Annotated in this window: 38 protein-coding genes, 2 tRNA genes and 1 rRNA gene (1 of these 41 cut by a window edge); 34 read left to right on the forward strand and 7 right to left on the reverse strand. The window is 42.3% G+C overall.

Annotation, left to right across the window (positions count from 1 at the left end; all coding sequences use genetic code 11):
* Nucleotides 1-593, reverse strand: partial view of an MFS transporter gene (locus tag E4K68_RS16790; protein ID WP_135380071.1) — the 5' end (the start) only. Its footprint begins 613 nt before the window's first position; the window shows 593 of its 1,206 coding nt (coding positions 1-593); it begins with the start codon at nt 591-593; the stop codon falls past the left edge of the window.
* Nucleotides 594-806: 213 nt separating this feature from the next.
* Between E4K68_RS16790 and rbr the strand changes: the two genes are divergently transcribed.
* From rbr to hgcB, 11 genes are all read left to right on the forward strand, one after another.
* Complete coding sequence (gene rbr / locus E4K68_RS16795) at nt 807-1,391, forward strand: rubrerythrin (protein WP_135380072.1); 585 nt, start codon at nt 807-809, stop codon at nt 1,389-1,391.
* Between the two features lie 141 nt (nt 1,392-1,532).
* Complete coding sequence (locus E4K68_RS16800) at nt 1,533-2,726, forward strand: Xaa-Pro peptidase family protein (protein ID WP_135380073.1); 1,194 nt, start codon at nt 1,533-1,535, stop codon at nt 2,724-2,726.
* Nucleotides 2,727-2,855: 129 nt separating this feature from the next.
* Nucleotides 2,856-3,284 carry a universal stress protein gene (locus tag E4K68_RS16805; protein ID WP_135380074.1) on the forward strand — a complete coding sequence of 143 codons (429 nt, stop codon included), beginning with the start codon at nt 2,856-2,858 and terminating at the stop codon, nt 3,282-3,284.
* Nucleotides 3,285-3,495: 211 nt separating this feature from the next.
* Nucleotides 3,496-3,804 carry a hypothetical protein gene (locus tag E4K68_RS16810; RefSeq protein WP_199241810.1) on the forward strand — a complete coding sequence of 103 codons (309 nt, stop codon included), beginning with the start codon at nt 3,496-3,498 and terminating at the stop codon, nt 3,802-3,804.
* A gap of 205 nt (nt 3,805-4,009) precedes the next feature.
* Nucleotides 4,010-4,480: a CtsR family transcriptional regulator gene (locus E4K68_RS16815; protein ID WP_135380076.1), complete on the forward strand. Its 471-nt coding sequence runs from the start codon at nt 4,010-4,012 to the stop codon at nt 4,478-4,480.
* A gap of 14 nt (nt 4,481-4,494) precedes the next feature.
* Nucleotides 4,495-5,022 carry a UvrB/UvrC motif-containing protein gene (locus tag E4K68_RS16820; RefSeq protein ID WP_135380077.1) on the forward strand — a complete coding sequence of 176 codons (528 nt, stop codon included), beginning with the start codon at nt 4,495-4,497 and terminating at the stop codon, nt 5,020-5,022.
* Nucleotides 5,015-6,052: a protein arginine kinase gene (locus tag E4K68_RS16825; protein ID WP_135380078.1), complete on the forward strand. Its 1,038-nt coding sequence runs from the start codon at nt 5,015-5,017 to the stop codon at nt 6,050-6,052. The genes E4K68_RS16820 and E4K68_RS16825 overlap by 8 nt, the downstream gene beginning before the upstream one ends.
* Before the next feature lie 207 nt (nt 6,053-6,259).
* Nucleotides 6,260-8,701: an ATP-dependent Clp protease ATP-binding subunit gene (locus tag E4K68_RS16830; RefSeq protein ID WP_135380079.1), complete on the forward strand. Its 2,442-nt coding sequence runs from the start codon at nt 6,260-6,262 to the stop codon at nt 8,699-8,701.
* A gap of 63 nt (nt 8,702-8,764) precedes the next feature.
* A complete protein-coding gene (radA, locus tag E4K68_RS16835; protein ID WP_135380080.1) occupies nt 8,765-10,153 on the forward strand; it encodes a DNA repair protein RadA in 1,389 nt (462 codons plus the stop codon).
* Between the two features lie 194 nt (nt 10,154-10,347).
* The gene (gene hgcA, locus E4K68_RS16840) at nt 10,348-11,355 is read left to right on the forward strand and encodes a mercury methylation corrinoid protein HgcA (protein WP_135380081.1); all 1,008 of its coding nucleotides are present in this window, start codon (nt 10,348-10,350) and stop codon (nt 11,353-11,355) included.
* 22 nt (nt 11,356-11,377) lie between these two features.
* The gene (hgcB, locus tag E4K68_RS16845; protein WP_135380082.1) at nt 11,378-11,677 is read left to right on the forward strand and encodes a mercury methylation ferredoxin HgcB; all 300 of its coding nucleotides are present in this window, start codon (nt 11,378-11,380) and stop codon (nt 11,675-11,677) included.
* Between the two features lie 100 nt (nt 11,678-11,777).
* On the opposite strand, the gene E4K68_RS16850 is transcribed toward hgcB, so the two are convergent.
* A complete protein-coding gene (locus E4K68_RS16850; RefSeq protein ID WP_135380083.1) occupies nt 11,778-12,296 on the reverse strand; it encodes a nitroreductase family protein in 519 nt (172 codons plus the stop codon).
* Between the two features lie 217 nt (nt 12,297-12,513).
* On the opposite strand from E4K68_RS16850, the gene E4K68_RS16855 reads away from it, so the two are divergent.
* From E4K68_RS16855 to E4K68_RS16895, 9 genes are all read left to right on the forward strand, one after another.
* Nucleotides 12,514-12,855, forward strand: a complete 342-nt coding sequence (locus E4K68_RS16855) for a DsrE family protein (RefSeq protein WP_243450414.1) — start codon at nt 12,514-12,516, stop codon at nt 12,853-12,855.
* A 26-nt stretch (nt 12,856-12,881) separates the two neighbouring features.
* On the forward strand, nt 12,882-14,150 hold the full coding sequence (locus E4K68_RS16860) for a double-cubane-cluster-containing anaerobic reductase (RefSeq protein ID WP_135380084.1): 1,269 nt from the start codon (nt 12,882-12,884) through the stop codon (nt 14,148-14,150).
* Nucleotides 14,147-14,887, forward strand: a complete 741-nt coding sequence (locus tag E4K68_RS16865) for an acyl-CoA dehydratase activase (protein ID WP_135380085.1) — start codon at nt 14,147-14,149, stop codon at nt 14,885-14,887. Before E4K68_RS16860 ends, E4K68_RS16865 begins: the two co-directional genes overlap by 4 nt.
* 62 nt (nt 14,888-14,949) lie before the next feature.
* Nucleotides 14,950-15,021: transfer RNA gene (locus E4K68_RS16870), tRNA-Gln, on the forward strand.
* 8 nt (nt 15,022-15,029) lie between these two features.
* Nucleotides 15,030-15,104, forward strand: a tRNA-Glu gene (locus E4K68_RS16875).
* Nucleotides 15,105-15,188: 84 nt separating this feature from the next.
* Nucleotides 15,189-15,527, forward strand: a complete 339-nt coding sequence (locus E4K68_RS16880; RefSeq protein ID WP_135380086.1) for an iron-sulfur cluster assembly accessory protein — start codon at nt 15,189-15,191, stop codon at nt 15,525-15,527.
* A gap of 100 nt (nt 15,528-15,627) precedes the next feature.
* Complete coding sequence (locus tag E4K68_RS16885) at nt 15,628-15,807, forward strand: rubredoxin (RefSeq protein ID WP_135380087.1); 180 nt, start codon at nt 15,628-15,630, stop codon at nt 15,805-15,807.
* 253 nt (nt 15,808-16,060) lie between these two features.
* Entirely contained in the window at nt 16,061-16,267 is a 207-nt protein-coding gene (locus tag E4K68_RS16890) for a hypothetical protein (RefSeq protein WP_135380088.1), read from the forward strand.
* Nucleotides 16,268-16,762: 495 nt separating this feature from the next.
* The gene (locus E4K68_RS16895) at nt 16,763-16,984 is read left to right on the forward strand and encodes a YdbC family protein (RefSeq protein ID WP_135380089.1); all 222 of its coding nucleotides are present in this window, start codon (nt 16,763-16,765) and stop codon (nt 16,982-16,984) included.
* A gap of 194 nt (nt 16,985-17,178) precedes the next feature.
* On the opposite strand, the gene E4K68_RS16900 is transcribed toward E4K68_RS16895, so the two are convergent.
* Entirely contained in the window at nt 17,179-18,519 is a 1,341-nt protein-coding gene (locus E4K68_RS16900; RefSeq protein WP_135380090.1) for a sigma-54 dependent transcriptional regulator, read from the reverse strand.
* On the reverse strand, nt 18,494-20,065 hold the full coding sequence (locus tag E4K68_RS16905) for an ATP-binding protein (RefSeq protein WP_135380114.1): 1,572 nt from the start codon (nt 20,063-20,065) through the stop codon (nt 18,494-18,496). The genes E4K68_RS16900 and E4K68_RS16905 overlap by 26 nt, the downstream gene beginning before the upstream one ends.
* Before the next feature lie 733 nt (nt 20,066-20,798).
* Here E4K68_RS16905 and E4K68_RS16910 point away from each other — a divergent pair.
* Both E4K68_RS16910 and E4K68_RS16915 read left to right on the forward strand, forming a co-directional pair.
* Nucleotides 20,799-21,725: a sulfite exporter TauE/SafE family protein gene (locus tag E4K68_RS16910; RefSeq protein WP_135380091.1), complete on the forward strand. Its 927-nt coding sequence runs from the start codon at nt 20,799-20,801 to the stop codon at nt 21,723-21,725.
* Nucleotides 21,726-21,731: 6 nt separating this feature from the next.
* Nucleotides 21,732-22,220, forward strand: coding sequence for a DUF1634 domain-containing protein (locus E4K68_RS16915; RefSeq protein ID WP_135380092.1), 489 nt, complete (start codon nt 21,732-21,734; stop codon nt 22,218-22,220).
* Between the two features lie 732 nt (nt 22,221-22,952).
* Here the strand turns inward: E4K68_RS16915 and E4K68_RS16920 are convergent.
* A complete protein-coding gene (locus E4K68_RS16920; RefSeq protein ID WP_135380093.1) occupies nt 22,953-23,306 on the reverse strand; it encodes a CGGC domain-containing protein in 354 nt (117 codons plus the stop codon).
* 506 nt (nt 23,307-23,812) lie between these two features.
* On the opposite strand from E4K68_RS16920, the gene E4K68_RS16925 reads away from it, so the two are divergent.
* From E4K68_RS16925 to E4K68_RS16950, 6 genes are all read left to right on the forward strand, one after another.
* Entirely contained in the window at nt 23,813-24,715 is a 903-nt protein-coding gene (locus E4K68_RS16925; RefSeq protein WP_135380094.1) for a DUF2156 domain-containing protein, read from the forward strand.
* 40 nt (nt 24,716-24,755) lie between these two features.
* Nucleotides 24,756-25,646 (forward strand): GNAT family N-acetyltransferase, encoded by an 891-nt coding sequence (locus E4K68_RS16930; protein WP_348982870.1) that lies wholly within the window; start codon nt 24,756-24,758, stop codon nt 25,644-25,646.
* Between the two features lie 444 nt (nt 25,647-26,090).
* A complete protein-coding gene (locus E4K68_RS16935) occupies nt 26,091-27,812 on the forward strand; it encodes a TerB N-terminal domain-containing protein (protein ID WP_135380095.1) in 1,722 nt (573 codons plus the stop codon).
* A gap of 4 nt (nt 27,813-27,816) precedes the next feature.
* Complete coding sequence (locus tag E4K68_RS16940; RefSeq protein WP_243450415.1) at nt 27,817-29,142, forward strand: ATP-binding protein; 1,326 nt, start codon at nt 27,817-27,819, stop codon at nt 29,140-29,142.
* A 23-nt stretch (nt 29,143-29,165) separates the two neighbouring features.
* Nucleotides 29,166-29,603, forward strand: coding sequence for an ABC-2 transporter permease (locus E4K68_RS16945; protein WP_243450416.1), 438 nt, complete (start codon nt 29,166-29,168; stop codon nt 29,601-29,603).
* A gap of 27 nt (nt 29,604-29,630) precedes the next feature.
* Nucleotides 29,631-31,790 (forward strand): DEAD/DEAH box helicase, encoded by a 2,160-nt coding sequence (locus E4K68_RS16950; protein WP_135380098.1) that lies wholly within the window; start codon nt 29,631-29,633, stop codon nt 31,788-31,790.
* A 201-nt stretch (nt 31,791-31,991) separates the two neighbouring features.
* Here the strand turns inward: E4K68_RS16950 and E4K68_RS16955 are convergent, their stop codons facing one another.
* A complete protein-coding gene (locus E4K68_RS16955; protein ID WP_158291445.1) occupies nt 31,992-32,411 on the reverse strand; it encodes an ABC transporter permease in 420 nt (139 codons plus the stop codon).
* A 162-nt stretch (nt 32,412-32,573) separates the two neighbouring features.
* Here E4K68_RS16955 and E4K68_RS16960 point away from each other — a divergent pair, with 162 nt between their 5' ends.
* Together E4K68_RS16960 and E4K68_RS16965 are read left to right on the forward strand one after the other, a co-directional pair.
* Nucleotides 32,574-33,749, forward strand: coding sequence for a PLP-dependent aminotransferase family protein (locus tag E4K68_RS16960; RefSeq protein ID WP_135380100.1), 1,176 nt, complete (start codon nt 32,574-32,576; stop codon nt 33,747-33,749).
* A 70-nt stretch (nt 33,750-33,819) separates the two neighbouring features.
* Nucleotides 33,820-35,352 carry a PLP-dependent aminotransferase family protein gene (locus tag E4K68_RS16965; protein ID WP_135380101.1) on the forward strand — a complete coding sequence of 511 codons (1,533 nt, stop codon included), beginning with the start codon at nt 33,820-33,822 and terminating at the stop codon, nt 35,350-35,352.
* A gap of 311 nt (nt 35,353-35,663) precedes the next feature.
* Here E4K68_RS16965 and E4K68_RS16970 read toward each other — a convergent pair whose 3' ends face one another.
* A complete protein-coding gene (locus tag E4K68_RS16970; protein ID WP_135380102.1) occupies nt 35,664-36,281 on the reverse strand; it encodes a hypothetical protein in 618 nt (205 codons plus the stop codon).
* 385 nt (nt 36,282-36,666) lie between these two features.
* Here E4K68_RS16970 and E4K68_RS16975 point away from each other — a divergent pair, with 385 nt between their 5' ends.
* The 4 genes from E4K68_RS16975 to E4K68_RS16990 all read left to right on the forward strand — a co-directional run.
* Complete coding sequence (locus E4K68_RS16975; protein WP_243450417.1) at nt 36,667-37,056, forward strand: MarR family winged helix-turn-helix transcriptional regulator; 390 nt, start codon at nt 36,667-36,669, stop codon at nt 37,054-37,056.
* A gap of 134 nt (nt 37,057-37,190) precedes the next feature.
* Nucleotides 37,191-38,321 carry a 4Fe-4S double cluster binding domain-containing protein gene (locus tag E4K68_RS16980; protein ID WP_135380104.1) on the forward strand — a complete coding sequence of 377 codons (1,131 nt, stop codon included), beginning with the start codon at nt 37,191-37,193 and terminating at the stop codon, nt 38,319-38,321.
* A gap of 572 nt (nt 38,322-38,893) precedes the next feature.
* Nucleotides 38,894-40,867 (forward strand): PBP1A family penicillin-binding protein, encoded by a 1,974-nt coding sequence (locus tag E4K68_RS16985; RefSeq protein ID WP_243450420.1) that lies wholly within the window; start codon nt 38,894-38,896, stop codon nt 40,865-40,867.
* A 507-nt stretch (nt 40,868-41,374) separates the two neighbouring features.
* Nucleotides 41,375-41,469 (forward strand): 16S ribosomal RNA (locus E4K68_RS16990); the annotation flags it as partial.

Here is a 41,469-nt window from a genome sequence, read left to right on the forward strand (position 1 = left end):
TTTGCCTGAATCGGAGGATGGGGCTTATTACTTTTTTCGGAAATCCCTATAGAGACTAAAATCAAATAGATTAAGAACGCTGCTGCATTCAGTGAGAAGACCAGACGAAAAGAAACTTGAGCGATCATTCCTCCGATGGCAGTACCTACAGCGACCCCGGCGTTATTGGAAACATAAAGCAGATTAAAACCCCGCCGTCCTCCTTCCGGCCAAACGATCTGTAGGAGAGCATAAAGAGGAACGAAGATAAAGGCTTGAGCTAAGCCGAACAGGATCAAGGCAGGTGCATACACTTCCCAGATAGGAAAAATACCGATAAACCCAACAGTAAGAATGGCACCCACTAAGCCAATCATCATGATTTTCCTCGGTCCAAAACGGTCTGCTAAAAAACCACTAGCAAATTGACCCAAAAGAGAAGCAGCAGATTGAAATGCTAGAAGGGTACCTGCATCTGTTAAAGTACGTCCCAAGACTTTATGCATAAAGAGACTATTCAAAGGCCACATTAAAGAATTTCCCGTTGACTGGATGAAACCACCAATGATTAGGACGATGACAGCACGAGGAATATCTAAACGTTTTAAGTTCAAACGGAAAACCACCTTTTAGGTCTTGAAAACAAACTTATATTGTCTGAAAGACTATATATTACTTCGACATACATATAAAGAAACCTCCAATTTGTAAAACCTCTAAGGATAAAATACAGTTATTAAAACGTAATAAGCAGGATTCTTAAAAATACCCTCGAAAGAATAAGATATTAAACTTAGGGTAAAACTACCAAAAAAGGAGAGTGAGTTATGAATTTCCATGAAACAGAAACATTTAAAAACCTGAGCAATGCTTTCGCTGGGGAGTCTCAAGCACGCAATCGGTATTCGTTTTTTGGGGGTGTTGCTAAGAAAGAAGGGTATCAACACATTCAGGCCATTTTTGAGGAGACAGCCGCCAACGAAAGGGAGCATGCACAAGTTTTCTATAAACTTTTAGTGGCTCATACGCAAGATGCAACCCAAATCATTCATGTCGATGCAGATTACCCTCTGGTATACAAAGATACCGTGACTAATCTAAGGGCAGCGGCAGCTGGAGAACGAGAAGAGTGGGCTGAAATTTATTCAAAGTTTGGGACAATTGCCGAAAAGGAAGGTTTCCCTGACATTGCTAAGGCCTTTAAAACAATAGCCGAAGTTGAAAAGCACCATATGGAACGTTTTGAACATTATGCGGATGGGATTGCCAACGGGACGATCTTCAAGAAGGACAAGCCTACCGCCTGGAAATGCACCAACTGTGGATACATCCATGAAGGACCGGAAGCTCCAGACGTCTGTCCAGCCTGTGCGCATCCTCAGGGATATTTCGAAGAGATCCAAAAGTCGTAAAAAACAGAGCCGAGTAGGAAGACTTCCTACTCGGCTCTGTTTTTTACGAGTGGGAGAAAAGACTTGCAATGTGCATGAAATATGAACATAATAATAATATAAAAATTCTGAAAACTACCTAAAATTGAAGGAGGAGTGACCATGAAACTACCCCTAATGGAATTGCAAGACCGAGTTTCCGAGTTTCAAGTTAGTTTGCAGAAGAAAGGACTTGAGGGGGCTTTATTGGTTCAACGGGCAGACACCTTGTATTATACAGGAACCGCTCAAAATGTGCATGCTTATATTCCAAAGGAAGGAAAGCCCCTTGTCATGGCCTATCGTGATTTCAACAGAGCTCAGCAAGAAAGTGCTTGGGGGGTTATTCCCCTGACGGGCATGTCTAAGATACCTCAATATATTCAGGGAGCAGGGCTCTCTCTGCCGAAACGATTGGGACTGGAACTAGATGTTCTCCCAGTCAACAACTTTGAACGTTATCGTAAACTATTTCCGGACGCCTTATTGGTCGATATATCTACTGAGATTCGTTTGCAGAGAGCGGTGAAGTCGGCTTGGGAAATTGCGCGACTTGAAGAGAGTGCTCAAATCTACCCCCTAGTTCTAGAGTTTGCCAAGGAAGTCCTTCACGTGGGGATGACGGAGGTTGAGTTAGAGGGATTATTAGAAGGCAAGGCACGGGCGCTTGGACATGGTGCCCATGTTCGGATGCGTGGTTTTAACTCCGAATTTCATCTTGGTGCCATCACTTCAGGAGCAAGGGCCACAGAGGCCAGCTGTTTTGATGGGCCAGTCGTAGGACAAGGCATCTCGATCGCTCATCCCTGTGGCGGATCAATGGCTCAGATTCAAGCAGGTGAACCGATTGTCATAGACATGGTGACAGTCGTTCATGGTTATCAGATTGACCAAACCCGAATCTTAAGTCTCGGGCCAGTGTCAGAAGAACTAGAAAAGGCCTATGAAGTGGCCCTAGAGATCGAAGAGAAAGTCCGCTGTGCCTTAATCCCAGGGAGGGAGGCAGGCGAAGTTTATGAGGAAATTCTAGCATGGGTTCGTGAAAATACGCCTTATGAGCAAAATTTCATGGGTTATGGGAAAAGCAGGGTGCGTTTTGTCGGACATGGGGTGGGGCTGGACCTTGATGAACTCCCGACCATTAGCAAGGGAGCAAAAGAGGTGTTAAAAGCCGGAATGGTGGTCGCCATCGAACCGAAATTGGTATTCCCAGGTGTTGGCGTAGTTGGGATAGAAGATACTGTTGTCATCGAGACGGAAAAGGGCGCAAGATATTTATCCCAAATTCCCCGGGAATTAATGGTAGTTAAATTTTAGGAATTAATAGATATAACGTTGAGAATATCGTCTGAATAGTATATTATTATGGTCAATAGATCTATAGTCAACCTGAAGCTTGGTGACTCACGGACGGTCAAGTATAAAACTAAAAGGGAAGTGATAGCATTGTTCAAGAAGATTCTCGTTCCTACAGACGCCTCAGAACATTCGCGTCGTGCCTTGAGGACGGCAATCCAGCTAGCCGAGTCCTTTCAAGCCGAGGTGGAACTTCTCCATGTTAGCTATACGCCGCAGGCCTATTGGGGGTATACGATCTCTTATGGAATTACCGTGACGCAAGAACAGCTTGATGAAAACGGAGAACTAGCTCTAGAGGCAACCCTGATGGGAATGGATCGTGCACAGGTTGTTATTAATAAAAGAATTGAGTCCGGACATCCGGTAAGCGTTATTTTAGAACGAATTAAAACGGAATCCATCGATTTGGTTGTGATGGGGAGCCATGGTTACGGACCAATTTCTGGTTCGGTTTTAGGAAGTGTGAGCCAACGGGTGTTACAACGAGCGAGTTGCCCAGTGCTTATCATTAAGTAGAGCGTACTTGTTAGATAAATATTAAGTGTCATTAGGTCGCGATGGCGAAGAAACTATTAGTCGGAGAGAGATATATGGCAGATTTAGAACGATTTTGTTGACATTTCAGGACAAACGTCCCTGCACTAGTTGCAGGGTTTTTTTCTGTCTATCGCGAATAAACTAATAAAACGAACTTGAACCAAGTATAGATAGACACGTGGAGGCAACCATGAAAGAAAAAACTATTATGCTGAGTTCTGATGAGCTTCACCTTATGTTGAGAGGCTCCTTACAGTGGATTGATGTGGAGCCCCGTCTTACGGCATCTAAAACAGGGATCCGAAAATTGAGTGAAGATATTATTGAAAAGAAACCCGCTCGAAAATTAACCGAGCAGGTAGGAATAGGAATCAGCCGGCCGCAACAACTTGAGGAACTTGTAACCCGCCTAGAAGGACAACCTGTTGTTTGGCTTTTAGGAAGTGTCGGTCTCTTAACATTATCCACTTGGTTTTATTTTGTTTTATTTTCGAAATAGCTTTTAACAGGGGCTTTTTTATAGCCAGTATATTCTTAAAGGGTAAGTCTATAAGGCTTACCTTTTTTAAATGAAATTTTCCTCAAAAATCCTTTGCAAAATCTCAAAAAGTGGGTATCATATAGATAGAAGGTCAGGAAAGGTCAATGATGAATTATGGAAGAATAGTTTATAAAAAACTAAAAGAACAAGGAGTACAGAAACAATGGGAAACCTCGCGGATCGCATTGAAGAATATTTGAAACGGATTTTGGAACAAGCGTCGGAAGGGTATATTATGTTACAACGCAGTGAACTTGCTGGAGAGTTCTGCTGTGTTCCGTCTCAAATCAACTATGTTCTCGACACTCGTTTCACGATTGAACGGGGTTACTTGGTCGAGAGTCGACGGGGGGGCGGAGGGTACCTTCGGATTATCCGCTTAGGAATGGGTCTCGAAGGAGAGTACCAACAAGTGATGCGGCAATTGATTGGGGAGCAGCTTACACGTGAACGTTCGAAAGGTCTTGTAGAGCGTTTAGTGAACGAAGAATTGGTGACGGCACGGGAAGCGGCGCTGATTAAGAACGTACTTACGGGTGACGCATTAATAGGAGAGTTTAGAGATTGGGATGTTCTACGTGCACGTCTAATGAAAACCATTTTGACAACGCTAAGTCGTGACGATTTGTTATAAAGGGGGAATTGAGTATGCTTTGTCAACATTGCAAACAGCGGGAGGCAAAGGTGCAGTTATCTAAAATAGAGAATGGATTGCCCCATGATGTGTATCTTTGCGAAGTTTGTGCACAACAAACGCACGAAGTAAGTTTTATATTTAACCCCGCGATTGTTCCGGAATTTTTACAAGCCTTATTTGGGTTTAATCTAACGTCCGTAGAACAGCCTAATGAAATGGCTTGCCCGAAATCTTGCCCGAAGTGTGGAATGACGTTTGCCCAAATTACTCAAGCCGGAAAGCTGGGATGCAGTACATGCTATGAAACCTTTGAAGCCTATCTTGAACCGTTACTTCGCCGAGTACATGGTGGTGGACAAAATGTAGGCAAAGTTCCAGCAAGACGTGGAGTTGTCATTAAACGTCGCATGGAACATAGAAAACTAAAAGAGAAACTTCAGGTTTTGATCCAGCAAGAAGCGTTTGAGGAGGCTGCTGTGGTAAGAGATCAGATTCGGCAAATTGAGCAAGCTCAGGAAGGGGGAAGCCAGGATGCGTAAGGAGCTTCTTTTACAACACAGCGCGTGGATGACTGAGACCGATTCTCCGGTTGTCATCAGTAGCAGGGTTCGTCTAGCGCGCAACCTTGAGGATTTTCCTTTCCCGCACGTTTTAAATCTAGAAGGCGCTGGTCAGATTGAACAGACTGTTTCAAAGGTTTTAACTGAGATAAAGGTGGACAATGGGCCCTTATCCTACCTATCCTTAACGGAGCTAAACAGCGTGGAACGTCAAGTGCTGATTGAAAAACATTTAATCAGTCCGAGTTTGGGCGGATTGTCCGGAGCGCGAGGTGTGGCGTTAGCTCATGATCACCGATATGCGGTGATGGTTAACGAAGAAGATCATTTAAGAGTTCAAGTGCTTTTGCCTGGAAATCAGCTTCTAGAGACCCATCGCTTAGCTACAGAGCTCGACGATGCGCTGGAGGCAAACCTTGATTTTGCTTATCGGGAAGGGCAAGGGTATCTCACGTCTTGCCCAACGAATGTGGGCACAGGGCTTAGAGCTTCGGTCATGGTTCATTTGCCTGGGTTGGTCATAACAAAGCAGGTGCAACAGGTTCTGGGAGCTTTGACACACTTAGGTCTAGCCGTGCGGGGTCTATATGGAGAGGGTTCTCAAGCCTTTGGACATATGTTCCAAGTCTCCAACCAAATTACCCTTGGGAAAAGTGAAGAAGATATTCTAACTCACTTGGAAGCGGTAACAGGACAAATTGTAGAACATGAACTACGGGCCAGAGACCTTCTCCAAAAACAAATGCCGATATTATTAGAAGATAAAGTCTGGCGGGCAAGAGGGACTTTGCAAAATGCTCGACTACTCTCGTCAGAAGATGCTATGCATTTATTATCCCACGATCGCTTGGGGTCGGACATGGGGTTATTGCCCAGGATTAAAGATAGCTTTGCCTCATTGATTGTTGAATCCCGTCCTGGGTGTTTACAATATATCCTCGATCGGGAACTTGATCCCGGTCAGCGCGACGAAGAACGAGCGCGACTGATAAGAGAACGGGTCGCATGATCTAAAGTTGAAGGCGTAATGTACAAAGCACAATTTCTGTTTTGTGACCTCAATATTTGGCAGAATAGGATGACTTTGTTTCCATTAAGTTGACCTTTGGGGTTTTGGGGCTTGAAATACGAATTTCGGGCTTGAACCTACTCGATGATAGATTTCGATACTAGATTAGTAAAGATACAAGCTCAACTATGAAAGGATGAAGAAATAATGAAGGGTCGTTACACTGAACGTGCAGAGAAAGTCTTAGCGATAGCCCATAACGAAGCCAAGCGGATGGGACATCCCGTGGTTGGGACGGAACACATTTTGCTGGGACTGATTCAAGAAGGCGAGGGAATTGCTGCTCAGGCATTAACAGGCATGGGCTTAGATCTGGATAAGATTCGCAGTCAGGTTGAACAAATCACTGGAGTTGGTCAGCCTAACAACGGAGAAGTGGCGTTTACACCGCGTGTCAAAAAGGTTCTAGAGTTGGCGAATGAAGAAGCACATCGCCAAGATGTCAATTATATCGGGACAGAACACCTTCTCTTAGGTTTAATCATGGAAGGGGAGGGAATTGCAGCCCGCATTTTAGCAAACCTCAATGTGAGTCCGGAAAGAGTATGGAAACAAGTGGTTAAACTTTTGGGTGGAGAATTGGATGAATCAGCGATCCCTGCGTCCAATGCCATACCGACGTCGAAAAATGCTGGTCCTGCGAATACACCCGCGCTCAATGAGTTTGGAAGGGATCTTACACTGCAAGCTCGCGAAGGTCGCCTTGACCCAGTGATTGGAAGAGAAAAAGAAATTGAAAGAGTTATCCAGGTCTTAAGTCGACGTTCGAAAAACAATCCAGCCCTGATTGGGGAACCTGGTGTCGGTAAAACAGCCATAGCTGAAGGATTAGCGCAGGGAATTGTTAGCAATCGGGTACCTGAAACCTTGATTAACAAACGAGTGATTACGTTAGACCTTTCGGCGATGGTCGCTGGAAGTAAATACCGCGGTGAGTTTGAAGAGCGCTTGAAGAAGGTTATGGAGGAGATTCGCGCGGATGGAAATATTATTCTATTCATTGATGAATTACACACCCTTATTGGAGCAGGGGCTGCAGAAGGTGCGATTGATGCGGCGAATATTCTAAAACCTGCCTTGGCCCGAGGTGAGCTTCAGTGCATCGGGGCCACAACCTTAGAAGAATACCGGAAATACATTGAGAAGGATACGGCTTTAGAGCGCCGTTTCCAACCAATCACTGTGGGTGAACCGACTGTCGAAGAGGCCATTCAGATTCTTTTCGGGTTACGAGATCGTTATGAGGCTCATCATCGGGTGAAGATTTCAGATGAAGCGATTGAGGCAGCGGCTCGACTATCCGATCGGTATGTCGCCGATCGATTCTTACCAGACAAAGCTATTGATTTAATGGATGAAGCCGCATCACGAGTTCGTCTCGCTAGTTATACCACACCGCCTGATTTAAAATTACTTGAAGAAGAAACTGGACGCCTAAAGAAAGAAAAAGAAGCGGCGGTTTCCAGCCAGGAATTTGAGAAGGCGGCGCAAATCCGTGATCAAGAACAAAAACTCCGTGTAGAGCTTGCTGAACAACGAGAGCAATGGCAGAATCAGCGTTACAAAGACAATGCGATGGTTACTGAAGATGATATAGCTCAGATTGTGGCGAGCTGGACGGGAATCCCTGTTAAGAAGTTAGCCCAGGAGGAAAGCGAACGCCTCCTGCATTTGGAGGAACTCTTGCATCAACGGTTAATCGGACAGGAGGATGCCGTTACAGCAGTGGCTAGGGCGGTCCGCCGCGCTCGGGCAGGATTAAAAGATCCCAAGCGCCCAATAGGCTCCTTTATCTTTCTTGGACCAACAGGGGTCGGGAAAACTGAACTAGGTCGTGCCTTAGCAGAAGCAATGTTCGGGGATGAAAAGGCATTGATTCGCATCGATATGTCGGAGTATATGGAAAAACATGCGGTCTCTCGGTTAGTAGGAGCGCCTCCGGGATATATCGGACATGACGAAGGGGGTCAACTTACTGAATCGGTAAGACGTAAACCCTACAGTGTGGTTTTGCTAGATGAGATAGAAAAGGCACATCCTGAAGTGTTTAATATTTTACTGCAAGTACTTGAAGATGGGCGGCTAACAGACACTAAGGGAAGGACCGTCGATTTTCGAAATACGGTGATCATCATGACTTCCAACGTGGGATCGTCCTTCTTGAAGAAGGAAGCAATGGGGTTCGCTCCGAAAAAAGATGAGAAAACTGATTATAAAAATATGCGTGGACATGTTATGGAAGAGCTTAAGCGCTCTTTCCGACCAGAGTTCCTAAATCGTATTGACGAGTTAGTAGTTTTCCATTCCCTCCAAGAGGAACATTTGGAGAAGATCACGGAAATCTTGATGAGCCAGGTAAACAAACGGTTGAGTGATCATGGCTTGGATTTACAGACTGAGAAAAGTGCCATTAAATTGATTGCTAAAGAGGGAAATGATCCGGTTTTCGGAGCTCGTCCAATCCGGCGTGCCATCCAACGTTTGATCGAAGATGCTCTTTCTGAGAAAATTATCGAGGGAGAATTTAAAGCCGGTGATAAGATCGGCGTTGAAGCAGTAGATGGGAAAATGAAGTTTTCTAAGAAGTAAACGGTGTAGTAGGGGCAATTCATTAATTGCCCCTACTACAATTTGAGATGGAGCGTTGTATGTATGAAGACCAAGATGATTTACAGATGTTCTAATTGCGGATCAGAAAGCCCTAAATGGATGGGTAAGTGTCAAAGCTGTGATTCTTGGAATACCTATGAAGAAGTAATAAGTCAACCTAAAACGACATCTTCAAAGAGTCAAAGAAAGACATCCGCCAAGAGATTATCTGAGGTTTTAGCGGGAAACAGTGATCGGATTGTGACGAGTATTCATGAATTTAACCGAGTTCTGGGTGGGGGAATCGTTCGAGATTCCATCATCATCTTGACTGCAAGGCCAGGCGCAGGAAAATCAACGTTGCTCCTGCAAGTGGCCGATGATGTTGCTTCTAAAGGATACAAGGTTCTATATGCTTCTGCCGAAGAAAGTGACAGTCAAATTAAAAATAGGTCAGACAGAATCCTAAATGGAAGTAGGAGCAACATCTGGTTATATTCGGATACAAGCATGAATAACGTTCTTGATTCGATTGAGGAAATAGACCCAGATTTGATTATCATCGATAGTATCCAAACCTTTACTCTCCAAGAGCACAATTCCCGCCCAGGCTCACCCATTCAGACGATGGAGTGTGCTAACGAACTCTTAAAAGTAGCAAAGAATAACAGCCGTCCCAGAGCCGTAATCATGGTCGGGCAAATGACGAAAGATGATGAAATAGCCGGACTACGGGCCTTAGAGCATCTTGTCGATGCTGTGTTAATCTTGAACGGTGAAAATGGGGAAGAATTGCGGGGAGCCTGGTGCTCCAAGAACAGATTCGGGAGCACGGGCGAAATAGGCTTTTTCTCCATGACCGAACAAGGGATGTTATCGATTGACAATCCATCTGAGTTTTTTATGACTCAAAGAGGAGAGGGACAAAAAGTTTCAGGTAGTGCTTTAGCCGTCATCAAAGAGGGGACACGCCCGATTATCGTGGAAATTGAAAGTCTGGTCTCGAAGTCTTTTACACCCTATCCGTCAAGAATTGCAGAGTGCTTGAGAAGAGATCAATTAAATACTCTGATTTCGATTTTGGAACAAAGAGGGAAGATTAATCTCTACGATAAAAATGTTGTGATTAAAACCACAGGTGGGCTTCAACTTAAAGAACAAGCGGTAAGTTTGGCCATCATTATGTGTATTGTTTCCTCGGTGAAGGATAAAGCAATTCCCAATGACACAGTGTTTGTAGCGGATGTGGGACTTACTGGGGAACTCAAAAAGGTACCTTCGATTGAGGCACGTATAAGAGAAATAGATCGGATGGGATTCAGACGTGTCTATGTCGCAAAAAATACAGTCAGAGATGTAGCGAGGTTTAAGAATCTGGAAATCATAGAGCTCAACACGTTGTATGATGTGATTATGCACTTGAATATGAAGACTGTAGCTAAGGATCAATAGGATGGCTTCTAATGTTGATAGAGCGAACCTCATAGTTAATCGTCTCAATAGCTGGACCCGGAAATGGTTATGTAGGCAGGCCTGAGTGTTTTTGATCTCATCAAAGAGTTAGGAATTATGAGGTTTGTTGAGATCCGTATATAGTTATCCCATAATACTATAGAGTTATCGTTATTTAGTAGGGGGTTAGAAACATGGAGATAACGTTGAGAGAAACTAAAATTACGCAAACATCCACTCACTTGATGGCGAGTGATATTATAGGTTCATGGAAGGCCCGTTGGGGAATTGGTCGAATGAATTATAGGGTTGAGCCTGGCCTTTATAGCGTGGGAAAACCTGACAGTAATTCGCCTGTCTTGGTTTCAGCTAATTACAAACTCAGCTTCGATATGTTAAGAAAAGAATTAACGGGATTGGATGTCTGGATTTTAATCCTCGATACTAAGGGGATTAATGTGTGGTGTGCTGCGGGAAAGGGTACATTTGGAACGAATGAGCTATTGAACCGTATTACACTTGTTCAACTAGGGAAGGTAGTTTCTCACAAAACGGTTATTTTGCCACAGTTGGGGGCACCGGGGGTGAGTGCTCACGAGGTTTCAAAGTATTCGGGTTTTAAGGTCCTTTATGGCCCGGTGAAGGCAAAGGATATAAAGGAATTTCTCAATTCGGGAATGAAAGCTACCACTGACATGCGGACGGTCAAGTTCGAAGTCTACGATAGACTGGTTTTGACGCCTATAGAATTGGTCGGTACTTTTAAAGTTTCTTTAATGATTTTTGGCATACTCTTTATCTTAAATCTCCTTGGCGTGGGACCGTTTGGTGGGGTTGATCTCTACGCCTATCTGGGCGCCGTCATCGCAGGATGTGTTTTAACCCCAATCTTGTTGCCCTGGGTCCCTGGCAGGGCTTTCTCCTGGAAGGGTTGGGTCGTAGGATTTATTTGGGCCGTCGCAGTGAATGTACTTAATGGTTGGAATGGATGGACGGCTGTACCACAATATGGTTTATTGAGAGCTTTGGGATATCTGCTGATTTTGCCGTCTGTATCAGCGTTTTATGCCATGAACTTTACCGGATCTTCGACGTACACTTCCTTTTCAGGAGTTTTGAAAGAGATGAGAATAGCAGTTCCAGCGATAGTCATTTCTATTAGCTTAGGGATCGTGTTGATCCTGATTAACAGCTTTATTTAACCTAGTAAGGAGTTGATTTTCCATGAGGCATCAATATTTAAAGAATGTTACGACGTTGAAACTGAAGTCGGATAGGTGTAAGGGCTGTGGAAAGTGTCTTGAGGTTTGTCCGCATAAGGTATTTTCTTTAAATAATGGCAAATCAGATATCGTCGATATAGATCGATGCATGGAATGTGGTGCGTGTGTTAAAAACTGTCCGTTTAATGCATTAGAAGTAAAGCCAGGTGTTGGTTGTGCTTTCGCGATCATTATGGGCTGGCTGACTGGAACTGAACCGAGCTGCGATTGTTCGGGTGACAACGGCGGAAGTTGCTGCTAGCTGGTCAGATGGCATACAAAATAATTAAGTCCCATGCTAACAATTTGTAGCATGGGACTTTTTGAATACTCCTAGTAACCTTATTCTACTAACTTTTTTATTAGAACGTCTCATACCAAACCGTGTTATCAATACTCTTGCGTAAGGTACTATGTCTCTCCGAGGATACTGGTTCGCTGGCTGAATATCCTATTGCTAAAATATTTAATGGCTCGAAATTATCGGGTAGTTTAAATTCGTCTCGTATAATTTTCTCATTAAAATAACAAATCCAACACGTTCCCAGTTCTAGCTCTGTCGCTTGCAACATCATATGATCAGTTACAATGCTAGCATCAATCTCAGCGATATCTTTACCATCGTGGGGCCTTTTCCATGAAACACTATGGTCAGCACAGATGATCAACGCTAGAGGTGCCCCATATACATTGGCGCCTTTGGCCAGTTTCTCTAATCCCTCTTTCTCTCGAATAACAAGGATCCTTTGGGGTTGAGTATTTGCGCCAGTAGGAGCAATTCTACCTGCCTCAAGGATCTTTTGTAATTTTCCCTCGTCGACCTTTTTGGGTCCATACTTACGTATTGAAGATCTTTTTTTAGCCAATTCCAAAAAACTCATTTGCAATCACCCTTTCAGATATTAGCAATTATTATAGCAGAAATAAAATCAGATATGAAATGTGAGTACCATGAGTACTGAAATGGGGCAATGAACTTGGCAAAGAGAAGAAATTAAGGATATCTCAGTTATCTCAGAAATTCTAAGATAACTCTTTTGCGCATAGGTATTTAGTGATAAACTGGTATAAATAAAAAATTATAGTTGGAGGCAAGATATGATGTCATTTGCTTACTTAATCACCTCAGATACCATTGGCCATCAAGATTCGGAACTGGGTAAACGCCTGATGCACAGTTTCTTCATTAAGCTCTTGGAGGCTGCTGAGAAACCATCCCATATTCTCTTTCTCGAAACTGGTGTTAAGCTTCTATTACCCGAATTTACGGCTGTTGATGCCCTGAAGATTTTAGCGGAGGAATTCGGTGTAACACTGTTGGCCTGTGTAACCTGTCTAGATTATTACGGTATCAGGGATAAGATCGAGGTCGGTGAGGTTTCCACCATGCACGAGATTATCAATGTTATGCACCAAAGCAATAAAGTGATACATATTTAGAGAGTCGAAACGAGGAGGAAAAAAGAATGGATAACAGAGAATTATGGACAGCCCTGGGGATGGATTTAGAGAAACATGATGATTTCCTGGCCCCTATTCCAGAGGTTTATACGAACTTATTTTTAAATCGGCCTAATCGTCCGAAAGCGATGGGGTATTTTGACATGGTAGTTGGAGATGTGCATGGGATTCGCGTGCACGAACTTTATGCCATGAAGGAAGCGGGAGCTAAGGTATTCTCGACCTTTTGCGTCTATGTTCCAGAGGAAATTGTCGTGGCAACAGGGAGTGCCAGCATTGGATTATGTGCTGGGGCCCAGTATACGGTCTCTTCAGGAGAAAAAGTCTTGCCTCGCAACCTTTGTCCGCTGATTAAGTCCACTATGGGCTTTAAACTTGATCGAATTTGTCCGTATTTTCAAATCTCCGATTGGGTCATCGGGGAGACGACGTGTGACGGAAAGAAGAAAGCGTGGGAAATTCTCAATGAACACATCCCGACCTATGTGATGGAGCTCCCGCAAAAGAAAGAAGCTAAAGACGCCCGCCTATGGGAAGAGGAAGTGCGTGAATTTGCCTCCTTTATTGAGCGCGAGACTAAGGTTGACTTAACTGCTGAGAATCTTGCCCAGGGTATCCAGACGATTAACAATAAACGTCAAGCACTTCAAAGGTTAGCCAATCTGAGAAAACATAACCCAGCCCCTATTCAAGGCTTAGATGTTCTGCTGATCAATCAACTCTCCTTCTTTGACGATCCAGTGCGCTTTACTGCTCAAGTCAATGCTCTGTGTGACGAACTAGATGAGCGAGTTAAGGCGGAGATTGGAGTGGCACCTGCTGATGCACCTAGGATTTTAGTGACGGGAACTCCGCAACCGCTTCCAGCTTGGAAACTTCATGCTTTAATCGAACAAGCCGGGGCAGTCGTCGTTGGAGAGGAAACTTGCACGGGAGAGCGCTATTATAAGGACGTCACTGAGTCTGCGGAGAACGTATCGGATATGCTCGCTAATATTGCTAAGCGCCCCTTAAAGGTGAATTGTGCTTGTTTTACGCCAAATCAAGGACGTATGGAAGACATTACTCGCATGGCCGAAACTTTAAAAGCCGATGCCGTGATTGATTTTACCCTTCAGTTCTGTCAGCCCTATGGCGTGGAAAGCTATTTTGTGGGTAAGGAAATGGAAAAGAAAAAAATTCCTTTCTTGCGCTTAGAAAGCGATTTTTCTGAAGAGGATCAGGGGCAACTCTTGACCCGAATTGAAGCCTTAATCGAGATGATTCGCGCATGAGGCAAGCAGGGTTAGACCTTGGCTCGGTTAATACGAAGTTGGTTGTCTTAAATAATGGGGAACGAATTTACAGCCGAGTCATACCCTCCCGTTTCGATTCTGTCCAAGCGGGTATAACCTTATTAAAGACCTATGTCGAAGAACACGGAGAGAAACCTGACAAGCTCGTGGTCACAGGGTATGGACGAGTAAACTTTCCAGAGGGTCGGGTCATTACAGAAATTACTTGTCAAAGTAGAGGGTGTCACGCCTATTTTCCAGATAATGCGCACATTCTCGACTTAGGGGGGCAAGACGCTAAGGTAATTAAGAAAAATGCCGAAGGAAGAGTCGTTCAGTTCATTATGAATGACAAGTGTGCCGCCGGAACGGGGCGTTTTTTGGATGTTATCCTTAAGGGATTGGATCTAACGACGGAGGAGCTGGATTTAGCTGCAGAGGCTAAGCCAATGCCTATCAATTCGATGTGTACGGTTTTCGCTGAATCGGAAGTCATTACCCTGCTTGCCAAAGGGATTCCAAAACCCGAGGTGATTGCAGGTCTCTTCAAAAGCACGGCCAAACGTCTCGCTAATTTTGTCGAGTCTGTCGGACATCCCGATGATTTAATTTTCACGGGTGGAGGCGCACATTATGGTCTCCTAGTCCACTTTCTTGAACAGGAGTTAAAGGCGAAGATTATAATACCATCGGAGCCTGAGTTAACCGCTGCTTTAGGCGCAGCATCCCTTGCATAAAAATAACGGTAGCACTTGCTTACCGATTTGATTATGATTACCGGTCGAAAGGCAGTCGGTATTCCGGGATGGTGGTGGTAGCACATGTGTTTCTGGAGCATATAGCCTGGGTTCGAATCCCAGTCCCGGAGCCAAAACACAAGGCCCCATGGTCAAGCGGCTAAGACGTCGCCTTCTCAAGGCGAAATCAGGGGTTCGATTCCCCTTGGGGATACCAAATGGTTTTAAAGAATCATCAATTCATTGTTTGGTAGAAAACAAAGGTTGGTGATTTTTAGCAATAGAAAAGGAGGACAACGGAATGGTTAATATTACAGAACTCGCAGCACAAAAGGTCAAAGAGGTGCTAAAAATGCAAAATAAAGAAGATGCATTTCTTCGTCTCTATCTTGCAGGGTCTGGTTGTAGTAGACCGAATTTTGGCATGACTCTGGATGAATCCAAAATGGATGAAGATATTCTTGACGAAGAATTTGGTGTTAGAATACTCACGGATCAAAAACTTTCTATTTATTTAGAGGGAGCCATCATTGACTTTGTCGAGGCAAATGGCAGTGGGGGTTTCGAAATACGTACGGCAAAGATCTCTGATGGCGGAAGCTGTGGTGGAGGTTGTGGTGGCTGCAGCGGAAGCTGTTAATATGGCAGGAAAAAGAGAGCCCGATTTAATTTGAGGCTCTCTTTGATTATTGGAATTTCTATTACTTAATGATAAAATCAGATAAGGAGGTGGCATAGAAATGAGTGAAGAAGAAAGTAAGCTGTGGCAATGCCAGATGCAAAGTTGTGGATATATTTATAATTCCGAAAAAGGCTGTAAAAAAAGTAAGATACCTAAGGATGTTCGCTTTGAGGAATTGCCTGATACTTGGAGATGTCCCTTATGTGGGGCTGGCAAAAAGATGTTTAAACCTGTGTAAGTTTCAAGGCATCCGTTTATTGGGTGCTGTCTTATGCTTATAACTACCTATAACTGGAGGATAAATGTTATAAGAGAAGAACTCTTGGTTCTAACATCCATAAATTCCTTTTTATTACACTTTGAAACGTAAAAATTATTGTATTTTGTAAAAAATGATTTATTATGATGAGGACTTTTTAAAGTGCAATGAAGCCTTCAGAAGAGCATTACTTTTCTAAAGGCTTTTTTCATATGTTTGAAAGGAAGATCTGATGCATAATAAGACAGAAGAAACCAACACATTTTACCAACCAATCATCTCCGTTGCCAAAAAAATCATAGGGATTGAAAGTTTAGCAAGAGGGCTAGATAAGCTAAAAGGAACAGTTATTTCTCCTCTTGAAAGTAATAAAACAGAGGATTTCGATGATTTGCTTGTGGAAGTTGTTAACAAACAAGAAAACCGAGTTAAGCATTGAATGTGCATATATACTTGATGAACAAGGCGTTCAGGTCAGTAACACAATATTTAGTAGTGCTGACAGAAAGTATCGTCAAATACTAATGTTTTATCCGGCCGTAAAAGGTGCAGATAACTCACTAAAGAAATATTATTATAAACTCATGAATTCTAGAGAGCGTAAGTATCTTTCTAACCCTTATGTGTCCCATGCGACCGGGAATGTTTGTATAACGGCGACTAGCGTTTTCATGCAAACTAATAATAAAAACTATATATTATGTGTAGATTTGATACATGAATTATAGCCAAAAGGTAACAATAAAGGGCGATTAGCAAAGTCTCAATATGGACGTGAGATTCCATAATGTTAAAGTAAGCCTTATTAAAATGATGAATCAACTTGACAGCGAGCTCAACAAATTGATTTATTCCAATGCGTGGATAATGTTATGGAGCAGATCAGATGTGTCAGAATGAGAGCCGCTAATAGTTTTAAAATGGGGGTAATAATATGGCAGAAATCAAATTCGAAATCAAAGAAACCATTGGTGTCCTTTCACAGTCAGCAAAAGGATGGTCTAAGGAGCTTAGCCTTGTAAGTTGGAATGACAAAGAACCGAAGTATGATATTCGGGAATGGTCGCCCGATCATTCGAAGATGGGGAAGGGTGTAACATTAACCGCGGAAGAGTTGCAAAAGTTAAGGGATCTACTGAATGGAATTAATCTTTGAATTGCAATTGTAAAAAATAGCACTTGCTTAAGCGACAAGTGCTATTTTAATAGGCTGGTGCCGCCAATCAGCGAGGTGTTATATACCAAATAATCTAAATGGATTCACCCCCGCAAAGTTTCCCGTTTTATACAGCCTTTGAAAAATGGTCAGCGATATAAATAAATAATGGCGGTTAAGATGAAGACGGTAAATTATACACCATATTTTTTCAGACGATAAAGTAGAGTCGGACGAGAAATGCCTAAATATTTAGCGACCTTTGTCTGGTTATTATTATGCTTTTCCATAGCCTTGATAATAAGGTGTTTCTCCAACTCTTCTAATGAGAAACCACCCTCTGTAAGGCTTATTACAGGCGTTATAGTTTCCTCTGAGTTATTAAGTAATTCCTTGGGAAAATGGACTGGCTTAATTTCAGCGCCCTGACAAACAATGAGCGCTCTTTCAATCGCGTTCTGAAGCTCTCTTATATTACCAGGCCAGTTATAGCGAGTTAGAACTTTCATCGATTCTGAGGAAATTTTCTTGCTGCGGGAAGGATCAAATTTTTCAAGAAAATGATTAACCAGAAGGGGAATATCTTCTTTCCTTGATCTAAGCGGCGGCATAATGATATGCAGGACATTTAGTCGATAATAAAGGTCCTCCCTGAAGGCACCATTGGCAATGGCCGTGGTAAGATCTACATTCGTGGTGGCAATGACTCGGACATCGACATGGATGGTTTCAGTGCCTCCAACTCGTTCAAAACACCGTTCCTGTAGTACCCTCAGTAACTTCGCCTGCATACTGAGTGGCATTTCTCCGCTCTCATCCAGGAAAATCGTTCCCTTATCAGCAAGTTCAAATCGGCCCTTCTTTTTACTGGTTGCCCCTGTAAAGGCACCTTTTTCATGGCCAAATAACTCGCTTTCTAACAGTTGTTCTGGAAGGGCCGCACAGTTTACCGCTACAAAGGGCTTATCAGCTCGGTTGCTAGCTTTATGTATTTCCACAGCAGCGACTTCTTTGCCAGTTCCACTTTCTCCTGTTATCAGAACAGTTGCACTCGTTTTCGCAACCTGTTGAACTAAGAGGGCAACCTCTTTCATAGCCTCACTCTGGCCAACAATTTTCCCGTACTTCTTACCTAATTCCTGACGTAGAAAATCAACCTGGTTTTCTAAATTAGAGAGATGTAAGGCTTGCTTAACATGTACCTTTAATTCCTCTAGCTTAAAAGGTTTCGTAATGTAATCCGTGGCCCCAATTTTCATGGCTTCGATTGCAGTGTCAATGGTGCCGTGGGCGGTAATCATAATGACAGGTATGCTGAAGTTTATTTTTTTAATCTCTTTTAAAACCTCAATACCATCAATGTCTGGCATCTTTAAATCCAATATTACCATCGAGGGTTCGTTTTTTTGGGCCAAGTCAATCCCTTGTAAACCTCTTGTGGCAGTGGCTACCTGATAGCCTTCATGACTTAGTGCCCTCTCGAGGGCCCAGCACATTCTTTCTTCATCGTCAATTACCAGAATTTTCGGTGTCAAGAAGATCACTCCTGTCGCAAAATTGTGGAATTACGGGAAGATTAATGATAAAGGTTGATCCCTTGCCCAGGCCACTATTCACATCGATCGTTCCACCATGCAGTTGAATACTTTGATAGGATATCGATAGTCCTAGACCGGTGCCTGTTTTCTTGGTCGTGTAGAAGGGATCAAATATTCTTAGCGTTTCCTCTGCCGGGATGCCCTCTCCGGTATCTGAGAAACTGATCATAATCATGTTGTCAGTTTCTTTTGTTATTATTTCTAATTTGCCACCTGAAGGCATAGCTTCGGCAGCATTTACAATGATATTGACAAAGACCTTTTTTAGCTTTTCGGTATCGGCTAAAATCTTAGAAAGGTTGCTGTCAAGCTGCAATTCAACACTTACCTTCTGCCCTCTTAACATCGCTGCTGAAAAAGAGAGGACTCCCGTGATCAAATCGTTGACGGAACACTCCTTAATAGAAACTTTGGTAGGACGTCCAAAGTCCAGGAGTTCTTGAATTTCCATGTCCTGACGGTCAACCTGTTCGTCTATGGCCTTTGTAAATTCCTCGATACCACTTACTTGCGAGTATTCTTGCTTCATAAGTTCGACTAAGGTTTTGATAATACCGATAGGGTTACGCAATTCATGAGCCACACCCGTTGCTAAACGACCAAGCGCAATAAGGTGTTCGGATTGCTTGAGTTGGTCTTCAAGCCGTTCCTTTTCGCCTAGGCCTACAGCCATCCTGTTGACGGCTTGGGCTACTTGCCCCAGTTCACCCGACATCTCAGGCAACAAGTGATGGATATCTTTCTCCATACTTTGTAATCCCAGCTTTAAGCGGTCGACCCCTGTGGTTAAATTTCTGATGATTAAAAGGGTACCAATCATAACTAAGGCTAGAACGCCAAGCATGAAATAACGTAGTAGTTTCCGAAAGTAATTACTCTGGTAAAAGAAGGGATTAAGTCGCTCCTCAACCCACATAACGGCGACTACTTTCCCTTTTAGTACAACTGGAGAAGTGTACTCAACGACCTGATCATCCCAAGAACCAGAAATCCGAAAGAGTGGTCCGTTATCCACCTCGGTCGCTATCAGGCCTGGTTTAGCATTGGCAAAGATTTCTCTCTCCCTCTGAGCTTCTTCTTCCTGCGAGAGGTTACGATAATTATGTAGGAAACCTAATACCGTAATCTTCTCTGTACGAGGAACATATAGACCGAAACGGATGCCTGGATTTGCAGGAATTTGGGGTTCTACGGCCTGGGTAAACTCATTAGTAAGGATGGCTAATGAGATATCTTGTGGCGGCCCTGACCAGCTTAACTCTAAATTTCTCGAAAACTCATTGTTTGTACTTTTGACCAAGGCCTCCAGTCGCTGCTCTTTGTCCAAGAATACAACTTCATCCGTCCGTGAGGCAAAAAAGATGTCGTACATAAAAGCGACTAAAGGTACAAGCATGATTGCTGCTATGATAATCACGATCTGATTCGTAAGGCTATAGCGTTTAAAAAAAGAAAATATTTTTTTATTTCTAATATTGATCATCTCCATATTATGTGAGATTAAAAAATTGAATCATATAATACATAATAGTAATGGCTTTGATGCAATGATAAAAATGCCCAAATTCAAACTAAAAACGGAGTATAGAGACGATAAACCGTTCAAATAGAATTATCTGATCTTTGGGCGAAGTGTATCATTTGATACACTTCTTTTTATTTTAATGAATAAAAGGTTGAATCTAATGGGTTTCTAGGGTTGGTACGCTATTTGCTATATAAAGAATTATATCACAAGGATGATAGGAGGGAAGATAGTAATTTAGTATGGAGAGGCATTCATCCTGGACGTTGCTAAGCACAACACAACCGTAGGTAGAGTCCCCTAGGGTAAGTCTAGATAATAGGGGCGTAAGAATTTTTGAAGGGGGTGATGATATACATTGAATTTCAACGTGAATTGCGAACGATGTAGAGTTCCCTTCAAAAAAGGAGACGTTTACAATTACAGAGGCAATAATCTATGCGAGGATTGCTATGTTCTTCTGTACCTGTTCGACAGGGAAGCTCCCGATGTCTATTTGCCAGATAAAGTACAGCTGCGTCCCAAAATTCCGGTGGCTGTAGGGCGTCGATTATCAACTAAAGGGTAAGTTGATAAGACAAGAGCTAACTAATGGTCTATTGTAAGTTCCGGATTAACGGTCGTGAAAGAAATCCCTTTCATTAGCTTAAGTAATTGATGCAACATGTTTAACCGTAGGAGGTCAAACACAATGATTGAAAATTTATTTACTCATGCCAGTTCATTATTTATAGCAACCAATGTTGCTGTAGCGCAAGCAGCTGGTACACCTGGAGTACCATGGTGGGTGTGGCCTCTTGCCTTACTAGTGACGACCTTTCTGATTGGGATAGTCGCTTCGCTAGCCGGAGTTGGCGGTAGTGTACTGTATGTGCCAATTGTCAGTAGCTTTTTCCCGTTTAACTTCGATTTCATTCGTGGCTCTGGCTTGTTTGTAGCACTTGCATGTTCGTTGTCTGCAGCGCCCAAACTATTAAAACTAAATTTAGCAAGCCTGCGCCTGGTTATTCCCTTAGCTTTAATTGCTTCATCCTCAAGTATTGTAGGCGCATATTTAGGACTTTCCTTACCGCAAAGTATTCTTAAGATTTTATTAGGCGTTTTAATCACAGGTATTGCAGTTCTTTTCATTTTCTCCAAAAACAGTGAGATCCCCGTAATCGGAACTCCTGACCCCTTAACCCGATATTTAAATATCGGAGGTGCATATTTCGAGCCTTCTAATGGTAAAAATGTTACTTGGTCTGTATGGAGACTCCCAATTGGACTGGTACTTTTCTGTTGTATTGGAATTATCGCTGGAATGTTCGGAATCGGTGCAGGCTGGGCTAACGTGCCAGTACTCAACATGCTTCTGGGTGCACCCCTTAAAATTGCTGTTGGCACTAGTATGTCATTGTTGGCCATCACAGACACTTCAGCGGCATGGATTTATTTGAACCAAGGTGCGGTGCTTCCTATCATAACGATTCCATCTGTTTTAGGAATTATGGTGGGCTCGCGGGTTGGTGTTATTCTATTAAAAACTGCTAAGCCGAAATCTATCCGGTATATTGTTATTCTCATGTTATTGTTCGCTGGATTGAAGTCTTTATTAGCAGGATTAGGATGGGGGTAAAAACATATGAGTAGTCAAACATTTGTTCAAAATAATCGTGTAAAAAGTGTCGTAATCAGTCAACCTAAGGCTATTGTTTCCACGAACGTGGAAGTAAGCCCGGAACAGAATAGATATGCTAGTATTTTGTTAGTTTGCTCATGGGCTGGAATCATTGTAATGCTGATAACGTTCCTTCTGTATATGGGTGGCCTTTTTAATCCTCTTGTTAAACCTTCGGACATGCCGCTTTATTGGGGATTGAATGTGCATCAGTACTTGCAGGTTACACATGCACCTAGTGGTTGGGACTGGATGAGATTGATTAATCATGCTGATTATTTAAATTTAGTTGGGTTAGCTTTTTTGGGAATTGTCTCAGTTCTTGGGTATATTTCACTCTTTATAGATTACTCGCGTAAGAAAGATTTTCCGTTCCTCTTAATGGTTGCTTTGGAGATTTTAGTAATTACTTTAGCTGCTTCCGGTATTTTTCGCATCTCTGGGGGAGCGTGATTTTGACAATCGCTAAAGTGTAGGCACAGATAATTTTAGACCAAGAAAGTTTGGTTATATACTTTATTAGTCAAAACAGAATAAGCCCCGAAGAGATGCATTTGCTCTTCGGGGCTTATTCTGTTTTGGCCATTTTAACGACGCTAAACTTAATAAAATTGTAGTGCGTTGTTAGCGAGAAACTATATAAATCACAGAGTTGTAAAATAATTGGTTATAATCTCTTGAGTTGACTATGGACCCAACAAGGGAAATATTGGTTAGATAACTATAGACATAATACTTTCCTCAGTGTTAATCTTTATTTGTATAGTTGTATTAAAAGGAGGTGCGGTTATGGCTGTGGGTTTTATTGCTATCGTTGTCATGGTCGCCGTTTTTGGAATTGTTTTTGTTGATTACAAACAGCAGCATGGAAGAGGCGGATGTAACTAACTCTTAGGGGATGTCTAAACATAATTTCAAATATAGTTTAACTCCGATAAGGAGCAGAAACATAACCAACCCGATTGTGAATTCGTTATTCTTTATTCTTATAACGCACGTACGAATTACTTGGAATATTTTCAGGTCACATACCCAATAAACAATGCCATTCTCGGGCAGGGAGCGGTTTGTGGGATCTCTACCTGCCTGGAGATGCTGAGAGGAATATTTAATGTGTTGGCGAGAAAATAAAAATTTTCTCGTCAACACATTTCGTTTTTTATATTGAAGGGTGGGTTGAGGGTATTAATAATTATGTGTACCTATAACTACTGGCTTGCCGAATTTCCCTTCCAGTTTCGTTTTAATACCGTTGAGGTCAATGGGACAGGCGGAAGTGTTTCTAGCCCTAACTACACAGGTACCGATATGAATAGCATCTATATCTTGTAACAAATAATCAGCCATTTCCATAACTAATCCAACTTTAGGCATAACTAAACCAGGGCAATCGCCACAACCACTGAGACCCGCAATCTGAACGGTGTCATACTTTGCAAATTCACCTTCTTTAAGCGCAGCAGCTTTAAAACACTTCAGGCAAGCAATACAACTGACATCACGAATTTTAGTGCAGGATACAATTAGAATATTAGCCATTAAACAAAGCCCCCTTTATTTAAGTAACTATATTCCACAAGGACATAAGTAATCCTGTATTTACTTAGGATATATTCAGGGGATTTAGTAACTTATTTAGGCAAGTCCTGGCAGTTGGTTTTGAATTTGTAACCGTGCAATATAAAAATTTTATGGAACAAGACCGCTGCAATAGCATTCTGTTAAAAATGAAGCAGAAAAGCTGATGAACGGCTTGTGACGTGAATATTTTGAAGACAATACTGGGCGATTTTTAGTAGAAATCAGCCATAATGGAGATACTGTTGAAGTAACAGTTGAACTGAATTAAACAACGACACATGTCAATCTTAAAGTGGTTGGCATGTGTCATTTAGTCTCTAAAACAAATAATTTTTAAATTAAATTAAAATAAGTATGCCTTGAAGTCTAAATAGTAGTAGAATTATCGGTGTTGATTACGGAGTTTAGTGGTAGCAGATTATACAATATGCACAAGTACTATGATGAATTGTTGGAGTGATAAAATGATTAACTTTAAAGAAATAGAACTAAACGACAAGAATTGGATGGAACCCCTAATTATCAAAGCTGATATGAGTGGTTGTCATCAAAACTTCACAAACATATTTGCATGGTCGGAAATCTATCAATATCGTGTTGCAAGGGTAAATGGTTACCTTGTGGTCAAAGGGGTTATCGATGATTCCCACTATTATTTTTATCCTGCGGGTTCGGGTGATATTAAGACTGTATTTGAGGTCATGCAACATGACGCTGCTTCTTGCGGTCATGAATTTGTATTAGCCGGAGTATCCCCAGAGAATATTGCCGTGCTGAATGGCGTGTTTCCTGATCACTTCGAGTATAAAGTGATGAGAGAAAGCTTTGATTATGTTTATCTTCTGGATAAGCTAGTCACGCTGGCAGGGAATAAACTTCACTCTAAACGCAATCATATCAACAGATTTAATAAGGAAAATAGTAACTGGAGCTTTGAAAAGATCTCATTAGAAAACTTAGCTGAATGCTGGGAGATGAACCTGCAATGGTGTAAAATCAATTCCGGTAATGAGGATGAAATTGCCAAAGAAAGCTGCGCAGTACGTCGTTGTTTTAACAACTTTACCGCTCTTGGCTTAGAGGGTGGACTTATACGTGTAGAGGGCAAGGTTATTGCCTACACGATGGGAGAAAAATTGAATTCAGATACCTATGTCGTTCATATTGAAAAAGCATTTGGAGAGATAGGGGGTGCCTATCAAATAATCAACCGTGAATTTGCTGCTTTTATCCAAGAGAGCTATCCCCAACTGATTTATGTGAACCGTGAGGAGGACATGGGCTTTGAGGGATTACGAAAGGCTAAGTTATCCTACCATCCGGATAAAATGGAGGAAAAATTCTTTGCTACCTATATAGAATTTTAATATAAGTCATTTTTTAAAAAAGCAGATGGAGATTGAATTTATGATGAACGTAGTCAGACTAGCCCAAGAAGGTGAGACAGTTTGTCAAAAAGAACTTTGGAAACGTTGCTTTGGGGATCCTGACAGTTATATCGATTTCTACTATGCCAATCGGTACAAAGAGGACGAAACTGCAGTATTGCTTCATGGTGGAGAGATTCTGGCCATGCTTACGAGAATACCTGTTGAAACGATGACACCGGATAAACGAAGCTTTAACACAGTCATGCTCTACGCTATCGCAACACACCCAGAATACCAGCGAAGAGGTTTTGCTACTCAATTAATAGATTTTAGCAACGAATATCTTAGGTCAGGGAAGAAGGAACTTTCTGTTCTAGTCCCAGCCAATAGGCAACTTGCTGATTTTTATCGAAAACAAGGATACCAGGATGGATTCTACCTTAGGGAGTCCTTACTTAGTCGCGAGGGGGTAGATAGATTACCAATCCATAAATCGTGCCATTGCACGATCACATCGGTAACTCCCGAAGAGTATAATCGCAGACGGAATAAACAACTGAGTGGTAGACTCTTTATTTCGTATGCTGATGGAGATATTGCCTATCAGAAAAAACTGTCACAAAAGTCTGGAGCGGACATCTATGCTGTAGACATTGAAGAAATAAAGGGCTGTTTAGCAGTTGAAAGACTGCCTTCTGACACGGCGCTCATCAAGGAAATCTTACTCCCAGAGGATTTAATGAATGTGGCTATCCAACAGATAGTAAAACAACTGCCTGCCAAGGAATATGTACTGCGCACACCTCCCCATTTAGCCGAGCATTTAGGGGGTTCCGTTCGCCCTTTTGGAATGATTAGGGCACATAGAGAAATCGATTGGGTGATAACACCAGAAGATTTAGGATATCTGGGATTTGCATTCGATTAGTAATACTCGCTCAAAGCCTAAGTCAGCTAGAGGGGAGATCGGTAAGATTTTGGAGAGACGCGTGCTCTCCTTTTTGATGTATAAATCTAAGATATCACCGATTTATTCAGAGAGGCCAACGGACGGATAGAGAAGGGTCGCTGTCCACAGTTATCTAGGAGTATGGCATTGTCCATGGAACGACATAATCTATGACAAAGAATGACGAGAGGGGCGGGACAAACTCCATATTGATGAGATGGAAAATCCACTTATGGGAAGGCCTTTGGGAAGACATACTTGCCTGAATAGATACACTAGGTATTTAGGAACTGCTTAACCGGTAGTTCCTTTCTTCTTAAAAAACGTGGCCGTCCACATACTGTCGGAATGAATTAATGCTATAATTATTAGACAGGGCTGAACACGGGCGGAACTCTACGAATAGAAGGGCGAAGGACTGGAATGATCGATAAACTATTGGACACGTTGGAAAGGTTTAATCTCAAACGGGCGTCTGAACTTATTAATAACAAAACATCTCACCCGCACCCCGCCGGAGATTTATTCTATGATACTGAAACCCTGATTCTGCCAGAATACCAACATGTCAAAACTCCGCTGCCAGTTAAAGAATTTCTGGAAGATATTAAAGGAATGACACTCGGATGTGCGGATTTTCCAAGAGATAATCTTAAGTTTTGCCAGGATTCCTTGGCCTATTCTAGGCAACAGAAGACGCAGGGAAAACCAGTAAAGCCTGTTTTTATTAGGATTCACGAGATCTTATTTGAAGCCCTCAATAACGCCCAAAAGGAATGGTATTTCTACTGGAGAAAAGAAGTTTTGAGGGGTAACTATTTAAGTACAGATTCAGGCTGCGTTTTCATTTTTGTTTACGAATTATTAAATTACACATTTAACGAAAATGCAGCGTTTAATTTAAGTATGTTGGATCGGGTTTGCCTAAATTATCAGGCTAGGCATTGTAATTTAGGTCGTTTTCTACCACGCTGGATTTCCGATTTTTGCTATGAGTTAGGGGAATATGACCTTGAAAAGAAGTGGACTTCCAGGATACGAAACTGTGAATTCTCTGATTATGAGATCCTCAAACAATTTGAGAACAAACTGGAGACAGTTTCTATTACCTTTTGGAAGCGATTTATCAGATCTAATAAAACGAATTTCTTCAAAACAAATAGAAATTTCGTTTATAAAGTCTTCAAGTCTTCAGTTGCGCTCCTGGAAAATGAGTATCAAGCTCAAGGTAAAAATCTCATAGATGCATGGATATTGCTTAATGAGAAGGATAGTTTTGAACGTCGATTATTCCCCAATGCGTTGATAGGCCGTAAGGTTAAAAATAAACCAGAGGCTTTACGAATTCCAACGCTAAAAATGAGAGAAGACCTTACGGCCTTATTTCGTTTGGCAGAAAACATTGCCAGAGTAAAAGCAGGGGAAAAACGCCAATTAAACGTCGATGAAACACTCTTCCCAGAGGGATTTAAAGATACGCTCTTAGAGTTGTTTCAGGATAAAGCGCAACCTTCATTAATGTTTGGAAGTCGCTTTGTAAAAGCCCAAAATAAAGGATCGATGGGCTTGGGTAGCTCGATTCCAGAGCCTCCGGAAACTTTGGAACAAGGTGTGGCGACAATTCCTCTTATTGAGTTTGATTTAGAGCGAATTGATACGTTGGATAAGGAAAGCAAGGAGTTATTAGAGATTTTTGCTCTCCGATATGATGAAGAAGAGGAAGTTGATCATCACGATAAATTAGATTTGGAACGAGGGAATAAATTCCTCGAATTGATGAGCATCTCGGAGAAGGTTAAGAAGGCGAAGGAATCGGAGTCAAGGCGGAAAGAAAAAGAAAAACCCATAAATAGTTTGGCTTCGGTGTTCAAGGATGGAAATTCCGAGGATGTTGAGCCCTTCGTGGCCGAATTAACTGAGTTGGAGCGCGATTTTCTCCTTGGGTTCAAAGATCTAATCAGGGTCAAGCAAGAGGGGATAAACTACCTCAAAACTCGTGGGACCATGATGGGGGTCTTTATCAATACCCTTAATGAGAAATCGTTAGATCATTTAGGGGACAACCTCCTAGAACAAGAGGGAGACGTTATAGTGTTCAATGAAGATTTCAAGCAAGTACTTCTTAAACTTGCTGAGGAGGTATAGGTACGTGGTAGGAAAACTTCGTAAAAAGGATTCCACAGCAATTCTAAACTCGCTTTATGGGGGAGTCGTGCCCAATCGGGGTCTGGAACATATTATGGTCGGTCGTAAAGAAGAGGCTACTCAGATTCTGAACGATTTAGAGACCGTGAAGGACGGAGCCTCAATTATTAAATTTATTATTGGACCCTTTGGCTCGGGTAAGACTTTTCTGCAAGCCCTAATCCAACAAGTTGCTTTCAGCGAAAAGTTCGTGGTCGGCAAGGTTGATTTTGATGCTAATCGCCGACTTTACGGCTCTGAGGGTAAGTCAGTGGCTACTTATTCGGAAATGATGAAAAATCTAGCGGTTGCGACGTCCCCCGATGGAAATGCTTTGCCGATGATTTTGGATCAATGGATCAGTGACGTACAGACCAAAACCATGCAAGAAAAAGGGTATGGTACGGTAACGTATGATAATCCGCAATTTATCCTTGACGTGGAACACGAAATTGCGGAGACCGCGACCAAGATGGATCGGCTCGTGGGTGGTTTCGATTTTGTACGAGTTCTGATGCAATATTTTAAGGGCTTCGTGGAAGACAACAATTCCCTTCAGCGCAGCGCACTTCGCTGGTTGCGAGGGGAATATTCGACTAAAACGGAGGCTAGAGGGGATCTGGGAGTCAGAGATATTATTGATGACTCTAATTATTATGACTACATTAAGGTCATAGCTCAATTTGTCCGGCAAATCGGGTATTCTGGCTTGGTCGTTAATTTCGATGAGGCTATTAACCTTTACAAGATAACTCATCCGCAAGCGAGGGACAAGAACTACGAAACCATTCTCAAGATTTTTAATGATACCTTGCAGGGCCATGTCTCAGGTTTGTATATTATTTTTAGTGGCACACCTGAGTTTCTCGAAGACGAGCGGAGAGGGCTTTATAGTTATGAAGCCATCAAGCGAAGACTGGTTTTAAATAAATTTGAAAGCAACGAGTTTAGGGACTTATCTCAACCAGTGATTAAACTTACTCCGCTTAAACACGAAGAGTTGTACCTTTTGCTCAAGAATCTGGTGGAAATTCACGCGTTTCATTATAATTACGAACCAGGGGTTAGTGGCGAAGAACTCCGTTCGTTTATCATTCGGGAATATTCAAGGCCAGGGGCTTTAGAAAATTTGACGACGAGTGATATCATCCGAACCTTTATTGGTGGATTAAATATTCTGCAGCAGAATTCAGGGTTTGACCGCTCGAAGATTTTTGGTGATCAGGAGGGTGCGAAATCCCTACCTCCTAAAAGCGCGGCAACGGGTCGGTTTAGTTCAGTCAAGATTTAGGTTTAATGGCGGAGTATTCCTGGATGCCATCAACCGTTCTCGCGATCCTGTCTTTCTTTCTCGCCCAAGTGGTAGTATCCGTCACTGGAATCCCTATCCCCATAAACCAGATCTCTTTAGAGGGAGTCGCTGGGGCTCTTGTTGCCATGTCTGTTTTAATGTCTATCTATTTTCCAATTTACTTCAAGTTTGGCTATCTCCGATCTAGAATGGTCGGCATGATCTTATTTTTTGCATGTTTCTTCTTTTTACCTATGGCAGTTGCTCTGACTGTGCACGGGCTTGGAGGCGTGGATAACCCGGTTGTGAGAACTATAGTTGCTACTATGCAAAGAGCCATAGGCTGGCTACAAACTCAAGCAGATTGGCAAATAGCTAGTTATTTGTTAGCCCTAGGTTGGATTTTGATGGCCGCTTCGGTTTCTCTTTCTTTGAGGTTCTATACCAAAAGGGAATTCTAGAGTTAGTTAATCGCGCAAATACAACAAATGGGAGGAGTATTTACGGATACCTTTAAACTTTTATCTAAGAAAATGCAACAACGAATCTGGGCTATGAAATGGGAGTATTTTACCCCGGTTCAGGATCAGACGATCCCGCTTATCATGCAGACGGACTCAGATATCATAGTTTCAGCGAACACAGCTTCGGGAAAAACCGAAGCTGCTTTTCTACCTATTATTACGAAAATTGAGGATCGTGCTCAGAAAGAGTTAAAGGCACTCTATATTTCTCCACTTAAAGCGTTAATCAATAACCAATTTGATCGGATTGAACGCTTATGCCAACATTGTGAGATTAATATCTATCGTTGGCATGGGGATGTAGGCCAAAGTCACAAAAACAAACTACTTAAAAGCCCTTCGGGAATTCTTCAGATTACGCCTGAATCCTTAGAAAGCCTTTTTATTAATAAGACGGGGTATTTGAAACCTCTTTTCCAGGGCATAGAATTTATCGTGATTGATGAAATCCACTCGTTCCTCGATTCTCAGCGAGGCACGCAACTACGTTCCTTGTTATCGAGGATGGAAACGTATACGCGGGTTCGACCCCGTATTATTGGCTTATCCGCAACTATTCGAAATTTTACTCTGGTAAAACAATGGGTTAATTATCATCGACCCGAAGAGGTTAAAGTGGTCGAAGCGTCGGATGAGGGCAAGGAACTTCAGTATTCCTTATTACATTTTCCCGCTGGAAAGGAAGGGAAAATACCCTTAGGGCTTTTCGAGGACCTGAGAGAGGTCACTAGAGAGTATCAATCTCTCATTTTTTGTAACAGTCGAGGCACGGTGGAAGAAACGACGGTCACGCTTAACCGTTTAGCCGAAAAGGAGGGGATCCAAGAAGGGTACTTTGCTCATCATTCCTCGATCGATAAAGCCGAAAGAGAGTACGTCGAGAAAAGGTTGGCGACGTCAAGAACCCCTCAGAGTATTGTTTGTACCAGCTCGCTAGAACTTGGGATCGATATTGGAGCGCTCGATTTGGTCTGTCAACTGGACACTACCTTTACGGTTTCCTCCCTCAAGCAACGCATGGGGCGTTCTGGCAGAAGGCAAGAAGACGCGCAAATCCTTCAGATGTATACCACCAGTGAAGACAGCTTGGTACAGTCCATTGCCGTCATGAAGCTCTTACTCGAAGGATGGATTGAGCCAGCTGCGGGTTATCCTGTGCCCTATGATATTGCCTTTCATCAAATCATCTCTCTTTGTCAGGAGTATAATGGCATGACTTGGAGTCAACTCCTTCATATCCTCGAAAAAAATGCTGCCTTTTACAAGCTTTCCAAGCAGGATATGGTGAACCTCATTAATCATATGGTGATGACGGAGATGTTAGAGATCGTTCCTGGACACAATGAGTATATTGTGGGGCTAGAGGGAGAGCGACTATTAAGAGGAAAGGATTTTTACTCGGTCTTCATGGTGGCCCTTTATTATGAAGTGTACTGTGGCATGCGCAAGATCGGGCAACTCGATAAAGGAGTTAGGTTTGATATTGGGGAAAACGTCATCTTAGCAGGAAAGCTATGGACCATTAAGGATATGGACACGAAGAAGAATAAGATTTTCGTCCAAGCTGCGGTGAATGCTAAAAAGCCAAAGTATCTGAGTGATCCAGGTAAGATTGATCGTAAAATCGCAGAAACGATGGTTAACGTTTTGTGTTCGGAGGAACAATTCCAATACCTTGACGCCAAAGCAACAGAGTGTCTGTCGAGTACGCGACGAAAGTATTCCATGTATCATGTATCTGCCAATCAGCGTATTGCATGGGAGGAGCGTGAGGTTCTGGTCTTTGAGCCTTTTGCGGGAACTGTGATTTGTAATACTCTGATTTGGCTGCTCAGAGCGGTATCTGGTCTTGATATCAAACGCAGGCCGAGTCAAATAGAACGCATTGTATTGCCAAAGGATGTGGTGTTTTCAGACCTTATAGACAGGATCCGAAATCGAGTTTGGGAGGAAGCGGATCTGGTCTTGTTCATCAGGGAAAATGAGTGGCTGGTAACAAGATACTCGCCCTATTTGACGGACGAGCTGCAACAAAAAATGCATTTAAAGAGCGAACTAGATCTTAAAGGGGCCTTGGACTTTCTGGAGAGTTATCAATTTGTTACTATTTCTTTGACTGAATAAGGAAGGGTATCAATGAAACATCGTTACTTTGTTCCTTTGTTTCCCCTGATGTGAAAAGTTCGGTGTTAATTGGCCTCGTCGCAACCGCATTAATGATAAGAGACGCAGGGTGATCTGTGTCTCTTATCATTAAAACTTTAAATACATCCTTTTCACCGAAAAATATCCAATCATGACCCCGACAGGAACCATCCCCAGAGCTCATATCCAGGAGCGAGTTAGTAAAACTACTTCAAGACCAAGTAACAGTTGGCCTGGCAAAGCCATTAAGGAGATGGCCTTCCTCGCCGCCTCCATCTTTGTCTCTGGTAGCCAAGGGAAATAATTAAAAAATGGGGCATTAATTACTTCCGGCCAGGAGATCCCCACAACATTGGTCAACATAATCAAAAATACAATCCAAAGAAGCCATTTGTAATCTCCTGGAAAGACTATAATCATGACTAGGTAGGTCCCAACAAGTTTGAAGTAGAAACCGACGTCCCCTTCATTACGTAACACGGCCTTGAGGCACATTTCCACTAATCCATTCACTGGGCTTCGTTTCTCAAAAAGCAGGTTCGAGTTTCTGAATAATAATGGGCGTTTCCTAGAGAAGCTGGGTTTTTTTACATAACGCAAAAAGCAATAGCCAATGCAGAATCAAATAATGAGAAATGATCCATTGAACATTGTCGAGGATTATTGGGAATTGGATGATAGATGTAATCATCCAATTGGATGTTGTAAGGTGGGAATCTCCCCCATATAATTAGCCTAAAACTTTATAGGGGGAAAATAACTATGCAACATACTTATGCCGAAAGAGTAAATCACATGGAAAATTCAGCGATTCGCGAACTTCTAAAAGTCACTGAACAACCGCATGTTATTTCTTTTGCTGGCGGTCTTCCAGCCCCAGAGTTGTTTCCACTCTCCGAAATCAGGGAATCTTATACTCAAGTTCTCGGAGCTGGCGACCATTCCGTTCTCCAATACGGAACTACCGAGGGATATTTACCCTTACGCGAGGTGATATCCGCCCAAATGCGCGCTAAGGGTATCCAGGCTGAACCAGAAAACATTTTCCTTACGAACGGTTCACAACAAGGTTTGGATCTTATCGCAAAGCTATTTATCAATCCTGGCGATGTGGTGCTCCTGCAGAGTCCAAGCTATCTTGGAGCCATCCAAACCTTTCGAAGTTACCAGGCCAATTTTAAATCAATCCCAACAAATGGGGCAGGAATTGATGACATTGCTCTCGAATTATCTATAAAACTGAACCGTCCCAAGATCATTTACCTTGCTCCAACTTATCAGAATCCAACCGGCACTACCTTTACTATTGAAGAACGAAAGGCGGTGCTTCGCATAGCGAGCAAATACGGTGTTCCTGTGTTAGAGGATGATCCCTACGGTGAACTCCGCTATGATGGTTCTGCCTTACCAGCGATCAGGTCTTTCTCCACCGAGGATGAGGTGATTTATCTAGGCACCTTTTCTAAGACCCTTGCTCCTGGACTTCGACTCGGTTGGATTGTTGGTGGAAAGAATCTGATAGACAAACTCGTCGTAGCAAAAAAAGGGACGGATTTGCACACCAGCACCCTCTTACAAAGGGCTACTCACTACTACCTGACGCATTTTAACGCGACTGAACACATCGAAACGATTCGCCAAGCCTATAAAGTGCGAAGAGATCTTATGCTTAACGAACTCAAAGAAAACTTCTTTGATCGGGCGATATGGACTGAGCCAAATGGAGGTATGTTTATTTGGCTGACCCTACCGGAAAGATATGACACTCTTGACCTCTTGCCCAAGGCATTGGCTGGAAATGTGGCCTATGTTCCGGGAGCCCATTTCTTTGTAAATGGGGGGGGATGCAGTAGCATGAGATTAAATTTTTCCAATCCTACCCCACTGCAAATAAAACAGGGAATTAAACTTCTGGCGAATATACTGACAATTGACTGATGGTACGAGGTTAGAAGTTCGGATCTCAAAACCTCGTGCATCGAATTTGTAATGTGAGGGAAAACGAATCATGAAACTGCACTTAGACCGTTCCATTAAGACGCCGCTTTATTTACAGATCAGGAGCCAGATTCGTCAACTCATCCTTGATAACGATCTTTCGCCCGGTTTTCGCCTCCCTCCTGAGCGAAAGCTCGCCACCTCGTTAGGCGTTAATCGAACCACAGTTGTGAATGCCTATCATGAGCTGGTAGCGGATGGATTGATACAGCCACACGTTGGCAAAGGAACCATCGTACGTCCCCCTCGGCCGACAGAGCATTCCTTTGACCGTTTTGCTAATGCCAATGCAATTCAGCCGATATCTTGGCAGAATTTTTATACCAGGCAGTCTGAACGCATGCACAATCCGGTATTGGCGTCAATATTGGATGAGATCGGTGAGGAGGATCAGATTTCTTTCGCCTTGGGATCGCCAGCAGGTGAATACTATCCGCTAAAAGAATTCAGTGAAATAAGTAAGGAAGTAATGCGTCCTGGCAATTGGCAGGTTTTCGAATACGGACCTACCATTGGGCATTATCCTCTGCGCCAATACTTAGCGAATTGGCTTGGTCAGCGGAGCATACATACTCAAGCTCAAAGTATTTTAATGACTTCAGGTTCTCAACAGGGACTTGATCTGCTGACGAAAGTTTTCTTAGAGCCAGGTGACTATATTGTGATGGAGGAGCCTTCCTTCCTGGGCGCTATAGGAGTTTTTAAGGCAGCGGGCGCTCATATTCTCACTGTACCTTTAGATCAGGAAGGCATGAAAACGGATGTTTTAGAACAGATTCTCTCGCGTCATCGGCCTAAATTCATTTACACCCTTCCGACGTTCCAGAATCCATCGGGAACAACCATGAGTTTTGCGCGACGACATAAGCTTCTCAAATTGGCCTATCAATACCATGTGCCCATCGTGGAAGATGACCCCTACAGCGAACTTTATTACGAAAATCAGCCATTCCCTTCCCTAAAGTCTTTGGATGAGCACGAACATGTAATATATCTTGGAACGTTCTCGAAAATACTCTTTCCGGGCCTTCGCCTTGGCTGGTGTGTGGCACCTTTTCCAGTGCTAGAGCAATTGTCCCTTGCCAAACAGCACGTTGACCTTCATACTAGCACCACGGTTCAATGGGTGATGACGGAATTTTGCAACCAAGGACTGTTGGACGAACACCTTCCCATCGTAAGAAAGCAATACATGCGACAACGCGATGCCATGGTGACCGCTTTAACGGAGTTTGCGCCTCAAGGTTTATCTTGGACAGTACCGGAAGGTGGGTATTACTTGTGGTGTGAACTGCCACCAGGCATGAAAGCTGCGGCACTGCTCACCAAAGCAGCGGAAAAGAAAGTGACTTTTGTCCCGGGAAATGCCTTTTACGTCAGCTCTGGAGGGAAAGACCGGATCAGACTCTGTTTCAGCCGTCATTCCGAAACAACGATTAGAGAAGGAATCTACCGCCTCTGCAAGACTATTTCAGAGATATTAAATCAGCCTCACCCTAGTGGTACGACTAATCGACCTCGATATAGCGAACCTTTGGTGTGAATGTATAAAAGAAGGAGCTTGATTTAATCAAGCTCCTTCTTTTATACATTCACGAACTAAATCTATATCCCGTATGCCGTAATGCCTCGATAAATTCCAGATTAGATAGGAAGTCAGAGATGAATTTGAGCAAAGACGAAAGACTTTTAAAGCGAAAGGCTTGCTAAAACAAGCTTCCGTTCTTGAAATTACGACGACTCACACGAGGAGTCATGTAGGGGTTTTCGCTGATATTATTATTTTATAACATGGTTTTGAGATAATACTAATTAGTAAATTTGCCATGATTTGGGCAATCTACGGTCTATTTATCAAGCGTGGTTTTTGTAAGTATTTTCATTCCAGGTGCTCCAGCAAAACCAGGAGCCAAATACCAAGTCGTTTAAATTTTCATAAGCTATGGGATTAGATAGTTCGATTTTGATTATAAAACGAGTTATTGCACTAGATATAACGTCCCCTTTGTCTTGTGGAACCTTAAATGGTTTATTAATAAATGTTGGTAGGGATAAGAAATTGGTATTGATAAAATCTAATAATATATTAAGTGCATATGAACGTGACACGCCTCTACTAAAGCCGTGCGTTTTTAAAAATTTGGTTAATTCCTTAGCTAAGAGGTCGGATTTTTTTTCTACATCGTCTACATTGGTTAATGCCCTTACAAACTTAGTTCCTTTAGGGGTAATAGAATAACTTTCTCTTTCCTCGAGCTTAAAATAACCTTTAAGGTTACCCCTTCGGCATATTTCCTTTATAAAATGATTGGGAATATCCAATATAAATCTCGATTTTAAGTACGATTTAATTTGGCTAAATCCTATAGTCTCTGCATGAGAGTCTATAACGAACGCTACAAAGGGTATAAACGAGCTTATATGATCCTGTTCTTCGTACAATGATTCACGTGTAGCAATCAATCTATCCATCGAAATCCTCCTAATTAATTTAGTTTAAACATTGAGAAAAAAAGTACAAATAAAATTAACAAAATGTAATTGTCAAAAGAAGTTTTACGCCCAGCTCTCAGTAGTGTATATTATCACAATATTTCTGAAAAGTGAATTGAATTCACTGTTTTAGAGTTATTTGGGGAATTTATAAAAATGGTGTAGCCAGGACCAGGACCGGTGGATAAACATTAGGAGAAACAATAAACTTGTCATATTGACATAATGTGTTATAAGACATATATTTAAGAGAATAAGTGTATATACACATTAAATTTTATAGTCTGCATAATAACTGTAGAAAGGCGATAGGTCAATGAATCATATCAGATGCAATCCGAAATCTCCTAGTCCTTGTCATTGTTTGAATATAAGGCGGGCTTCCCAGGCGGTAACCCATTTTTATGAAAAGGTTTTAGAACCAAGCGGATTAAAAATAACGCAGTATTCGTTATTGCGGAATCTTGAACCGATAGAGCCAGTTAGCATGAGCGTGCTGGCTAAAATCATGCGCATTGACAGAACTACTCTGAATCGAAATATGAAGCCACTGTTGAATGCTGGTCTAATAAAGGTTAATTCTGGAAAAGATTCGCGTTCCAGACAGGTGATGCTCACCGAAGCTGGTAAAGTCGCGTTGAGTAATGCTTGGGCACTATGGGCTGAAGCACAAACATTAATGGAAGAATATCTGGGAGTAACAGAATTAGAGGGCTTCGAAAAATTGCTTACAAAACTAGAAGGTATGGCTTAGGCAAAAATCTACGTGGGTAGAAATACTTATAAAGAGAAGTTACTTATTATAAATTATGTGTATATACATGTTTATTGAATATATTAACTAAATTTAATCAGTGACATCCGAGAAAATGAGAGGAGAAATGAACTATGTCGCTTACAACGCAAATTAAAGAATTCGCCTTAGATATTGGGTATAGCAAGGTCGGCATTATTCCTGCCGAAAGCTTTCCAGAGTACATCACTGATTTAACCAATAGGCATGAAATGTATTCTTTTTATATCAAAGGGTCGTTTCGTCCGTTGGTTGGAGCGGAACTACGTTCGCTGATGCCGACAGCGAAATCAATTATTACGACGGTTTATGATTATTCGCAAAAGAACTTTCCGAAGGAACTGACTGATAAAATTGGTAGGGTTTATCAAGCGAGGTGTTATAATGCACCACCTGAGCGTATCAATGGCTCCAGACCGCAATTGATGAGGGAATTCCTGCGTAAATTCGGTTGCGAAGTGGGTGATAAGATTAGTTTGCCAGAAAGATTGGTTGCGGCGAAAGCGGGCATTGTGAATTATGGTAAAAACAATTTTGCTTATGCTGAAGGGGTTGGGTCCTTTATTTACCTTACATCGTTCGTCGTTGATAAAGAGCTTGACTATGATAGTCCGACCGTTGAGGTAGGTTGCCCGGAAGGGTGTTCCGTCTGCATGAAAGCTTGTCCTACGCAAGCCATTTATGAACCGCTAAAATTAGATCCTCGCCGTTGCATAGCGTTTAATACATTTATGACGCAAGATCGCATAGCCGGCAGTCACATTGAACCTGAAATCCGCGAAAAAATGGGGACGAAAGTACATGGATGTGACATCTGCCAAGAGGTATGCCCTCGCAATCAGGCAAGGTTGAAAGCAAAACTCCCAGACGATGAGTATTTGGTGAACTTCGCTCAGAATTTCAGTCTCTCTCAAATGCTCAATATGACGGATGAGTTTTATTCGACAAGAATTCAGCCGCTAATGTTCAACTACATAAGAGATAGAAAATACTTTCAGAGAAATGCCGCCATCGCTCTGGGTAATCTAGGTGACCCAGCCTTTGTCCCCGATCTGGAAGTTGCCATGAAGGATCCAGAAGATTTAGTACGTGAATACGCTGCCTGGGCTTTAGGAAAAATCGGAGGTAGGTCGGCCAAAGAAGTTCTTAAGGCAAGTCTAAGCAGGGAAACTTCTGAGTCTGTAAAAACAGAGATTAGCGGGGCGATATCGAAAGCCACTATCTAAATAAGAACTTGAGCAAGGACAACTTGGAGGATTAAGACCTTTTTGAAATTCAATTGTTCGATTATACTCCTGCAAAGTGGCCAAAGATTATGAATGTTAATCTCGTAAAATTGATGAGGCTGTAACAAACTGAAAACAGGTTTGTTACAGCCTCATTAATTTTTTTGATTGTTCCAGATATACATGAACTTTGTAATAAGAAATAAAATTAAAAAGAGAGTATGCTTGTTTCGCTGTCATCTATATTCGGTTCGACGAGTATTGATTGTAAATACGAGAGTTGAGTTGATTACTGTGAAGTTTCATCATATAAAGTACTTTTTCATAATGTTTACGTATCATTATGTGTTTTTATGAATATAAATAGGTTTTCCAGACTATAAGTTTCATCGTATGCTACGCGGCAAATACGAACAGAATAGTTCACCCATGATAAAATATTAACAATAGAATTATGCCTTCTTGTAACGTTATAGTGAGCAGGAATGGTTTATTATCTACATTGTTTATTTCAGTAGAAAGAAGGGTCATGGTTGAAAGAGTTTCTGAAAAAACCCAGACTTTGGTATATATTGGGTATTGCAATACTGGCGTTCTTCATCTCGGTTGTCGGAGGAACTATGTTTTGGATTACCTCCTTGGATATTAGCAAATTAGAAAGCCCTCTTTCACAACCCTCTGTTCTCTATGATCAAGACGGCAACCCAGCTTCTCAACTCTCTTCTTCGCGAATCGAACCCATTACGCAAAAGCAAATCCCTCTGCAAATGAAAAACGCCATTGTTGCAGTAGAAGACCGCCGTTTTTATGAGCATCAAGGGGTCGATATTCGGTCGATCTCGCGTGCTCTTGTCCGCGATTTAATATCTGGTGGCTTTTCCGAAGGGGGAAGCACAATTACCCAGCAATTAGCTAAAAATCTTTTCTTGCCTTCGGATAAGACGTTCTCTCGGAAATTTAAGGAAGCCGCCTATGCCATGAAAATCGAGTACTTGCTTGATAAGGATCAAATTCTAGTAGCTTATCTTAACCAAATTTACTTTGGCGAAGGGTGTTGGGGCATTCATAATGCAGCCCAATTTTATTTCAGGAAAAAAGTCGAGAACCTCACCTTAGAAGAATCCGCAATGCTCGCCGGACTTCCCAAAGCCCCTAGCTCTTACTCCCCGCTTAAAAATAAGGAAAAGTCTTTGGAACGAAGAAATTTGGTTCTCAACTTAATGAAAGAACAGAGTTATATCTCTGTTAATGATTATGAGAAAGCGAGTGCTCAACCGATTCTCCTAAAACAAGGAACAGAAGAGAGTCTTTCAGGCCAATATGCCCCTTACCTAGATTATGTGATCGAAGAAGCGATTAACCGCTTAGGATTTACCGAAGCACAAATTCTAAGCGGAGGTCTACAAATATACACGCAGATGAACCCTGTGATCCAAAAAGAAGCTCAAGATGTTTATAAAGATAACAGCATCTTTCCAGCTGGTAAGGAAGACCAAACTCTCCAAAGCGGAGTGGTCATAATTGATCACCATACAGGAGCAATTAAAGCTTTAGTGGGATACCGAGGAGAAAGCACTTACCGTGGGTTTAACCATGCTACACAACTCAAACGCCAACCGGGCTCTTCTTTTAAGCCTTTGGCAGTCTATGGCCCAGCCTTAGAAAAGGGCTATTCTTCTAATTCCCTGCTTAATGACAATCCGTTAAATATAGATGGGTATGAGCCCGCCGATGAAGACCATAGAAACCGAGGTTATATCACGATGCAAGAAGCCGTGCGGAACTCTTGGAATATCCCCGCTGTTTGGTTACTAAACAGGATTGGTCTAGATAGTGGCGTTGATTTTGCCTCCAGAGCTGGAATCCCCTTAGAAAAAGACGATCACACTCTCAGCTTAGCCTTAGGAGGTCTTTCTAAAGGGGTATCACCACTTCAGATGGCGCAAGCCTATGGAGCATTTGCCAATCTCGGGGTTATGAATAAAGCCTATGCCATCTCAAAGATTACTACGAAAGAAGGTCGAGTCTTAGTCCAAACGCAACCTGCATCGGTTAAAGTAACCACTCCAACGGTAGCATATGAGATGACTCTCCTTCTACAAGATGTTGTAAGATATGGTACGGGCAGAAATGCTAATCTTGGACGACCTACCGCTGGTAAAACCGGTTCAGTCGAACTCCCTCCCACCAAGGAGTTTTCAGGGATCAGCAAAGGGGCTAAAGATGTTTGGTTTGTGGGTTATACGCCTGAACTAACGGCTGCTGTTTGGATGGGCTATGATAAAACCGATCGCAGTCACTACCTCACCACTACCGGCGGCTCTGGCCCCGCCGTTGTTTTCCATGAAATTCTATCACGAGTACTGAATTCTACTCCGATTGTACCTTTTGAGGTCCCTCTGGAATACGTTGGTAACCAATCTGTATACTCAGTGGAAAATGAACAGTTGGCCCAACAGAAGGACAGTACAAATGAAAATAACGCTGATAGATCCAACGATCAAGGTCAGAGCCAAAGCCAAGACCAGAGTCAGGATCTGGACTAGAGAAATAAGTATATTTAGGGAATGTTAGACCGTTCAGTGAGTTTTTAATAAAGAAAAATATCTATGAAGTACTCGCTTATATTAATTTATAACTTTCCATTACTCCTATTACTTTAGAAACATATTGTTCCAATACGGCCTGTCTATTTGAATAGGGGATCGATAAGATTCTCTTACGAATCGCCTGGAGCAGGATGAATAAAAAAACTGTTGACAACACATGCTAAAGGGAGTATTCTAACTGAGCGCCACAAAGACGCAAACCGATTGAAAAAGGTAAGGGGTAAAACCTTTGAACTAATCAATCAGAACAAACAAATTAGTGATTGACAACGTGAGTTGAAAATGCTAAGATGTAATTCCGGCCCAAACGGGTGCTGGAAACAAAGTTTAAACCATGGTCTTTGAAAACTAAACAACAAGGACAGCCAATGAGAGAAACTCGAAAGAGTTTCAAAGAAACAATGAGCAAGTCATCATCTTCTTCAATAAGAAGTTGAAATAACTTTTTTGGAGAGTTTGATCCTGGCTCAGGACGAACGCTGGCGGCGTGCCTAACACATGCAAGTCGAACGGAGAATTTCAATAAGTTTACTTAGCGA

Source organism: Desulfosporosinus sp. Sb-LF (assembly GCF_004766055.1).
GTDB lineage: Bacteria > Bacillota > Desulfitobacteriia > Desulfitobacteriales > Desulfitobacteriaceae > Desulfosporosinus.

Coding starts and splice junctions, on each gene's coding strand:
- E4K68_RS16980 (WP_135380104.1), top strand. CDS start 37,191: ATGTCGCTTACAACGCAAATTAAAGAATTCGCCTTAGATATTGGGTAT.
- E4K68_RS16885 (WP_135380087.1), top strand. CDS start 15,628: ATGAGTGAAGAAGAAAGTAAGCTGTGGCAATGCCAGATGCAAAGTTGT.
- E4K68_RS16930 (WP_348982870.1), top strand. CDS start 24,756: ATGATGAACGTAGTCAGACTAGCCCAAGAAGGTGAGACAGTTTGTCAA.
- E4K68_RS16910 (WP_135380091.1), top strand. CDS start 20,799: ATGATTGAAAATTTATTTACTCATGCCAGTTCATTATTTATAGCAACC.
- E4K68_RS16925 (WP_135380094.1), top strand. CDS start 23,813: ATGATTAACTTTAAAGAAATAGAACTAAACGACAAGAATTGGATGGAA.
- E4K68_RS16825 (WP_135380078.1), top strand. CDS start 5,015: ATGCGTAAGGAGCTTCTTTTACAACACAGCGCGTGGATGACTGAGACC.
- radA (WP_135380080.1), top strand. CDS start 8,765: ATGAAGACCAAGATGATTTACAGATGTTCTAATTGCGGATCAGAAAGC.
- rbr (WP_135380072.1), top strand. CDS start 807: ATGAATTTCCATGAAACAGAAACATTTAAAAACCTGAGCAATGCTTTC.
- E4K68_RS16800 (WP_135380073.1), top strand. CDS start 1,533: ATGAAACTACCCCTAATGGAATTGCAAGACCGAGTTTCCGAGTTTCAA.
- E4K68_RS16960 (WP_135380100.1), top strand. CDS start 32,574: ATGCAACATACTTATGCCGAAAGAGTAAATCACATGGAAAATTCAGCG.
- E4K68_RS16920 (WP_135380093.1), bottom strand. CDS start 23,306: ATGGCTAATATTCTAATTGTATCCTGCACTAAAATTCGTGATGTCAGT.
- E4K68_RS16970 (WP_135380102.1), bottom strand. CDS start 36,281: ATGGATAGATTGATTGCTACACGTGAATCATTGTACGAAGAACAGGAT.
- E4K68_RS16810 (WP_199241810.1), top strand. CDS start 3,496: ATGAAAGAAAAAACTATTATGCTGAGTTCTGATGAGCTTCACCTTATG.
- E4K68_RS16915 (WP_135380092.1), top strand. CDS start 21,732: ATGAGTAGTCAAACATTTGTTCAAAATAATCGTGTAAAAAGTGTCGTA.
- E4K68_RS16965 (WP_135380101.1), top strand. CDS start 33,820: ATGAAACTGCACTTAGACCGTTCCATTAAGACGCCGCTTTATTTACAG.
- E4K68_RS16860 (WP_135380084.1), top strand. CDS start 12,882: ATGGATAACAGAGAATTATGGACAGCCCTGGGGATGGATTTAGAGAAA.
- E4K68_RS16830 (WP_135380079.1), top strand. CDS start 6,260: ATGAAGGGTCGTTACACTGAACGTGCAGAGAAAGTCTTAGCGATAGCC.
- E4K68_RS16880 (WP_135380086.1), top strand. CDS start 15,189: ATGGTTAATATTACAGAACTCGCAGCACAAAAGGTCAAAGAGGTGCTA.
- E4K68_RS16865 (WP_135380085.1), top strand. CDS start 14,147: ATGAGGCAAGCAGGGTTAGACCTTGGCTCGGTTAATACGAAGTTGGTT.
- E4K68_RS16890 (WP_135380088.1), top strand. CDS start 16,061: ATGCATAATAAGACAGAAGAAACCAACACATTTTACCAACCAATCATC.
- E4K68_RS16815 (WP_135380076.1), top strand. CDS start 4,010: ATGGGAAACCTCGCGGATCGCATTGAAGAATATTTGAAACGGATTTTG.
- E4K68_RS16945 (WP_243450416.1), top strand. CDS start 29,166: ATGCCATCAACCGTTCTCGCGATCCTGTCTTTCTTTCTCGCCCAAGTG.
- E4K68_RS16855 (WP_243450414.1), top strand. CDS start 12,514: ATGATGTCATTTGCTTACTTAATCACCTCAGATACCATTGGCCATCAA.
- E4K68_RS16950 (WP_135380098.1), top strand. CDS start 29,631: ATGGGAGGAGTATTTACGGATACCTTTAAACTTTTATCTAAGAAAATG.
- E4K68_RS16850 (WP_135380083.1), bottom strand. CDS start 12,296: ATGAGTTTTTTGGAATTGGCTAAAAAAAGATCTTCAATACGTAAGTAT.
- E4K68_RS16820 (WP_135380077.1), top strand. CDS start 4,495: ATGCTTTGTCAACATTGCAAACAGCGGGAGGCAAAGGTGCAGTTATCT.
- E4K68_RS16935 (WP_135380095.1), top strand. CDS start 26,091: ATGATCGATAAACTATTGGACACGTTGGAAAGGTTTAATCTCAAACGG.
- hgcA (WP_135380081.1), top strand. CDS start 10,348: ATGGAGATAACGTTGAGAGAAACTAAAATTACGCAAACATCCACTCAC.
- E4K68_RS16905 (WP_135380114.1), bottom strand. CDS start 20,065: ATGATCAATATTAGAAATAAAAAAATATTTTCTTTTTTTAAACGCTAT.
- hgcB (WP_135380082.1), top strand. CDS start 11,378: ATGAGGCATCAATATTTAAAGAATGTTACGACGTTGAAACTGAAGTCG.
- E4K68_RS16895 (WP_135380089.1), top strand. CDS start 16,763: ATGGCAGAAATCAAATTCGAAATCAAAGAAACCATTGGTGTCCTTTCA.